This window comes from Streptomyces sp. NPDC001848 (genome assembly GCF_042891915.1).
GTDB lineage: Bacteria > Actinomycetota > Actinomycetes > Streptomycetales > Streptomycetaceae > Streptomyces.
In genome coordinates, this window is sequence record NZ_JBIATP010000008.1 from 332,568 (window position 1) to 382,074 (window position 49,507).

The following is a 49,507-nucleotide window of genomic DNA, read 5'->3' on the forward strand; positions in this document are numbered from 1 at the left end:
CAGCTGCTGCTGGCCGGCGGCGGGGCACTGCTCGGCCGCGCACTGACCGGGCGGCGCGGCCGGCTGGTGACGGCGCTGGTCTCCTGCGCGGTCATCGCGGTACTGGCGATACGGACGCCGGCCGGCGCGTGGTGGGGATGAATCCATGAGCGGCTGGTGTTGAATCGTGAACCGTGCACGGTCCGAGGCACGGGTCCACGGACCACGGACCACGGACGAGACTGCAGTCGTAACGACGATGGGACGGATGCCATGCCTCTTGAGGGCGAGTACGAGCCCAGCCCGCAGCAGTGGGTGCGTGAACAGGTCGAGCTGTACGAGAGTTCGGGCGGCACAAAGGGCACGACGCTGCTCGACACGGGGCTTCCGGTGGTCATCCTCACCACCCTCGGCGCCAAGTCCGGCAAGATCCGCAAGACTCCGGTGATGCGCGTCGAGCACGAGGGCCGGTACGCCGTCGTGGCCTCACTGGGCGGCGCGCCCAAACACCCCGTCTGGTACCACAACCTGAAGCAGCATCCCACGGTGGAATTGCAGGACGGGCCGGAGCGGCAGGAGATGACGGCCCGTGAGGTGACGGGCGAGGAGAAGGCGGTGTGGTGGGAGCGGGCGGTCGCCGCCTATCCGCCGTACGCCGACTACCAGAAGAAGACCGACCGGGTGATCCCGGTGTTCGTGCTGGAGCCGACCGGGAAGTGACCCCCTACACGTCGAGCCGCACGGACGTCCACCGTGCGGCTCGTGCGCGGTGCGGCACGTGCGCGGTGCGGCACGTGCGCGGTGCGGCACGTGCGCGGTGCGGGCCGCGGGTCAGTCCGGCATCGGCTGTTCGGCCCAGATCGTCTTTCCCTCACTGGTCTGCCGGCTGCCCCAGCGCTGGGTGAGCTGGGCGACCAGAAGCAGACCACGGCCACCCTCGTCGTAGGCGTGCGCGCGGCGCAGATGCGGTGAGGTCGAACTGCCGTCGGACACCTCGCAGATCAGTGACTGGTCGCGGATCAGCCGCAGTTGGATGGGGGGTCCGCCGTAGCGGATCGCGTTGGTCACCAGCTCGCTGACGACGAGTTCCGTGACGAACCCGATCTCGTCCAGCCCCCACTCGGCGAGCCGTTCGACGGCGTACTGCCGGGCCGTCGCCACGGACGCGGGGTCCGGCGGAACGTCCCAGGTGCCCACCCGGTCGGCGCCCAGGGCCCGGGTGCGGGCCAGCAGCAGGGCCACGTCGTCGCCGGGCTCCTCGGACAGCACCGACTGCAGGACCGTGTCGCACAGCGCGTCGAGGGAGCCGCTGGGGGTTCCCAGGGCACGGCACAGCTCTGTGGTGCCGTGGTCCAGGTCCCGCTCGCGGCCCTCGCCGATCAGCCCGTCCGTGTACAGGGCGATCAGCGAACCCTCGGGCAGGTCCAGCTCCCTGGCCTCGAAGGGAAGTCCGCCGACGCCGAGCGGCGGGCCCGCCGACATGGTGACGAGCCGGGCGGTGCCGTCGGGCGTGAGGAGGGCCGGCGCGGGGTGTCCCGCGGCGACCAGGGTCAGGCGGCGGGCAACGGGGTCGTAGACCGCGTACAGGCAGGTCGCCCCGAGTTCGCCCACCTCGTCGCCGCCCTCGCCCGTGGCCAGGTGGATGACCAGGTCGTCCAGGTGGGTGAGGAGTTCGTCGGGCGGCAGGTCACGTCGGCCAGGGTCCGCACGTCGGTGCGCAGCCGTCCCATGGTGGCCGAGGAGCGGATGCCGTGCCCGACGACGTCGCCGACGACGAGGGCGACCCGGCTGCCGGACAGCGGGATCACGTCGAACCAGTCACCGCCGATACCGGCCAGCGATCCGGACGGCAGATAGCGGTGGGCCACCTCCACCGCGGCCTGTCCGGGCAGGCCGCGCGGCAGCAGGCTGTGCTGGAGGGCGAGCGCGGTCGCGCGTTCACGGGCGAAGCGGCGGGCGTTGTCGACGCAGACGGCCGCCCGGCTCGCCAGTTCCTCGGCGAGCACGGCGTCGTCCGCGGCGTAGGGGTCGGGGTTGACGATGCGTACGAACACCGCGACGCCCAGGGTGTTCCGCGGGCCGGCAGTGGCACCGCCGGCAGGGAGTGGGCGCCCCTGCGGTACGCGGGGTCGCCCACCCCGCGGGCGTTGCGCTCCTGCACCCAGCGGTCGAAGTCGGCCTCGCCGGCCCGGCGCAGGACGGCCCGGCCCTCGCGCAGGGCCCGCGCGGGCGGCGAGAAGGAAGGGCAGGTGTCGGTGTCTCCGAGCCGGACGGCCGCCTCGGGCGTGCCCTCGGTGACCCGCGCCCCCTTGGAGCGCCGGGGGCGTAGTGCACGGGGAGCCCCGTCTCGGCCACCCGGCGCAGATGGCGGTGGAACCGCCGGCCGGACTCGTCGTCGGCCACCGTGTCCGGCAGGTACCGCCCCGTCAACGTGTCCGCGTCGACCCGCAGGATCTCGCCGGCCTTGTTGTTGGCGCGGATGTAGCGCTGCCCCAGGTCGAAGACGGACATCGCGACCGGCGCCTGCTGGAAAGCCCTGGCCACCAGCACCGAGTCCGCCGTGGCGGGCGCGGTGGTGACCACGGATCCCTGCGGGGCGCCGTCCGCCCCGGTCACCGGGTGCACGCTCAGGCACAGCGGGACGGGGTGGCCGTCGCGGTGGCGCAGGACGGCGGTGCCGGTCAGGGCGGTCAGCCCCGGCAGCGGTACGTCCTCGGCGAGCAGGTCCTGTGCCGCGCGTCCCACGACCTCCTCGGCCGTGTATCCCGTCAGCCGCCGGGCCCCCTCACTCCATCCCGTCACCGTGCCCCGGGCATCGACGATCGCCGCAGCGGCGGCTTGCTCCATATCCTCAGAATGATTCCTGGCCCGCGTCGCCTCAACCGGGCGCCGGGCTCGGGGCTCGCTGCCGTACGTGCGGAACTCGCGTGCATGATGCGCCCTTGGCGGGGCAGACCGTCCCTCAGGCCCCGCCGTGTTCCCCCGTCGCGGCGGGGCTGTTCCTGTCCGCTTCCGGGTCTCGGGACGCCGCGCGGGTCGGGGCGTCCGTGATGTCGAGGAAGATCTGGTCGGCCTCGGGGACCTCTCGAGTGAGCGAACGCTTGATGCGCACCGCGACGTCCTCGACCTGCTCGCTGTCCAGGCCGGGGGCGAGGTCGATCCGGGCGGCGACCAGGATGGACTCCAGGCCCAGCTGCATGGTCAGCAGCGCCTCCACGCTGTCGATCTCGGACTGCTCCTGCAGCAGCTGCTGGATCCGGCGGCTGAGCTCGGGATCGGCGGCCCGGCCGATCAGCTGGTCGCGGGCGTCACGGCCGAGCCGGTAGGCGACGTACACGAGCAGCGCGCCGATCGCCAGCGACGCGGACGCCTCCCACACGACCTGCCCGGTGGCCATGTGCAGCGCCATGCCGACGATCGCGAGGACCACGCCCAGCATCGCCGTGCTGTCCTCAGCGACGACCGTCCGCAGCGCCGGGTCCCGCAGCGCCCGCAGGGACGTGCCGTGCTGCCGGCGCACCTGGTGCAGGGCCCGGGCCAGGGAGACGCCCTCCGACACCAGTGCCACCCCGAGCACCACCAGCCCGGCGACATAGCCGCTGCGCGACTCCTCCGCGCCGCCGTTCAACGCCTCGAAGCCCTGGAAGAAGGAGAAGCAGCCGCCCATGACGAAGATGCCGACGGCCGCGAGCAGCGACCAGAAGAACCGTTCCTTGCCGTAGCCGAAGGGGTGCCGCCGGTCGGCCGGGCGGCGACTTCGGCGCAGCGCGGCCAGCAGGAAGATCTCGTTCAGGCTGTCCGCGACGGAGTGTGCCGCCTCCGACAGCAGCGCCGGCGAGCCGGCCAGGAGTCCTCCGACGGCCTTGGCCACGGCGATCAGCAGGTTGGCGCCGAGCGCCACGAGCACCGTGACACGCGTCCTGCCGTCCGAGGACCCGTCACGCCGGTCCGGCCCGGGTCGCGGCGGCCCGTCGTGCGAGGTGCGCGAGGGCGCCCCTGTGACGGTCGTGCTGTCCTGTCCCGTATCCGAGGATGTCCCGCTCACCTCGCCCGGCTGCCCCCATCCGCGCCTCTCACACGGTGTCGGAACGCACATCGGGGAACCCGACCGGCGTGCGACGGACGCCGGTGTGAGGAGGGGCCGTATGACCGACGGCAACAGCGCGTACGGGAGGAAGCCGTTCAAGCGGTCCAGGAGCCACTTCGCCGACCGCCTCACCGCGGACGGGCGCGACGGCTGGCCGGTGGAGGCCGGCCGTTACCGGCTGGTGGCCAGCCGGGCCTGCCCATGGGCGAGCCGGGCCGTGATCTCGCGACGGCTGCTGGGGCTGGAGGACGCCCTGTCCCTGGCCATCGCCGATCCCATCCAGGACGACCGCAGCTGGCGGTTCACCCTCGACCCCGACGGCCGCGATCCCGTCCTTGGCATCCGCTACCTCAGCGAGGCCTACGACGCCCGTGAGACCGGCTACCCCGGCGGGGTCAGCGTGCCCGCGGTCGTGGACGTGCCGAGCGGCCGCCTCGTCACCAACGACTACCAGCAGATCACTCTGGACCTGGCCACCGAGTGGGCGTCCCTGCACCGGAGCGGCGCTCCCGATCTCTACCCGGAGCGGTTGCGCGACGAGATCGACGACGTGATGGGACTCGTGTACAAGGACGTCAACAACGGCGTGTACCGGGCCGGTTTCGCCCATGAGCAGAAGGAGTACGAGGAGGCGTGCACGGACGTGTTCCACCGACTGGAGTGGCTGTCGGAGCGCCTGGCCCGGCAGCGCTATCTGGTCGGTGACACGATCACCGAGGCCGACATCCGGCTGTTCACCACGCTGGTCCGTTTCGACGCCGTCTACCACGGTCACTTCAAGTGCAACCGCTTCAAGCTGGCGGAGGACCCGGTGCTGTGGGCGTACGCCCGTGATCTGTTCCAGACGCCCGGCTTCGGCGACACCGTCGACTTCGACCACATCAAGCGGCACTACTACCAGGTGCACACGGGCATCAATCCGACCGGGATCGTGCCGCTCGGACCGGACCTGGCCGGCTGGCTCACGCCGCACGGCCGGGAGGACCTCGGAGGGCGTCCGTTCGGTGACGGGACGCCGCCGGGACCGGTACCCGCGGCCGAGCGGGTTCCGGCCGAGGGGCGGCCCTGAGCCGCCTGCGCACGGACAGTCGGACAGTCACGTCGGACAGGCAAGGAGACAAACGTGGGACACGACAAGAAGAAACCGAAGCTTCCGCTCGTCTACCGGCCGGTCGGGTTCGCCCTCGGCTGGGCGAGCGGGGCCCTCGCGGGGTACGCCTTCCGGGCGACATGGAAGGCGATACGCCATGAGGACGACGCGCCCGACGCGCTCGACCGGGACCGCGGCTGGGGCGAGGTGCTGCTCGCCGCGGCGCTCCAGGGCGCCCTGTTCGCGGTCGCCCGCAGCCTGGCGGACCGCACCGGGGCCAAGGCGATCGAGCGGTCGACGGGCGTCTGGCCGGGTTCGGACGACGGCGGCCGCGACTGAGCAGCGGGCACGGGACCGGGACGGTGCCCGGGGACCGGCGTCGCACATCCGGTCCCCGGGCGCGGGTACGGTGTCGCGGAAGGTCGCCGCAAGGGCGTCGCCTCATCCCTGCTTGGGTGCCGTGGCCCTCGTATGCCGCAGGATGAAGGAGTGGCCGGCGGGGTCCGCGTAGCCGCGTTCCTCGAAGGGGCCCGGCGCCTCCTTGGCCTCCAGGGGGCGCCCGCCCAGGGAGACCACCCGGCGCTCGGTCTCGTCGAGGTCCGGCACCAGGAACTCGAGGTGGGCCTGGAGGGAGTTCTCGGGGCGGGGCCAGCTGGGCGGGGTGGCGTTGACGTCACGGCGGAACGCCATCCGGAACCCGTCGGCGCTGCGGATCTCCACCCGGTTCGCGGTGGCGTCGGTCTCCTCGGCGTCGAGCAGGTCCTTGTAGAACGCGGCGAGTTTCTCGGGCTCGGCGCAGTCCAGGACCACGACGCCCGCCAGTGGCGTGGGCATGGTTCCTCCGTTCGGGTCCCGGGCGGGCGTCGTGCCCGCCCGTATACGCTCCACGGGTATCCGCCGCCCTCGTTTTCAGTCCGTCACGGCCCGTTCACCGCCCGGCGTCGACCCACCCGTGATCTCCGCCAGCCGCGCCTCCGCGGCGGACAGCAACAGGCCGAGCGCGACCGGATAGGAGCCGCGACGCATGTCGGCGACGAGGTGGCGGGCCGTCGCCGCGATGTTCGGATGCGTCTCGGCGGGCAGCCGGGCGTACGTGGTGCGCCACACCTCTGTCTCCGCGTCCCGGGCCGCGCGCGGCAGGGACGCGTTCGCCGCGTCGAGGGCCGCGAAGGCCAGGGCCTGGTCGACGAACCCGTGGTAGATCCGTACGGCCTCGCGGTCCGGGAAGCCGGCGCCGCGCAGTACGCCGAGGATCGTCTCCACCGCCTCGATCTCGTGCACCCGTCCGGTCACCCGGTAGGAGCTGAGCACGGACGCCTGCGGATGGGCGAGTGCCCCGGCGTGCATGCGCAGTCCCAGGTCCCACAGGTCGGCGCGCCACTGTCCGGTGGGGCGCCAGACGCGCAGCGTCCGGCCGATGAGTTCGTCGGCGATGGCGAGCAGCAGGTCGTCGGTGTCGCGGAAGTACCGGTACAGCGCGGTGGGGTCGGCGCCGAGGGCGCGGCCGAGGCGGCGGACGGTGAGTGCGTCGGCGCCGTGTTCCTTCAGCAGCCGCATCGCGGTGTCGACGATGAGCTCCTCGGTGAGGACGACACCGGTCTTGGTGGGGCGCCTGCGCCGGCGCGCGGCGGGTGGGACGACTCGGTCGGTCATGGGCTCTCCCGACTGCTGTCCTGGGGCGGCCGACGGCTCGCCGCGGGCCGGCGGCGGCCTTCGGTCCGGGTTGCGGGCACCTTATGTCAACAGCGTTGACCTGTTAAGGCCCCGAGCAGTTTCATTTCCGGTCACCGGGGCTCATCCGGGCCCCCCGGTGCGATCGGAGCCCGTCATGACACGGACCCCCTACGGCGCGGAGCCGCCCGCGCAACCCTCCCTCCGCAAGTCTCTGGGCGTCGTGGACGGCGTCGCCATCGCCGCCTCCAGCACGGCGGCCACCACCAGCATCGGTATCGGACTCGGTGTGACGGCCGGTGTGGTCGGGCTGCATCTGCCGGCCATCATGCTGCTCGCCTTCCTGCCGATCCTGGGCATCGCGGGCGCCTACTCCCGGCTGAACCGGGTGGAGCCCAACGCGGGCAACGGCTATGTGTGGGTGGGCCGTTCGCTCACGCCCTGGCTGGGGTTCCTGGTCGGCTGGGTCAACATCGTGGCCACGGTGGCGTTCCTCGCCTACACCACGGCGGTGACCGGGTCGGCGGTACTGCAACTGGCCGGGGAGGCCGGGGTGCACCGGGTCGCCGGGCTGGCCCTCGACCCGGGTTCGACCGCGCAGACCACGGCGGTGGGCCTGGTGGTGCTGGTCGCGGTCACCGTGACGGCGGTCACCGGCGTGCGCACCGCGGCCAGGTTGCAGACCGGGTTGCTCGTCTTCGAGTACGCGGTGCTGCTGGGCTTCTGCGGCTACGGCATCGTCACCGGTCCGCACCCGTTCCGCCTGAGCTGGTTCGACCCGTTCGCCATCCCGTCGGCGTCGGCGCTCGCGCAGGGGCTGCTGCTGTCGGTGTTCTGCTACTGGGGCTTCGAGGCGGCGTTCAGCGTGAACGAGGAGGTGCGCGACGCGCGGGACGCCTCGCGCGCCGGGATCACCACACTGCTGACCATGCTCGCCCTGTTCCTGCTCGGCTCGGTCGCCTTCCAGCGGGTGCTCTCCCAGCAGGAGTTGGCGGGGCACGGCCCGCAGGGCCTGGCCTACTTCGGCGACCGGCTGGCCTCCCAGCCGCTGGCCGCGCTGCCTCTGGTGGCGCTGATGTTCTCGGCGGTGGCCTCGCTGCAGGCCGGGGTGATCCCGACGGCGCGCGCGATGTTCGCGATGAGCCGGGACCGGACGCTGGGGACCGTGTGGGCGAGGGTCAGCCCGCGCTACGGGACTCCGGCCGCCGGGACGCTGCTGATCGGCGGGCTGGCCGCCGCGGTGGCCGCACTGGCTCTCGTGATTCCCCGCCTCGCCGATATGATCATGGCGACGGTCAACGCGGTGGGCATCGTGGTGGCGCTCTCCTACGCGCTCACCGCGCTCGCGGCGGCCGTCCGCTTCCGGGAGCTGCTGCGCCAGGACTGGCGTCAGGGAATCCGGGCCGTGGTGCTGCCGGCGCTGAGCGCACTCGCGCTGCTCGGGCTCGGCGGCTACCTCGGCTGGTCCTTCTACACCGCCACCGACCACCTGGCGCTCCGCGCGGACAACGGCTGGTTCCTGCTGCTGATGCCCACGCTGATGGTCGCCTCCGGCTGTGCGGCGGCCGCCTGGGCCAAGTGGGTGCGCAGGTCGCCGTACTTCCGCACCGGCCGGGGCACGGACGCCGACGCGCCCCAACTCCTCGTCACGCACAGCTGATCACCCTCCCCTCGTCAAGAAACGGACACCATGCAGGCCGATCTCCTCTTCACCGGCGGTCCCGTCCTCACCCCCGACGGGCCCGTCACCACCTCGGTCGCGGTCGTGCGCGACCGGATCGCCGCCGTCGGCGACCCCGCGGCACGGGAACTGACCGGTCCGGGGACCGAGGTCGTCGACCTCGCCGGGCGGCTGCTGCTGCCCGGCTTCCAGGACGCGCACATCCATCCGGTGCCCGCCGGCCTGGAGATGGCCCAGTGCGATCTCACCGGTACGAAGACCGCCGAGGAGACGGTGGCCGCGGTACGGGCGTACGCCGAGGCGCACCCGGACCGGGAGTGGATCACCGGTGGGGGCTGGTCCATGGAGGCCTTCGAGGGTGGTGCCCCGACCAGGGAACTGCTCGACGCGGTGGTCCCCGACCGGCCGGTGTACCTGCCCAACCGCGACCACCACGGTGCCTGGGTCAACAGCCGGGCCCTGGAACGCGCGGGCGTCACCCGGGACACGCCCGACCCGGCCGACGGACGCTTCGAGCGCGACGCGTCCGGCGAGCCGACGGGCATGCTCCAGGAAGGGGCGATGCGGTACGTCGGCCGGCTCACGCCCGCGGCCACCGCGGCCGACCGGCTCGCCGCGCTGCTGCAGGCCCAGCGGCATCTGCACGCGCTCGGCATCACCGCCTGGCAGGACGCGCTGGTCGGGGACTTCCTCGGGATGGACGACCCGTCCGATGCCTATCTGACGGCCGCGCGGGAGGGTTCGCTGACCGCGCGGGTCGTCGGCGCCCTGTGGTGGGACCGCGGGCGCGGCGCCGAGCAGATACCCGAACTCGTCGAGCGGCGGGCCGCGTCGAGCCACGGCAGGTTCCGCGCGGGCAGCGTCAAGCTGATGCTGGACGGGGTCGCGGAGACCGGCACGGCGGCACTCCTCGAGCCGTACCTGGACGCGTGCGGCTGCGCCACCGCCAACCGCGGCACCAGCTTCGTCGACCCGGACCGGCTGCCGGAGTACGTCACCGCGCTGGACACGCTGGGCTTCCAGTGCCACTTCCACGCGCTGGGCGACCGGGCCGTACGGGACGCGCTGGACGCCGTGGAGGCGGCTCGCAAGGCCAACGGGCCGAGCGACACCCGGCCCCATCTGGCGCATCTACAGATCGTGCACCCCGATGACGTGCCCCGCTTCGCCCAGCTCGGCGCCACGGCGAACATCCAGCCCCTGTGGGCGGCGCACGAGCCGCAGATGGACGAGCTGACGATCCCGTTCCTCGGGCCCGAACGGGCCGCCCGGCAGTATCCGTTCGGGGCGCTGCTGCGGTCCGGGGCGAGATTGGCGGCGGGCAGCGACTGGCCGGTGAGCAGCCCCGATCCGATGCAGGGCGTCCATGTCGCGGTCAACCGGGTGCTTCCGGGCGGCTCGGGCCGGGTGTTCCTGCCCGAGGAGCGGATCGGCCTCACGGACGCGCTGACGGCGTACACGGCGGGGTCGGCGTACGTGAACCACCTGGACGACACCGGGGTGGTGCGCCCGGGCGCGCTGGCGGACCTGGTGGTGCTGGACCGTGACCCGTATGCCGGGCCGCCCGAGGCGATCGGCGCGTCGCGGGTGGCGCTCACCTATGTCGGGGGCGCGTGCGTGTACGCGGCAGCGGACGCCTGAGGACCGGATCAGCACGCCGGCCGGTGCCGCCGAGGCGCCCGCGCTCGGCGGCACCGGCCGGACCACAGGCAGGGTGGTCCTGCTCGCGGACCGACGGCGCTCGCTCAGAAGGTGAGCACGGGTTTGATCGTCTTGCCCGCGCTCATGTCCCGCACCGCCTGGTCGATGTCCGCGAACGGATAGGTGCCGATCAGGCGGTGCAGCGGGAGCCGCCCCTCCTTGACCAGCTGGACGAGGGCGGGGATGAAGGTCTGGGTCTCGCTGTCCCCGAGGGCCGCCGGGAACTGCTGATCCTGCTGACCGACACCGGACGGGAGCTGCTGGAGAGGGTCGCCGGTCCCGTGCGGGAGCTGGAGGAACGGATGGTCCGCGACCTCACGGCACACCAGGCCGACCAGTTCCGTCAGGCCCTGTCGAAGGCCTGGCACGCGTTGTCGTAGGCCGACCACGGCCCGCATGGAGTCGGACGACTCACCCTCAATTCAAAGACATATGTCAATCGAACATGCTCAAATTCACTCTGTCGAGGGTAAGTTGCAGGCGCGGGCGAGGAGTTGGCGGGAGGCGCTGTGGACCTGGAGCAGGACCCTGCACCGCTCACCCGGCATCTGCGCATTCACCGGGACCGCGGTCACACGGTGCTGGAGTTCCACGGTGAGATCGACATCCTCGCCGCGGTGGAGATCATCCCGTTCCTGGACTCCGCGACGATTCGGCGCGCCCCGCGCATCGTCATCGATCTGCGTCCGGTGGAGTTCTTCGACTGCTCCGGGCTCCGCCTGCTGTACCGGGCCCGACGCCGCGTACTCGCGCAGGGCGGCACGCTGCATCTGGTGTGCACCCATCCGCTGACCCTGCGCATCCTGCGCCTGACGGGGCTGGCCGCCGTGCTGCCGCCCGCGGCCTCGCTGGAGGAGATCCTGGGCGAGTCGGAGGCCGCCGGGTCCTTGTAGCCCGCCCTCGCAGCCCGTTCGGCACGCGGACGACGCCAGAGCGGCGGGACCTGTCCGGCGGGTCCCGCCACTCTCGACCGTGCGACACGAACGCGTGTCAGAAGGTTCTGCGTGCGCTCCGGCGCAGCACCACCAGGCCCGCGATCACCAGAACCGCTCCGCCGGCGGCCGGCCACAGGTGCGCACCGGTCTCCGCCAGACCGCCGCCCGCGACCGACTGAGGTGCGGTCCCCGGCGCCGTGGAGGGAGCAGCGGCCGGGGCCGTGGACGAAACGGCTGCCGGAGCCGCGGATGTCGCCTCACCGATGGCGGGCGAGGTCTCGACGGGACCCGTGGCCGCGCCGGTGTGGTGCCCTTCCGAGGCGCTCCGCGGCTCGGCGACCGCACCGCCACCGACTGCCGACGGGGTCACGGGGGCATCCGGCGTCGCCCCGCCGCGGACGTCACCCGCGCCCGCGGTCGGCGCCGTGGTGGCCGGTGCGGCGGTCGAGGGCGGCGTCGACTGCGAGCCGGGCGTGGCCGAGCCGTCTCCCGGGCCACCGGGTGTGGCGGCCGGGGCGGATCCGATCCCGCCGCCGGGCGCGGTGGTCGCGCCGGATCCGGCGCCGCTGCCGCCGGGCGGGGCGTCGGCGGACGGTGACGGCGTGTTCTGCGGCTGGTCCCCGGCGTCACCACCGCACCGCTGTCCGGAGTTGACGCAGTCGACCACCTGGTTCATCAGCTGGTCGGTCATGACGTTGATGAAGTCGTCGTGATCGGTGATCGGCTTGTGCAGCTGCTCGGGGAAGCCGTCCACCGCGTAGGCGTTCTTCACCCGGCCGTTCTCGACGACCGGCTGCGGCACGTCGTACACCAGACGCATCGTCAGTTGCGGGATGGCCCGGAAGCCGTTCGGGCAGGTGCCGTTGGCGTCGGCGAAGGCCACGTGCGTGCGGTGGTTGGCGCTGTCGATGTTCTGGCCGTCCCAGCAGCTCTGGAACGCGAACGACCGCACCACCTCGCTGCCCTGCGGGCAGATCGGGTACTTGTCCGTCAGCTGCACCTTGTCCTCGAAGCCGGTGCAGCTCCAGTGCGCGTTGGCGTTCTTGGGGCCGTTGGTGAAGGCCTTGGCGTCACCCGTGATGATCCGCAGGAACCGCGGCATGGCCACGACCTTGCTCGTCGGACTGCCGACGAACCTGATCTCGGCCTGCCTGGCCACCAGGATCCGGCCGACGTTGCCTTCCTTGCCGCCGCCGGCGGCGTTCTGGTCGAAGTCCTGGGTGCCGTCCTGCACCCGGAGCACCGGCCAGTAGTACGACGACTTGTCCTGCTGGTTCTCGCAGCTCGTCCGCGCCGCCGCGAAGGTGTCGTTGGTGGCGAAGGCGTCGTTCGACTGGTTGCCGACGTAGTCGTGCAGGTGGTGCGCGCCGTTCTGCACGCCGGGCGCCACGATCACGTTGTCGGTGTTGTGGTTCTTGTTCTCGTTGACACCGCACCTGGTCTCGAACGAACCGGTGGAACCGCCGGCCTGCTGCACGGGCTTGACCACGTTCGGCTGCACGGTCCGGATGTCCACGAAGTCGGAGGCCACGGGCCCGCTCGTGCCCGCCTGGCCGCCGTTGCCCTGCTGCCCGCCGTTGCTCTGACCGCTGCCGCCCTGCTGCCCGGCGCCGTTGCTCTGCTGTCCGCCGTTGCCGCTCTGCCCACCGGCGGAGGGCTGTGCCTGGTCGGCCGGTATCCCCGTGCACCCGGCCATACCGTCGATCGCGCCGGGGGCGGTGCCGCCCGCCCGCCGGTAGTCGGTCCTGATCCGGTCGATCACCGCGGCGCGCTGGTCCTTGAGCGGGCCGAGGATGGAGTTCTGGACGTAGTTCGTGTCGTCCGTCTGCGCCTGGCGTGTCGACGCCAGCCGGTCGTAGGCCTCGGTGATCTGCTGGTCCAGGGTCGCCAGCTCCGTGTCGACCTGCGGCTTGGCCTCGCCGGGCACGTCGGTCAGCTTCTGGCCGACGTCCGGGCAGTCGATGGTGACGGTACCGGCGGACAGGACCCGGTCGCCGCCGCTCGGGTCCGAGCCACCCCAGCCGCCCTCGGTCGCCGAGGCGTAGACGTTCGCCGCGACCAGTCCTCCTCCGCCCAGTATCAGCGCGACCGCGGCAAAGGTCGCGCGCCGTGCGCCCGTTGGACGTCTACGCGAATTGCGTCTCAAGGCAGTGCTCCTACACGTCTTGGCCGGCTCGGCATGGAAAGCCCCGCTCCTTTTACGTGACGGAACCCGGCTGTGTTCAACCGCACCGGAAATTCACAGCGACCTCATGACCACGCCCGTCCGCCACCGCAGCCGCCCAACACCGCGTTCGAGCACGGCGTGTGGCGGGCAACCGGTTGACAGAAGGGAGGACTGTCGAGATGACGACGTCCACGAAACAGGCACCCTCATCGGTGGCCGCGAGGCGGCGGATGCCCGGCTGGGGCAAAGCCGTCGTCGCGCTCGTCGCCCTGCTCGCGGTGTTCTTCGCCGGGCTGCGGCTGAGCGTGTTCCCGGGGCTGCGTGACCTGTTCGGCACGGACACGCACGACCGGTCCGGACCCGCACTGCTGAAGTCCATCCAGGACATGAGCCGTTATGAGGCCGCCTCCGGCAACTTCCAGGTGGTCGTGGACCTGGAGAAGGACTCCAGGTTCCTGCCGTCGGCGATCCGCGGCACCCGCACGCTGTACGTGGGCGCGGGCACCGTCGACGCCTACGTCGACCTCGGCAAGGTCGGCGAGCAGGACGTCAAGGTCAACGGCGACCGCACGTCCGCCACCATCCGGCTCCCCCACGCCGCCCTGGGCAAACCCGCCCTCGACCCCGACCGCTCGTACGCCGTCTCCAAACAGCGCGGCCTGCTCGACCGCATCGGCGACTTCTTCTCGGACGACCCGGGCAGTGAGCAGGCCGTGCAGAAACTGGCCGTCCAGCACATCGCCGAGGCCGCGCAGGAGAGCGAACTGACCGGCCGCGCCGAGACGAACACCACCGGCATGCTCGACGGGCTGCTGAAGTCCCTCGGCTTCAAGGAGGTGAAGGTGTCCTACGGCGCCTGAGCCCCGCCTCAGCCGGTCAGAACGGCCGGCAGGGCGAGCACCCCGAGCAGGGCCGCGCCCGCCAGGACCCACGCCACGTAGTCCCCGATGTGCCCGGACTGCAGCCGGCGCAGCGGCAGCGTCCAGGCCCGGACGGCGAGCCGGCCGGGGTGGGTGACGGCCAGTGCGGCCAGGGTGACGGCGAGGGCCGTGGAGGCGAGCCCCAACAGGACGCCGGCCGCGGTCCAGTGCACCGAGACGGCCGCCCCGCCGGAGCCGGCCACGTTCACGGAGCGTGCCACGGTCTCGGCGAAGCCCGGAACGACGCCCACCGCGAGCGACGCGGCGAGCAGCACGGCGGGCACGGCCGTCATGGTGTCCGGGATGCGGCCGATCCGGTGCCGGGTCTCGGGCTCCTCCCCGGTGCCGGTGGTCTCGAAGGACGCGTCGAGCCGCGGCTGAGGCCCGAGCCCGTAGAAGACGCGCGCGGCGACCCGCAGGACCGCGCCGCCCGTCACCGCGGACACGGCGACGTACAGCACGGTCAGCGGCCCGCCCGCCTCCTCCAGGACCGCCTTGCCGAGGGAGGTGCCGAAGGGGGGCAGCCCGGCGAGCGCCAGCCCGCCCAGCACGAACATCACCGCGACGCCGCGCATCGGTCGGCCCCTGCCGTGCAGGACCGCCTCGTCGACACAGCCGAACCGGTCGAGCAGGACGCCGGTGCAGGCGAACAGGGCGGCCTTGGCGCCGGCGTGGCCGAGGATGTACAGGGCGACGCCGTCGTCCGCCTCGGGTACCAGCGTGCCGACACCGACGAGGAACAGCCCCATGTGGGCGATGGTGGAGCAGGCGAGGAGCCGTTTGATGTGCCGTTGGTGCCAGCACATGAGGGCGCCGACGACTCCGGTCAGGATGCCGAGCACGACCAGTGCCCGCTCCAGGTCGGCCGCCGGGATCCCGCCGGGCCCGGAGAAGACGGTGGTGTACACCCGCCAGACGCCGTACAGGCCGAGTTCGACCATGACGCCGGACAGCAGCATGCACACCGGGGTGGGTGCGACGGCGTGCGCGTCGGGCAGCCAGAAGTGGAACGGCGCCGCCGCGGCCTTGACCAGCAGCCCGGTCAGGACGAGGACGAAGGCGGCGAGGGTCAGCGCGTCCGGTCCGCCGTGGGCGTCGAGCCCGCGTCCGAGTTTGGTCATGGCGAGTTCGCCGGTGCGTGCGTAGAGCAGTCCGATGCCCATGAGCATGGCGTAGGCGCCGAGGGAGTTGATGATGCCGAAGGTGAGCCCGCCCTGGACGGCCTTGGCCTCCTCGACCCGGTAGCCGGTGAGGGCGTAGGCCGCGGCGCCCATCAGCTCGAAGAACACGAACGCGTTGAACAGGTCGCCGGTGATCGCGAAGCCGCACATGCCGCCCTGGAACAACAGCATGAGGGCGGGGTAGGAACCGGCGTGCCCGCGCGGCGGCTCGTCGAAGTAGCGCCAGGAGTACACGAGGGCGGCCAGGGTCAGCACGGAGGCGAGAGCGGCCATCCCGAGCCCGGGGCCGTCCCCGACGAGGACGATGCCGACGCTCTCACCGCCCACGGGTGTCCAGGCGCCGACCCATTCGGTCAGCGGTGGAGAGGAGTTGAGGAGCAGCCAGATCGCGAGTGCGGCCGTGCCGGCCGAGAGGGCGCACCCGGCGCTCTCGGCGAGGACGCGGGGCAGCGGGCGCCCGCAGGCGACCAGCAGGCCGGCACCGAGCACCGGGACGGCGACGAGTAGCGGCAGCAGGTGGTTCATCAGCCGCGCAGCTCCCGCAGTTCGTCGGGGTCGACCGTGCCGTGGCGCTTGGCGACCTGCATGACGAGGGCGAGCAGCAGGGCGGTGACGGTGGCACCGACGACGATGTCGGTGAGGGTGAGCGCCTGCACGACCGGGTCCACGACGGGCCGTGAACCGGGCTTGACGTCGGAGAAGACGGGCGCGGTGCCGCCGTCGCGGTAACCGACGGCGAGCAGCAGGACGTAGGTGGCGGACTGGCACACGGCGAGGCAGCCGACCGCGTGGATCAGGTTGCGGCTGGTCGCGAGGCCGTAGCAGCCGGTCAGAAAGATCCAGACGGCCACGAGGTACGGCAGTACGCTCATCGGTTCCCGTCCTCCTCCTCGATTTCGACGGCCTGGTCCAGGAAGCGCGCGAGCAGGACGACGATCGCGCAGGTCACCTCCATGCCGATGGCGGCGTTCAGCACCGGGACGGTGCCGCCGGACGACAGGGTGTTGAACGTGCCGTACGGCAGGAGGGTGTTGGCGAGGAACGCCGTGCCGGCGAGGACGCCCGCGAGCCCCGTCACGAGGTAGCCGGAGGCGGAGAGCGCGTCGCCGATCTCGTACACGGAGACCGGCCTGATGCGTTCCAGTGCGCGGTAGTCGGCGCCGAGGTAGAGCAGGTGCAGGCCGGTCGCGGCGACGACCCCGCCCTGGAAGCCGCCGCCGGGGCTGAGTTGGCCGTGGGCGATCACGTAGATGCCGACGAGGACGGCGACGGGCAGCACGATCAGCGCGTAGCGGCGGACGGGCGGCGGGACCTGCTCCGGCTCCGGGGTGGCGCGCTTCTCGTCGCGGGTCTGGCGGAGCAGGACGACCGTGCCGAGGACGGACGTGAACAGGATGCTCATCTCGCCGAGCGTGTCGAAGGCGCGCAGGTCGAAGTTGACGGAGGCGATGGTGTTGGCGGTCTGCCGGGACAGGGAGGCGCGGACGGCCCGGTCGCCGTAGGGGTGCCAGGAGCCGCCGAAGGACGGCAGGCCGAGGCAGGCGGCGACGAGGAGGGCCGCGAGGCAGGCGCCGCCGAGGACCAGCACGACCATGCGGACGCGCCGCGTCATCGCTCCTCCCCCTTCCCGCCCTTGGGCTTCCTCCTGACCTTGCGCACCGAGAGCATGATCAGCAACGGGGTGACCGCGGACCCCACCGCGAGCTGCGACAGGCCCACGTCGGGGGCCTGCACCACGGTGAACAGCACGGCCAGACACAGGCCGAGCAGGGCGAGGACGAGGGCCTGGCGGGCGGGGTCGCGGGTCGCGACGGCCGCGGTCGCCGAGGCGGCGACGAGCAGCAGGGCGACGACGATCAGCGGGTCATCCACGGCGGCTCCCCATTCCGCCCGCCAGCGCCCGGGAGGCGACGAGGTTACCGCTGATCAGCAGCGCCCCCACGACCAGCAGTTTCACCATCGCCCGCCCGGGCCCGGTGACGGCGCACAGCACCAGCACCACCACGGCCCCGTATCCCGCGACGGCGAGGGTGATGCCCCAGGCGTGCGGTGGGTCCTCGGCCAGTTCGTCGGCGAGCAGCCGGGCGAAGACGAGGGTGCCGACCGGCCCCAGCAGGGCCAGCAGGAGCGCGAGGTCGACGTACGACGTGCGCCCGAACCCCTGGGAGAGCAGCAGCAGTCCGGGGCAGGCGACCGCGCTGGAGAGGTTCTGGGCGATGACCCGGCGGCGCAGCGGTCCGGTGGAGACCCCCCACACGGTGGCACCGACGCCCGTGCCGAGCGCGATCGTGGCCGTGAGCGTCCAGCCGTTCACCGGGCGATCACCGCCCGTCGTGCGGCGCGTGCCGCGACGGCGCCCAGGAGTGCGGCCGACGCGCCGACGGCCCACTCCAGGGTGTCGACGGAACTGATGAGAACGATCCAGAGCACGGTGAGGCCGCCCCACCACAGGACGATCTCGAGGACGGCCCGGAATGTCGTACGCGCGTTCATGCACCGCCTCCGTCCAGCGTCGCCATGGCATGTCCGGAATGTCATCCAAGCACCGCGCGGGCCCGGGGAGGTGGCGGCGCGCACGAGTGGCTGCTGCTCGGAGTGCCCCGCGTACGGGCGGGGAAACCGACGGCGGTATGCCTCAGGTTCATCAGTGGTGGACGGTTGTCCCGGCTTGCCCACCGCCGGGCTTCGATGCCGCGGCAGCGGGTAACCAGCTTCGCTTGGAGGGAAGTTGACACCGGGAGGACGCGATGGCACATCCGGCGTTGCGCGAACTGGCCGCCAGGACCGGTCTCCGCCGGGCACGGACGACCCCTGAGCGGGAACGGCGGCCGCTGCCGCTCCCGCTGCGGCTGCTGGCCATGGCCCTGGCCTTCGTGGCGATGGTGGCGTTCGCCGCCGCGCTGGCCCGGCTGACGCTGGAGCCGTCGCCCGCCTCGCGGGCGCTGGTCCACAGCAATCTGCATCCGGGGCGTTCCCTGCGCGCCTATCTGGACCAGCCCGCGGCGCGCGACGCCGTGCGGCAGATCGGCGGGAACGTGCTGCTCGGCGTTCCGTTCGGGATCCTGCTGCCGGTGCTGGCGCCCGGGGCGCGGGGCATCCTGCGCGTGGGCCTCGTCACCGCGTGCGTCATGCTGCTGGTCGAGCTGGTGCAGGGCGCGGTCGTCACGGGGCGGGCCTTCGACATCGACGACGTCATCCTCAACACCGCGGGCGCGCTGCTCGGCCATCTGCTGGTGGGGCGCCGGCTCGGGCGGGCCGTGCACGCGCGCAAGCCGCGCAAGGCCTGATGGGCGACCCTGCGCCGAGTCGCCGTACCAGGTCGTCCCACCAGGTCGCCGTACCGCTAGCGCAGCGTCCAGTGGAACTTGCCGCCGCCCACCCAGCGGACCAGGTCCGGGTCGTCGCAGTCGTGGACCAGGACGCCCGCCTCCGCGGCCAGCGCCAGCACCTCGGTGAGCGAGCGCGCCTCGCCGACCACCTCGCCGTCGACCTCCACGATCCGGAACGGCGGGTTGCCCGGCTGGACCCCGAGCACCACGATCCGCGGTCGGGAGATGTGGGGACTCGCGATTTCGGTCATGCAATCGAGGGTAGAGCGGACCGGGCGCCGGGGGCCGCCGGACGCGCCCGTCGTGCGGGCCGCACCCGGCGGGGCAACGCTGGAGGAAGCCGGGGGAAGCCGGGGGAAGGAGGTGCCGATGGACCCCGTCGCAGCGCTGGACCGGATCGCCTTCCTGCTGGAGCGCGCCCAGGCCCCGACCTATCGCGTACGGGCCTTCCGCACCGCGGCCGCCGTGGTGGCCGCTCTGCCCGAGGACGAGGTCGCCGAGCGCGCGGCCGCCGGGACGCTGGAGTCGCTCAAGGGCATCGGCCCCACCACCGCCCAGGTCGTGCGGGAGGCGGTGGCCGGACGGGTCCCCGGTTACCTGGAGAAGCTGGAGCGGGAGGCCGGGGCCGCGCCGCCGCGGGGCGGCGAGCGGCTGCGGGCGCTGTTGCGCGGCGACTGCCATCTGCACTCGGACTGGTCGGACGGCGGCAGCCCGATCGAGGAGATGGGCCGCACGGCGGCGCGGCTCGGCCACGAGTGGGCGGCGCTCACCGACCACTCCCCGAGGCTCACCGTCGCCCGCGGGCTGTCCGCGGACCGGCTGCGCGAGCAGCTGGACGTGGTCGCCGCCCTGAACGAGGAGTGGGCGCCCTTCCGCCTGCTGACCGGCATCGAGTGCGACATCCTGGAGGACGGCTCGCTGGACCAGGACCCGGAGCTCCTCGACCGGCTCGACGTCGTGGTCGTGTCGGTGCACTCCAAACTGCGCATGGACGCGCGCTCGATGACCCGCCGCATGGTCGCCGCCGTCCGCAGTCCGCCGGCGGACGTGCTCGGCCACTGCACGGGGAGGTTGATCACCGGACGCGGGCGTCCGGAGTCGGAGTTCGACGCCGACGCGGTGTTCGCCGCGTGCGCCGAGTCCGGCACGGCCGTGGAGATCAACAGCCGGCCCGAGCGGCTCGATCCGCCGCGGCGACTGCTGCGCCGGGCGGTGGAGGCGGGAGTGCTGTTCGCGATCGACACCGACGCGCACGCGCCGGGGCAACTGGACTGGCAGATCAACGGCTGCGCCCGGGCCGAGGAGTGCCAGGTGCCCGCGGACCGTGTCGTCACGACCTGGACCGCCCAGGAGCTGCTCGCCTGGACCCGTGAGCGGCGGGTGCCCGCGCGTGTGGCCGGGCCCGCGCGTGGTACCCGCCCCGGTACCTGAGGGAGGAGAGCACACACGATGGGACGGGCGGCCGTGTTCGACGTGGACGGCACCCTCGTCGACACGAATCATCTGCATGTCACGACATGGTGGGAGGCGTTCCGGCAGGCGGGTCACCAGGTGTCGATGCACGCCATCCACCGGTCGGTGGGGCTCGGCTCCGAGGACCTGATCACCCATCTGCTGGGCGGGCGGGACCGGGAGGAGGTCGACATGCTGGTGGCCGCGCACACGGCCCTGTACGGCACGTACTTCGACCGCCTGCCGCCACTCAAGGACGCCGGGCGGCTGCTGCGCCGGCTCGACCACGACGGCTGGAACGTCGTGCTCGCCACCTCGGCGAGCGGGCGCGAACTGTCGGCGCTGAGGCGGGCGATCGGGGCGGACGACGCGATCGCGGCGACGGCGAGCGCGGACGACGTGACGGCGGGCAAACCCGCGCCGGAGCCCGTGGAGCACGCCCTGGAGCTGGCCGGGGTGCCGCCCGAGCAGGCGGTGTTCGTGGGTGACACGGTGTGGGACATGCGGGCGGGGACACGGGCCGGGGTGACGTGCGTGGGCCTGTTGTCCGGGGGCATTCCGAGCGCGGATCTGCAGGAGGCGGGGGCGCGCGCGATCTACCGGGATCCGGCACACCTGCTGGCGATGCTGGGGGACAGTCCACTGGCGCCGGACACGTAGACGCCCGGACCGCATACCGCGGGCACCGCACAGTGACGCAGATCACTTGGCGCAGCTGGATTTTCCGGAACACCGACCGGTAGTTTCCTGTTGAACAAGTCGTGGGAGCGCACGGAACAGTGTCCCCGGGCCTCACCTTCCGCCCACAGGGACGATCGTTCGGCTGAAGCCCTGTGGAGCCTTTCGCCGAGAGGCGACCGCCGTGCGCGCCCACCACAGACTGCCCCGACCGGCATTCCCCCGTCCGGTCGGGGCTTCTTCTTGCCCGCACACCTCGGGCGGCCGGCCCACACCTGGATGGCAGCGGCTTGACTTCGAGAGCGCTCCAATTCGTAGCGTCCTCGCATGAGCACTGCACAGCACAGGATCGGGTCGGGTTTCGACGCCAGGAGCACCGCCGACGACGTACTTCGGGGAATCGACCTCAGCGGCAAGCTCGCGGTGGTGACGGGCGGCTACTCCGGGCTCGGCCTGGAGACGACACGCGCGCTCGTCAAGGCGGGCGCCCGGGTGGTGGTCCCGGCGCGGCGCCGGGACGTTGCCCAGGAGGCTCTGGCGGGGCTCGACCGGGTGGAGGTGGACGAACTCGACCTCGGTGACCTGCAGAGCGTGCGCGGGTTCGCCGAGCGGTTCCTCGCGTCGGGCCGCACCATCGACATCGTGATCAACAACGGCGGGATCATGGCCACCCCGGAGACACGGGTGGGGCCCGGCTGGGAGGCCCAGTTCGCCACGAACCACCTCGGGCACTTCGCGCTCGTGAACCGGTTGTGGCCGGCGATCTCACCGGGCGGGGCGCGCGTGGTGTCCGTGTCATCGGCCGGCCACCACCGGTCCGGGATCCGCTGGGACGACCTGCACTTCAAGCAGGGTTACGACAAATGGGAGGCGTACGGCCAGGCGAAGACCGCCAACGTACTGTTCGCCGTGCATCTGGACCGGCTGGGCCGCGAGAACGGGGTCCGCGCCTTCTCCCTGCACCCCGGCGGAATCCTGACCCCGCTCCAGCGTCACCTCGCCAAGGAGGAGATGGTCGAGCGCGGCTGGATCGACGAGACGGGCGCCCTGGTGGACCCGGACGCCTTCAAGTCACCCGAGCAGGGTGCGGCCACCCAGGTGTGGGCGGCGACCTCACCTCGACTGGCCGGCATGGGCGGGGTGTACTGCGAGGACTGCGACATCGCGGAGCCCGCGCCGGCGGACGGCGGCCGCAGCGGGGTGAAGGACTGGGCGATCGACCCGGAACAGGCGGCACGCCTGTGGGAGGTGTCCGCGGACCTGACGGGCGTCGACGCGTTCGCGTCCGGATCCTGGGCGTGAGGGGTTCGGCCGCTCACCGACGGCCGACCTGACCGCGCCGCCGGCCCGTGGAGCCCTCTCGCTCCAGGGCCGGCGGCGCGGACGTTACGTCGGGGAGGAGGCGGTCAGCCCGGGGACTCGTCCGGTACGGGGGCGTCGGGGTGGGCGGAACCCGTGTGCGGGGCACCCTGCCTGCCGGTGCCCGCCTCGTCCGTGTCGGGGACGTCCTGGGCATCCGTGCCGCCCTCCGCGGGGCGTGCGTCCCACCGGTCCTCCCCCTCGTGGGCCTGCTGGTCCGGCATGTCCCGCGGAACCGGCTCCACGGTCTCGCCGGGACCCTCGTGCCGCTGCTCGGTCACGGCGATCACTCCATTCCTCTCGTTGCCGGCGCGGCGGGCCCGCACGAAGCGGGGCCCTTCGGCCGAGGCTGCGAGTACCGCGGGGAGGGCACCCGAAACCGGGAGGCCCGCAGAACCACACCTCCCCGACCAGCAGGTCCCGCTCGTGGGTGAGCCCCGGAGCCGCGGGCGGCGGCGGGACCTTCAGCGCGTAGCGCGTTCCGTCTCCTCGACCGTGTCGTTCCCGCCTCCCGGAAGCCGGCGGTCGACGAGGGCCTCGGCGGTCACTCCGGCCGCCTCCAGAACCCGGCGCGCCGCTTCCAGCCGTCCACCCGCAGCCGCCCCTCTCGTCACGGACCGACCGCCACTGTGCCAGGCGGGGACCCCCGGCGGCCCACCCCTTGGTGCCGTCACCCGGCCGCGTACACGTCCTCGACATAGCGGCCCGAGGCGATGAGCTCCTCCAGCCACCGCCCGGAGTCGCCGCCCGGCACCCGCTCGGCGTGCAGCGCCCGGAACGCCTCGCGCACGCCCGGAGCCATACGCGAGCCGTCCCCGCACACGTACACACGGGCCCCGGCATCGAGCAGCCGCCACACCTCGTCGGCCTCGGCGGCGATGCGGTGCTGCACGAAGGACACCCCGTCGACGGGCGCAGCGCTGAACGCGGGGCGCAGCGAGACCGCACCGGCGGCCTCGGCGGTCCGCAGTTCCTCGGCGTGCAGGAAGTCCGCGTCCGGCGCGTCACAGCCGAAGTAGCAGACGGCCGGGGCGAGCCGGCCGCCCTCGGCCAGCGCCCGCACCCGGTCCGCGATCGCGCCGCGGAACGGGGCGAGTCCGGTACCGGCAGCGACCATGACGACCGGACCCGAGTGGTCGACGCGGAAGGCCTCACGACAGGGCTGGACGCGGGCCAGGACGGTGTCGCCGGGCTCGACCGTGACCAGGTGCCCCGAGCCGGCACCCCGGTAGGTGCCGTTCCCCGAACGGGCCGGGGCCTGAAGGAGCGAGACCATGAGGTCGATGTGGTCCGGGTCGGCTGCGGGCGAGGAGGACACCGAGTAGTGCGGCGGGCGCAGCGGGGTGAGCAGGTCCAGCAGTGTGGGCCAGTCGAGGGCACCGCGCAGGGCCGGGTACGCCTCGATGACCTCGACGAGTGTGCGCGGGTCGTCGGTGAGGGCCGCCAGCGCGGCACGTTCGGGAGGGCACGGGTTGGCGGCGGCGAGCACGGCCAGCCGGTCCGCGCTGGGGCGCTCCTGCAACTCCACGTGGTGCGTCAGAAGTTGACGTACCGTCAGCGGCCGGTCCACTGCCAGGCCGTCACGGCGCGGGCGGGCCGCGCGGATGTCCAGGACGGTGTCCGGGTCCACGCCGAGCGCGGTGGCCGCCCGCTCGACGAGCGCCTTGTCGTTGACGGGCAGTACGGCCACGTGATCGCCGGTGCGGTAGGTCGTGCCGTCGGGCAGCGCGAGACGCACGAACCGCTTGAGCCTGGGGTGGCCGGGCGCGGTCAGGTCGTACGCCTCGGTGACCGTCATCGGCACCAGCTCGTGCCGTGCGGCGAGCGCGTCCAGAGGGCCGCCGGTGAGGGTCCGCACCTCGTACGCCCGGGTGGGCTCCATCGTGGTGGCGGCGTCCGGGTCGCCGTACCGCTCCAGGAGGGCCGTGCGCAGCCGTGCCGTGAAGGCACGGACCGCGCCGCCGAGGTCGCCCGAGGCGTCGGCCGCCACGCGGTCCAGCAGACGGGTGCCGCCGAGTTCGGCCAGGCGTTCGTCGATGCGGGTCGGGACGTGCTGGTAGGTGGCGGCCCAGGTGCGGTCGCCGACGCCGAGCACGGCGTAGGTGACGTCCGTCGCGTCCGCCGAGTTCTCGGACAGCCAGGCGGTGAAGGCGGCGGCGTCGTCCGTGGGCTGCCCGTTGTAGGAGGCGGCGGTGATCACGACGGGGCGGTCGGCGGGCAGGTGGCCGGCGTACGCGTCGAGGGGCGCGACTTCCGTCTCACAGCCGACGGCGGCGGCCTCGTCGGCGAGTTGGCCTGCGAATTCACGGCAGGTGCCGTAGTTGCTGCCGTGCAGGAAAAGTGCGCGGGTGCCAGGGCGTACGCGAGCGGGCAGGGCGGTGTCGGCGGCGCCGGGCTCCGTGCGGGGCCGGTGGGCGCCCGGCAGGCGCGGGTGCGTCCGGTCGGCGGCGGTGCGCGGCGACAGGGTGAGGGTGAAGCCCTCGGGCTTGAGGGTGAGGGTCTCCTTGACCGTGAGCCGGTAGTCGGCGTGGTCGTGGAAACGGTAGCGGTGCACCAGCATCGCCAGCAGCATGGTCGCCTCGTGCAGCGCGAACTGGCGCCCGATGCAGGCGCGTTCACCGGTGCCGAACGGCTTGTAGGCGTGCGGTGGGCGGGCGGCCTCGGCCTCGGGCGTGAAGCGGGAGGGGTCGAACAGTTCGGGGTTGTCGCCCCACACCGGCTGCCGGTGCAGCATCGGGGTGAGGACGGTGACGGACTGTCCGGCGCGCAGCGGGATGCGGCCGCCGAGGACGGTGTCCTCGCGGGCGTGCCGGCCGAAGGCCGCGGCGGTGGGCCACAGCCGCAACGCCTCGTTCAGCACCTGGCGGGTGTAGGTGAGCCGCCCGATCTCGTCGTACGTCGGTTCCGGGTCGGCGGCGTCGCCCCACAGGGCGTCGACCTCCCGCTGCACCAGCTGGAGGACGGCCGGGTTCTTGGCGAGGTGGTACAGGGCGAAGGACATCGCGCCGGACGTGGTCTCGTGCCCGGCGATCAGGAAGGTGATCACCTGGTTGCGGATGTTGGCGGTGTCGAGTGTCGTGTCGTCCGCGGCGTGACGTGCGGTGAGCATGAGCCCGAGGAGGTCCTCCGTCTCCCCCGGCTCCCCGCCCGCCGCCCGGGCGGTGATGACGTCGTCGACCACCTGGGCCAGGTAGGCCGCGTCATCACGGAAGGCCGCGTCCGCCGCCGAGTGGTCGTCGCCCGGCAGCCGGCTCAGCCGGGTCATGCTCCACTCCAGGCAGCGGACCATCGACTCGACGAACGGGTGCGGCTCGGCGCGTGTGAAGGAGCCGAAGTCGTAGCCGAAGCCGGCGAGCCCGATGGTGTCGAGGGTCATGCGTGTCATGTCGTCGGGGACGTTCACCGGCCGGCCTTCGCGCCCGGCCCGGTCCCAGGACTCCATCAGCCGACGCGCCACGCGCAGCATCACCGGGTGATAGGTGCGCATCGAGCCGAGGGCGAAGGCGGGCATCAGGATGTCGTGGGCCTTGGCCCAGTTGGGTTCGTCGTTGTACGCGGTGAACAGGCCGTCCCCGGCGAACTCACGGACGTTCTCGAGGGCGGGGCCGACGGCTTTGGCGAAGCGTGTCTCGTCGGCGAGGTCGGTGACCAGGTCCAGGTCGGCCACGAACAGGACGTCGTGCCCGTGCAGCCGGCGCACCAGCACGGGGCCGTGCCGGCGCATCAGCTCCATGACCTGCTGGATCGGGGTACGGCCGGGGCCCACGTCGGAGATGTCGGCCACGGGGACGCCGTGCGGGGTGCCGATGGTGGTCTGCGGGTGCGCGGTGGGGGGCATGGCGCGGCAACTGCCTTTCGTGGTACGGGATTCCTGCCACCAGCTTGGTCGCCGGTCGCCGGGGGTCCGTGCCCTGCGACTACATGAATCCGCAGTGGAAGGAGCCGGAGGGGTCTTGCCGAGCCGGCCGGGGCTTGCAAGACGGCGATGTCGGACACCACCTAGGGCCGACCGGTCGATCTCGGTGCCCCCATGCGGGTCGCGGGACCCGGCCCCCGGTGCGCGCGCCTAGGATCCGGGGCCGTGGCGAAGACCTTTGAAGAAATCGTGGAGATGCGGCGCGCGGCGAACCAGGCCCAGGTGCGGACCGCCGAACTGCGCGAGATGTACGGCCCGCCCACCGCCACCCCGTGGACCAAGCAGCAGACCGACACGTACGAGACCGCGTGGCGTGCCTGGCGCGACCTGGACCGCGACCTTCAGGCCGAGCTCACCGAGTACGCGAAGACGCACGGCCGGGCGCGCGCCGATGTCGAGGCGGAGGTGCTGGCACAGGCGGAGGAACCGCCGGAGAGTGCCTAGTGCCGCGACCGGAGCGGTCCGTCCTGCCGTCATGGGCGAGCGAGATCGATCCGCCAGTCATTGGAACTGCTCCAGTGGCCCTTGGGGTACTCGAAGTCGACCTGTCCGAGCAGTTCGAATCCCGCCTTGCGGCAGACCGCGTTGGAGGCGGGATGGTCCACGCCCGGGAACGCGTGCAGATACCGGTGCACCCCGGTGGCTCTCGCCGCCTCGACGACCGCGCGGGCCGCCCCGGCGGCGAGGCCGCGCCCCTGGAACTCGGGAAGCACCGCCCACCCCGTCTCCCAGACCGTCGTGTCACGCCACGGCCGCTCCCAGAAACCGATGGACCCCACCGTCTCGCCGCTGTCCGCCGACGTGATCCGGTACATCCGGCCCGCTTCGAGAGCGAGATAGCGCCGGTGCCGTGCCACGAGTTGCTCCTCGGTCTCGGGGCCGCCCAAGTGCTCCGTCATCTCCGGGCTGTTGATCCTGCGCAGCAACCCGAAGTCGCCCTCGGCCCAGAGCTCGAGCCGCACCTGTCGCGCATCCTTGGTATCCATGGCGCCCACCTTAGGACCGGGGTCTGACAACGGCCCCTGCCGGCCGGGGCCACGCCTCTGACCTGGGCGTCTATCGTTGATCGCGGAACGCGTGAGAGGGGCGTGATGGAATCGGCACCGGAAGCGGCGGTGGTGTGGCGGAACCGGGCGCTGACACTCTTCGACCGGATTCCGATGCCGGTCGCGGTGTGCGACGTCCACGGGGCGATCGTGCTGGCCAATCCCGCCATGGCCACCGAGTGGGGTGCGACACCGGGAGGTCTGCGCGGGCGGAACGTGCTGGACCGGTTCCGGCCGCAGGAGCCGACGCAGATCGAGCGCATCGCGCAGGCCCTGCGGTTGCGGCACCGTTCGCGCTATCCGGTGTCGGTGCGCTGGGACACCGCCGACGGGGTGCGGCGCCAGGGTGAGCTGACCGCGGATCCGGTCAGCGACTCGGTCGAGGCGACGCCCGCGCTGCTGGTCCTGGTCCGTGTGCTGGGCGAGTGCCGGCCGGACGGGGCGGCCGCCGCTCCGCCGGCCAGCCCTGCCGAGGCCCGCATTCTGGCACTGCTGGCCGGGGGCGCCACCACGGCCCGGGCGGCGCGCGAGACCGGGCTCACGGTCGACGGCGTCACCTACCATCTGCGGCGTCTGTCGCAGCGGTGGGGCGCGGCAAACCGTACGGAGCTGGTGGCGCGCGCCTATGCGCTGGGCGTGCTCATGCCCGGGGTGTGGCCACCGGAGGCGGCCGGCCGCTGAACCACGGGCCGCGCCGCATCGCCGTCCGTACCGGTCGGCCGGGCCGTCCCCGCCCCCTCCGGCGCGCCGAAGCGGGCCAGGCAGTGCCACACCATCTTCAGGTCCTGCGGTGCGTACCGGCCCGTGCGCACCGCATCACCGATGATCCGTGGATCGAGGTACCCGTCCCCGGCGATCCGCGCACCCAACTCGACGTACTGTGGGCCGCGGTAGTCCCCGTGCCGGCGCAACTCCGCCACGGAGAGCCGGTACCCGGGGTGCCACTCGACGGGGCACGGCAGCCGACGGGCGGCGGCCTCCACCGGGGTGCCGCGGTAGCTCGCGTCCAGGACCAGCGCCTCCACGTCCCGCTCCAGCAGCACCGTGCCGTGCACATGGGCCTCGATGTAGTCGTTGAGGGCGTCCTGGTCGTCGGCCTCGGCCAGTTCGATGAGGTGCATGCCCGCGGCCACCCCGAACCGGCACGGCTCGGCAGCGCTGTCCGGGTAGCAGAACGTGGCCCGGTCCAGCGTGGCGGCGGTCAGCCGGAAGTGCGAGGAACCGAAACGGGGCGCCGCCCCGACCACCTGGCGACGGAAGTTCAGCGCGCCGTACACCGGCCGCTCGTGCGTGGGCCCGGTGTCGTAGGCGCCGCCGAAGATCCGGCTCTCCCAGCGCCAGCGGTCACCGCCGGGGTGGGCGGTGAGTCCGCCGTTGCTGGTGCCGGTGACGAACTGCGAGCGGTACACGCCGTCCGCGGCCAGCGCCCGCAGGATCGGCCGCCCGTCGCGCGCGAGCCGGTCAGGATGGAAGTTGAGGGTCAGCCGCAGGTCCCGGGGTACCGGAGGACCGGCGGAGAGAGCCGCGACGTGCCGCAGCGCACGTTCGGCCGCCGTACCGGCGTCGGAGCCGGAGCCGGCTCGCTCGTCGACCCTGAAATCCATTGGCCCACCCCCGATGGAACAGATTACTTTAGGCGAAAACCTAGGGCCTCTAGGTTGTCTCAGGCTTCCGTACCCGCGCAAGGACTCCACATGAGATCGCTCACCGAGCAGGACATCCGCAACTCCTTCATCAACTGCTCGAAGGGAGAGGCCAAACGCCTGGCGATACCACGCGACCTCGGCGAACGCCCCTGGGCAGACCTGGACTTCCTGGGCTGGCGGGATCCGGGGGCACCCGATCGCAGCTATCTGGTCGTCGAACGCGCCGAGCGGCTCGTCGGCGTCGCGCTGCGCTTGGCGTCCTCCCAGCGCGGCTTCCTGCACCGCAGCATGTGCTCGCTGTGCCTGACCACCCACCCGGGCAACGGCGTCTCCCTGATGACGGCGCGGAAGGCGGGCGCGGCCGGCCGTGAGGGCAACTCGGTCGGCGTGTACATGTGCACGGACCTCGCGTGCTCCCTGTACGTGCGCGGAAAGAAGGTGCCGGAGGCCGGGGGCCGCTTCCAGGAGAGCCTCACCACGGAGGAGCAGATCACCCGGATGACGACCAGCCTGTCCGCCTTCCTGGAGAACGTGGGCGCCTGAGCCTCGGCCTCGGCCACGGCTCCCGCCAACCCCGGTGGTCGGCCCCCGGGCGACGCCCGCCATCCTGTTGTGTACGTTCGATGCCTGGGTGCACAGGGAAAGGCGTTAGGGATGCCAGAGGTCCGTGATGCCTGGGCGGGGGCCGCCGCTCGGCTCGCCAGGTGGCGGCAGGAGCCCGAGGTCGTCCAGGCGGTGCGTTCGACCGCGGCGGCGACCGTCGCGTATGTCGTCGCCCTGCGCCTGAGCCCGGAGCCGGCTCCGCTGACCGCGCCCCTGACCGCGCTCCTCGTGGTTCAGGTGACGCTGTACGCGACGCTCACCACCGGTGTACGCCGGGTGAACTCCGTGGTGGCCGGCGTCCTCATCGCGATCTGCTTCAGCATCCTGGTGGGCCTGACCTGGTGGAGCCTCGCCCTGATCATCCTGGCCTCGCTGGCCGTGGGGCATCTCGTACGGGTCAGGGAGTTCGTTCAGGAAGTGGCGATCAGCGGCATGCTGGTCCTCGGGGTGACCCAGGTCGGCAGCACGGCCTGGGCCCGGGTCGTGGAGACGCTCATCGGCGCGGTGGTCGGCCTCGCCACCAATCTGTTCATCGCTCCCCCGGTGTGGCTGGGGCCCGCCGGTGAGTCCATCGAGGGGCTCGCGCGCCGGATCCGCCAGCTGATGCTGCGCGTCGGGGAGGCGGCCGCGGGCCGGACACCCGCCGCGCAGGCTGCCGCACGGCTGCACGAGGCGCGCAGACTGGACCACGACATCGTCCTGGTGGACGCCGCCCTCCGGCAGGCCGAGGACAGCCTGAAGCTCAACCCGCGGGTCCGCGAGGGCCTGCTGCACCGGATCGTGCTGCGCACCGGACTCGACACGCTGGAGATCGTCACGGTGGTGCTGCGGGTGATCTCCCGCACCCTGGCCGACCTGGCGAAGCAGCGGGAACCGGAGCCGCTGTTCGAGTCGGAGATCGGGGCGACGCTGGAGCGGCTGCTGTCGGAGATCGGCGACGCCGTGGTCAGCTTCGGGGTGCTCGTCACCACCGATGTCACCCGCAGCGCCGAGTCCGCCGAGGCCCGGCTCGCGGAGGAGCTGGTCACGGCGGGCGCGACCCGCGACAAGCTGGCCCAGCTGCTGCTGGAGGAGGTGCAACGCGACAGCCGTCAGTGGCAGTTCCACGGCGCGGTGCTGACCGAGGTCAACCGCATCCTGGACGAGATGGACATCGAGCACCGCACGCGGCGTCTGCTGGAGGAGCTGGACCGCGGCACCCGGGAGGAGCGCGAGCGCAACCCGCGTCTGGCCAGGCTGCTGGACCTGGTGCGCGAGCCCCGCTTCACCCCGATCCGTGATCTTCGCCGGCGCCGGAACCGCACCGGTCCGCACCGGCGTTCCAGGTGAGGACGGACCAACGGCGGGGAGAGGGGCGGGGCGCATGGGCGCGGTGCGGATCGACGGGAACCGGCTGCTGCTGCCGGGGGGTGTGCGGGTCCGCTTCATGCGGACGCTGCGGCTGCCGGAGAGGGGCACGCATCCGCTGCCGCCGGGGCTGGGCGAGTTCCCCGTGCGCCGGGTGGAGGACTACGCGGGGAGGGTGCCCGCCGAGTGGCGGGCGCGCGGCGGCGTGATGCTGCCGGTGTATCTGCGCGAGGCCATGTGGCTGAACTTCACCGCCTCCGAGCCGGCCGCCCTGCAGGTGGGCGCGGGCAAGGTGTGCGCGGTCTCCGGCAGGCCCTGGAGTGCGCGTCTTGGCCGGGATCCGCAGAACTACCTGGTGCTTCCGCGCCAGCCCTGGCTGGACGGGATCAATTCCGGCCGGGGGACGGTGCGCCAGTTCGTGGCGGTGCCGCTCGGGCTCGGCGCCACGGTCGAGGGCCAGGTCACCGGGGAAGAGGTGTGGGGCGGGATACAGCTGCAGGTGTTCCCGCTCAAGGAGGGGCCTCTGGCCGCGTGGCGGGAGGAGGAGCGGCGCAAGCGGGAGGCCGCCGCGGAGATCGAGAGGGCCAGGGCGGCCGCAGGTCCCTACGGGGGCGCCATGCCCGCCCCGGGAGCCCCACCGGCCTCGGGTGCCGCGTTGCCGCCGCCGGCCATGGCCGCCGCTCCGGGGGGACCTCCGCGCAGTGCCCCCGCGATGGGCCTCGGCGTCGGCGGTTCGATGCGCCAGGAGGTCTACCGGGACGACCGGCCGGCGGGGAGCTGGGCCGAGGAGCCGGCCGGGCGGGTGTTCGTGCATCTGGTGACGCCGCCGGAGTGGCGTCGCATCACGGGCGAGGCGCCCCCGCCGTCCCCGGTGGACCGCGCGGCGTACACCCGGGCGGGGCTGCCGTGGTTCGACCACTACGACCACGACGGCGAGGATCTCGCGCCCACGGACACCCTGGGCCGCGTCAGGCCGGTCGGCGACTGGCTCGGCGACGACCACGCGCCGTGGCAGCAGCCCTCGCCGCAGCAGGTGAAGCCGCTCGGCGACGCGCCGGGGAAACCGGTGGAGGACGGCGCCTGGTGACCGCCCGCCGCGTCGCGCACCGCGAGGAAGCGGTCCCGGAGCGGAAGTCCTCGGCGACCTGTGCGGCCGACGCGTCGCGGACCTCGGATCGGGCCTGGGCCAGCACGCCGCGCACCTGGTCCGGGACCGTCCCGCGGTGCGTCCGGCGGCAGCCGGAGCAGGCGGCGCGTGCCGCACTGAGCCGCGGCCGCCGCCGCGATCGCCTGCGCCTCGCAGCGGGAGCGGTGAACCGCGGCTCGCCGGCGAGTCGTTCGCCTCACCGGTCGCCGTCCGTGCGCTGCCGCTGTAGTGCGCGCGGGCAGGTCCGGGCGGCCTGCGCGAGCAGGGCGTGCATGCGCTCGGCGAGCTGCGCGACCGTGTCCGCGGGCTCGGGGAACGGCAGGCGTACGTCGCCGTGGTCGCGGGCCCGCTCGATGCGCAGCGTGAGCCCGTGCCGGTCGACGGCGAGCGGCTGCACGCGTACGGCACCCTGCAGGCTGCCTGGATCGACGAGCCGGGTCAGCCGCTGGACGGCGTCCGGGTGCGCGTCGGCGAGGTGGGTGAGCAGCCGGACCTCGGCGGCGCCGAGCGGGTCGGGTTCGGCACTCGCGTACTCGTCGGGGTCGACGACGACCACGCCGTTCGCCCGGCGCAGCGCGATCCGCGTCGGCCGGAGGGCGAGCTCGTCCCCCTCGGGCTCGACCTCGCCGGCGAGCCACAGCCGGGCGCGGATCCGGGACCGTACGGGTACGGGCGCGACATCGGCGAACTCCAGGACCACCGACGGCTCTCCGCGGGGCGCGCACAAGGCGGCTGCGCGCAGTGCGCTCTCCTCGGGCGGGCGCAGCAGCACCCGGCCGTCGGCGGCGACCGAGTGTGCGCCGGCGAACTCCTCGCGTCCGTCCTGCGCGGTCACCGTGCAGGACCATGCGGCGGCGAGCACCGAGCGGGCACGCTCCGCCGCGACCGGCGCGGCCGTCCAGACGTGACGGCCACCCATCCCCAACCTCCTTAGGTAAGGCTTGCCTAACTTATCGAAGATCGGGGTGTGCGCCAACCAGGCCCGGCAGTCGCCACGGAACCGTCAGAGGTACGCCGTCCAATGGGCGGGGCGTGTGACGGACGCCGGGAGCCTGGTGCCCACGCTCCCCCGCGCCGCGTCGATCTGCGGCTGGGTCAGAAAGAGGGCGCCGGTCAGATCGGCGTCGGTGAGGTCCGCGTCCCGTAGGTCGGCGCCGATCAGATCGGCGTCCCGCAGGTCGGCACCCGTGAGGTCGGCGGCTATCAGGTAGGCGCCACGCAGACTGGCACCGCGGAGGTCGGCCCCCTTCAGACGCGCACCGATGAGATCCGCGCCCCGACGGTCCTTCGTCCGACGACCGGTCCCGGCCCGGACCAGCTCACTGGTGCGCAGCAGCAGCACGTTCACCTCCCGCCGGTGCGCACCCACGTCCAACTCGCCGAGCTCCTCCGGGGTGCGGAAAGTCAGTCGCTCGGTCTCCTCCAGCATGTGGCGCAGATCGGCGTGGACCGGACGGGCCGCGGGAAGGGTGAGCGCCTCGGTCAGGTACCAGAGCAACTCGTGGAGCTGCCGCACGACGGGGAACACGTCGAACATCCGCCGGGCGTGCTCCCGGTCACCCGACCGCCAGTCCCGCCCGCCGAAGGTGATCTGGGAGACCTTCTGGCCGGCACCCAAGCAGTCGTAGACCGTGCAGCCGGCGAAACCGCGCGGCCGCAGTTCGCTGTGGACGCCGCAGCGGAAGTCGTCCTGAAGGTTGCGGCAGGGCGAGCCGGCGTGCTTGTCGATCGCGAAGTCAGCGGATCGGGCGAACGGTAGCGCCACGCAGCACAGAGCAAAGCAGTTGCCGCAGTCGGCGCGCAGGTCGGAGAGGTCGCCGGAGGGTGCGTGCATGACGTCACCCTAGCCGGGGGCCCCTCTACCCGTGCTCGGGGTTTTCGTGGTCGCGACGGCAGCCGGCGGCTCAGGCGGTGCGCCGGTTGCCGTAGGCGGGGATGCCTCCGAGGTCCTTCAGCTCCCGGGCCGGGTGCAGCAGGTTCCAGGTCATGAAGGTGGTGTTGCCGTCCATCGTGCGATCGGGCCGCGCCGCCCGCCACAACAGCACCTCCGAACGGGCCCCTCGCCCAAGGAGAGCCCCGACCGGCGGTCGGTGAGTGGCCGTCCGGCGGTGGCACCTCTACGGTCGCCTCATGGAGACGGGCCCCTTCCGGCCGCCGGAGGTCGGGAAATTCACCGTCGAGTTTCCTGGCCTGTGGGGGTGCCCTCACTCGTACGAAATCAAACTCCGCTACTACAGAGACAGACCTCGTACGACCCCTGGAGAGACGTCATGTGCACGCACTGGCCTCCGTGCCCATCGGCCGACCGCCCCGACCACGACGCGGCGGTCATCGTCTCCGCCCACCCGGAACAGGGCTGGTCTCTGCTCTGCAACGGCACCATCGTCTTCGACGACACCGGTGAACTGCTGCCGGACGGGCGAGCGGTGGCACCGCTGCGGACGACTGCCTGAGTACCGGAACTAACGGCTGAACAGCTCGAACGCGACGGCCCGTATGCCGCCGAACCGCTCCCCCAGGCCCGCGGCGTGGGCGGTGAGGAACGACCGGGCGTAGGTCTCCGGATCCTCGTCAGTCAACGCCTCGATGTACGTACGGTGTTCGAGCAGCGAGCGCACCGCGCGCTCCAGCCCGGGTGTCGCGTCCACGGCGTGCGTGGGCTGCGCGGAACCGGCCACGGCGACCCACCGCACGCCGTTCCAGGGCTCCAGGCCTCGCTCCGTGAGCTCCGGGAAGATCCACCGGTTGCCGGCGTCCGCGACCGCGTCGAGCGTCGCCCGTCCCACGGCGACGTGATCGGGGGTGTTCCAGGCGCCGCCGCCCCAGGTGTCGCGGTGGTTGAGGGTGAGGACCAGCTCGGGCCGGTGACGCCGGATCGCAGCCGCGATGTCACGGCGCAGTGCGACGCCGTACTCGACGACGCCGTCCCGGTGGTCGAGGAACTCCACCGTGGACACGCCGACCACCGCGGCGCTCGCCCGCTGTTCCCGCTCGCGCAGCGGTCCGCACACGGCGGGCTCCAGAGAGTCGATCCCCGCCTCGCCGCGGGTGGCGAGGACGTAGGTGACCTCACGGCCGCCGTCGGTCCACCCGGCGATCGCCGCCGAGCACCCGTACTCGAGGTCGTCGGGATGGGCGACGACGGCGAGGGCGCGCTGCCAGCCGTCGGGCATGGGCTTGAGCTGCTCATTGCGTGGCTCGGTCATGGCCGCAGAGTAGCGCCGCGTTCCCGCCGACCGGTCGAGCCGGGGTGAAGCCCGGTCCGGCGGGGCACGGGCGACGGCGCAGGGCCGGTCCACCGCCGGAGGTCCCGTTCCCTTTCGGTCACGGTGGCTTTGACGCTTCGTTCACCCATAGCCTGCCGCGCAGTTCATCGCCCTCCCGCCAGGGTGGTCGGCCATGAAGACTCCTGACGCTGCTGTCCCTTCACATCTCAGCAGACGCACCCTCCTGGCCGGGGCCTCGGGGGCGGGGCTGACCGGTGCGGTCGGTCTCGCCACCGCGGCTCCCGCCGCCGCCAGCCCGGTGCTCTGGCAGAAGCCGGGCGCGCTCGGCGCCCCGCGCGTGGCCGGCCTGCATCTGCAGTTCGGCGCCGACGCGGCCCGCGAGGTGGTGGTGTCCTGGCACACCACCGTCTCGGTGTCCCGGCCTCGGGTCCTGCTCGGCACCCCCGCGGGCGGCTTCGGCCGTACCGTCGCCGCTCAGACCACCACCTACCGCGACGCCAAGTCCGGTACCGAGGTGCAGGTTCACCACGCCCGGCTGCGCGGTCTGCGGCCGGACACCGACTACGTGTACGCCGCGCTGCACGACGGTGCGCAGGCCGAGCTGGGCACGGTGCGCACCGCGCCCGGCGGCCGGTCGGCGTTCACCTTCACCAGCTTCGGCGACCAGGGCACGCCCACGCTCGGCAAGAAGAACGCCAGCGGCGTGTACGTCAACGACAACCTGGGCTCTCCGGCCGCAGGGGACACCACCGCCGGGGTGGAACGGATCGCCCCGCTGTTCCACCTGGTCAACGGCGACCTGTGCTACGCCAACCTGTCGACCGACCGGGTGCGCACCTGGTCCGACTGGTTCGAGAACAACTCGCGCTCGGCCCGCCATCGTCCCTGGATGCCGGCGGCCGGCAACCACGAGAACGAACTGGGCAACGGCCCCATCGGCTACGGCGCCTACCAGACCTACTTCAGCGTGCCGGAATCCGGGGCGGACGACGAACTGCGCGGCCTGTGGTACGCGTTCACCGCGGGCGCCGTGCGCGTGATCAGCCTCAACAACGACGACGTCGCCTTCCAGGACGGCGGCAACTCCTATGTCCACGGCTACTCCGGCGGCGCGCAGAAGCGCTGGCTGGAGACCGAGCTCGCCGCCTCGCGAGCGAATCCGGACATCGACTGGATCGTGGTGTGCATGCACCAGGTGGTCATCTCGACGGCCGACAAGGCCAACGGCGCCGACCTCGGCATCCGTGAGGAGTGGGTGCCGCTGTTCGACCGCTACGGCGTCGACCTGGTGGTGTGCGGCCACGAGCACCACTACGAGCGCTCCCACCCCATCCGCGGCCAGCAGCCCAACGACACCCGTACTCCCATACCGTCCGCCACCGACACCACCACGGTCGACACCTCGAAGGGCACCGTGCACATGGTGATCGGCGGCGGCGGCACCTCCGTGCCGTCCAACCAGTTGCTGTTCCCCACACCGCAGTGCCGGGTCATCACCAAGGTCGGCCCGGTCGACCCCGCCACCGGCAAGCGCACACCCGTCTACGTCACCGAGGACGCCCCCTGGTCCGCGGTCCGGGACCCCGACCACTCCTACGGCTTCGCCGCCTTCGAGGTCGACCCCGGCCACCCGGGCGGCACGACCTCCATCCACGTGACCTACTACGCCGTCGACGGCCCCTACGGCGACCTGCTCCCCGTCGACCGGTTCACCCTGACCCGCCCGCGCGGCGACCGCTGAGCACACCGCCGCAGGGAAGTCACCGGCCGGGAGCCGTGCATGCGGCACGGTTCCCGGCCCCGGGTCAGACCTCGTCCCGCGCCAGTGCCAGCAGGCGGTCAAGGACGCGGGGGCCGCCCGCACGGACACCGTCGTGTTCGAACTCGTCCGTCACCCAGGTGCGCAGGCCACGGATCGCGCGGGCGGTGTCCAGGGCGTGGGCGGTGTCGACGTACATGTCGTCGTGGTAGACCGCGGCGGCCACCGGCACCTCGTTGGCGGCGAGGCGGGCGCGGTCGTACAGCGGTGTCCAGTCGGTGCGCTCGGCGAGCAGGTGAGCGGTCTCGCGCAGCGGGCGCAGCGCCGGGTCGGTGTCGAACATCCACGGGTGCACCGACTCCCCCGTGAACAGCACCGGCCCGTCGCCCGTGAGCGCCTTCGCCGCGTCGAACTGCGGGAACTCTGCGCGGACGCGCTCCGCCGACCAGGCGGTGGGGCGCTCGTCCTGGCCGTAGATCGCCTCGTGGACGAGGGCGTACAGGGGGTGGCTCGCGTACGACAGCAGGCTGTGCACCTGTTCCTGGAAGGCGTCCGAGAGCGCCGGGCCCTGCGGGGCGCGGACGAAGGCGTCCTCGAGGAGGAAGTGCAGTCGGTGGCTGCCCTCGCTGCCGCCGAGGTGGATGCCGAGTGACTGGAACGCCTCCACGGTGAGCCGGTAACCGCCGTTCAGGACCGGCTCGTGCCGGAGCAGGTACTCGGCGATGCGGCGGACGCGTTCGACGTCCTGCGGGTAGCGGGCGTAGTGGGCGGCGACCTTGCGTTCGATGCGCGGGTAGGCGGCCCGGTAGACGTCGTCGGCGTGCGCGTCGAGGGCGGGCAGACCGCCGGAGATCAGTGCGGCGCGCAGTCCCTCGGGGGCCGTCGACAGGTAGGTGACGGTGCAGAAGCCGCCGAAGCTCTGCCCGAGGACCGTCCAGGGGGCTCCGCCGGTGACCTGCGGGCGGATGGCCTCGCAGTCGCGGACGATGGAGTCGGCGCGGAAGCGGGTGAGGTAGTCGGCCTGTTCGCGGGGGCCGCCGCGCAGCGGGAGGGTCTGCCGGTTGGCGGGCGTGGAGGCGCCGGTGCCGCGCTGGTCGAGCAGGAGGACGCGGAACTCCTGAAGGGCGCGACCGAGCCAGGCCTGCCGGCCGACGAAGCGGTTCGCGCCGAAGCCGGGCCCGCCCTGGAGGTAGAGCAGCCAGGGCAGGTCGTCGTCCGCCTTGTCGCTCGCCACCACCTCGCGCGCGTACAGCTCGATCGTCTCGCCGTCGGGGTCGTCGTGGTCCAGGGGTACGGTGAAGCGGCGGTCGGTGAGGACGATGCCGGGCTGGCGGTAGCTGAGGGTCAACGGGGCTCCCCGGGACGGACGAAATCCAAGGCCGCGTCCCAGTTCAGCACATGGTCCCGGGGCGCGGGCGCCCGGGATCGAGAAACCCGTACCGACCGTTCGTTCAGCCGGTTTCCGGGGCGCCGGGTGCCGCTCAGCGCCCGGACAGGCTGGAGTTGCGCACCACCAGTTCCGGCTGGAGCACGACCCGCCGGTGTTCGTGCGGGCGGGTCCCCGACTCGGCCGCCTCCGCCTCGGTCTCCTCCAGGAGGAGTTCCGCGGCGAGGGCGCCCATGGTGACGGCGGGCTGCCGTACGGAGGTGAGCGGCACGGCGGCGGCCGCGGCGAACTCGATGTCGTCGTAGCCGACGATGGCGAGGTCGTCGGGGACGCTGACACCGGCGGCGAACATCGCCTGCAGGACACCGAGCGCGAGCAGGTCGTTGGCGCAGAACACGGCCGTGGGGCGGTCGGCGAGCCCGAGCAGCCGGGCACCGGCGTCGCGGCCCGCGGCCACGTCGAGGCGCTCGGTCGGCAGTTCCCGCAGCGCCTCCGGGCCGAGCCCGGCCTCGGCCAGCGCGTTCAGGGCGCCGGTGCGGCGGTCCCTGACCTGGTTGAGTCCGGGCGGCCCGCTGACGTACGCGATGGACCGGTGCCCGGCGTCGACGAGGTGCCGTACGGCCAGGGTGCCGCCCGCCACGTCGTCGACCGAGACCGAGCACTCGGTGGTGCCCTCTGCGACCCGGTCCACCAGCACGAACGGGATGCCGTGGCGACGGAACGTCTCGATGTTCCGTCCGGTCGCGTCGGCGGGGGTGAGCAGCACGCCCCGCACCCGCTGCTCGGCGAAGAGCGACAGGTACTCGGCCTCCTCGGCGGCGCTCTGCGCGCTGTTGCAGACCATCACGCCGAGCCCGGCCTCGCGGGCGGCCCGCTCGGCGCCGCGGGCCACGTCCACGAAGAACGGGTTGCCCATGTCCAGGACGAGCAGGCCCATGATCCGGCTGCGCCCGGCCCGCAGCTGCCGCGCCGACTCGCTGCGGACGTAGCCGAGCCGGTCGATCGCGGACAGCACGCGGGTACGGGTCTCGGAGGCGACCGTCTCCGGCCGGTTGATGACGTTCGAGACCGTGCCGACGGAGACTCCGGCAGCGCGGGCGACGTCCTTGATACCCACCGACTGGGCCATCAGGCGGGGACCTCCAGAAAGACGTGGGGCGGCGCGGCGGGCTTCACATTATCGTCACCGCCCCGCGCGGCGGATCCGGTCACGAGGGCAGGGCGAAGTCGATGACGTGGAGCGCCGAGGGTGTCGTACCGCTGGACTCCTCCTGGTACATGAACGACAGGGTGTCGTCCGCCTTCACCCGCATCTCGTCGATCACGACCTCACCGAAGGCGTTCAGGCCGCTGCCGTCGTACAGCAGCGTCCAGTCCGAGTGACCGGAGGACTTCGACGCACCGGCGATGCGCCCGTACGGGAAGACCGCGTAGGCGTTGTCGTACTTGTCGAGGACCAGCTTGGTGCGCTGGCTGGAGTTCAGGGGGACCGGGATCTCGGTCTTCTGCCAGGTGCCGGAGGAGTTCTTGCGGACGTGGAAGGCGCGGCCGTTGGTGGTGCGGTCGGCGACGTAGTCCGTCGTGCACTGGCCGAAGCGGCCGGGGACGTACGAGATGATCGCGTGCGGCAGGCCGGCCGAATCGGTGAACTGGCTCTCCTGGTTCATCAGGGAGTGGTCGGGGTTGAGGGGGTCCACGACGAGACCTGCGTCGGTGACGGCGACCGTGTCGGAGGTGCCGGTGGTGGCGACGAGGGCGCCGGCGTCGTTGCGCCAGGTGCGGCCGCGGTCGGCGGAGTAGGGCGCGTCACGGTCGGCCGCGTGGGCCCCGGCACCCTGCAGCTGACCGAGGCGCACCGCTTCCCGAACCGCCCCGTGCGGGTCCCCGAGGGGCTGCGGTGGGACATCCTGTCGCTGTACGCGGGCGTCCTCGACGGGTTGCGCGCGGCCGGCCGGGTCGACTCGGTCGGCATCGACAGCTGGGCCGTGGACTACGGCCTGCTGGACGCGGACGGGGCCCTGCTCGGCAACCCGGTGTACTACCGGACACCCGCACCGAGGGGATCGCGGAGAAGGTGTGGGGGACCGTCCCCGCGCAGGAACTGTACGCCGCGACCGGCTTGCAGTACGCGCCCTTCAACACGCTCTACCAGTTGACGGCGGCCCGTGCCTCCGCACAACTGGCGCAGGCCCGACGTCTGTTGCTCATCCCGGACCTGCTGACCTACTGGCTGACGGGCGAGCAGGGCACCGAGCTGACCAACGCCTCCACCACCCAGCTCATCGATCCCCGCACGGGCGACTGGGCGTACGGCGTCGCGGACCGGCTGGGCATCGACCTCGGCCTGTTCGCGCCGCTGCGCCGTCCCGGCGACCCGGCCGGTGTGCTGCGGCCGGAGGTGCTGGAAGCGACGGGTCTCAAGGGGCCCGTGCCGGTGACGACGGTCGGCTCGCACGACACGGCGTCCGCGGTGGCCGCCGTATTGGCCGTCGGCGACCGGTTCGCCTACATCTGCACCGGCACCTGGTCCCTGGCCGGACTGGAGCTTCCGGCGCCCGTGCTGAGCGAGGAGAGCCGGGCCGCCAACTTCACCAACGAGCTGGGCCTGGACGGCACGGTCCGCCATCTGCGCAACATCATGGGGCTGTGGCTGCTCCAGGAGTGTGTACGGGACTGGGGCGACCCGGACCTGCCCGAACTGCTGTCGGCCGCCGCCGAGGTCCCGGCGCTGCGGTCCGTGGTGGACGCGGGTGACGCGGCGTTCCTGGCGCCCGGACGGATGCCGGCACGGATCGCCGAGGCGTGCCGTGCCTCGGGGCAGTCGGCGCCGGACTCCCCCGCAGAGGTCACGCGGTGCATCCTCGACTCCCTCGCGCTCGCCCACCGCCGGGCCGTGTCCGAGGCCCAGCGGCTCGCCGACCACCCGGTGGACGTGGTCCACATCGTCGGGGGCGGCACCCGCAACGCCCTGCGGTGCCGGCTGACCGCCGACGCCTGCGGGCTGCCGGTGGTGGCCGGGCCGACGCAGGCCGCCGCCCTCGGGAACGTCCTCGTCCAGGCCCGCGCCCACGGGCTCGTCGGCGACCGGACGGACATGCGGCGGCTGCTCGCCGCCACCCAGCCGCTCACGCGGTACGAGCCGCGCGGCGACACGGCTGTGTGGCGGGAGGCGGAGTCCCGGCTCGCCGTGTCCTGAGCCGGGGTCTCCCCCAGGCTGCGTCCGCCGACTAATCTGCACTCATCCGATGATCGAACCCAAGGAGCCGCGATGCGTGTCGCCCTGTTCCTGACCTGTGTCAACGACACGCTCTATCCGGACACCGGTCGCGCGGTGGTGAAACTGCTGACCAGGCTGGGCGTCGTGGTCGACTTCCCGATGGCGCAGACCTGCTGCGGACAGGCCCACTACAACACCGGATACCGGCATGAAGCCGAGCCGCTCGCGGTGAAGTTCTCCGATGTCTTCCGGGGCTACGAGGCGATCGTGACGCCGTCGGGGTCGTGCGGGGCGATGGTGCGGGAGTGGTATCCGCGGATGGGTGAGCGGGCGCGCGCCGAGGGCCGCGGGGACACCCTGGCGGCCACCCTGGCACCCGTGGTCCCGAAGACGTACGAGCTGACGGAGTTCCTGGTCGACGTGCTGGGAGTGACCGATGTCGGCGCGTACTACCCGCACAAGGTGACGTACCACCCCACCTGCCACGGTCTGCGGGGCCTGCGCCTCGGCGACCGGCCGAGGCGACTGCTCCAGGCCGTCAAGGGACTGGAGTTGGCGGAGCTGCCGGGTGCCGAGGAGTGCTGCGGCTTCGGCGGCACGTTCGCCCTGAAGAACTCCGATGTCTCGGCGGCGATGGGTATCGACAAGGTGCGCAACGCCGAGTCGACGGGCGCGGAGGTGCTGTGCGCGGCCGACAACTCCTGCCTGATGCACATCGGCGGGACGATGGCGCGCCTGCGGACGGGGATGCGGCCGGTGCACATCGCGGAGATCCTGGCGAGCACGGAAGAGGAGCCGTCGGCATGAGCGGAACGTATCTCGGTATGCCCGCCTTCCCGGCGGCGGCGCACGAGGCGGTGCGCGACCGGACCCTGCGCGGCAATCTGCGCCACGCCACCCACACCATCCGCGCCAAGCGCGCCACGGCGGTCGCGGAGCTGTCCGACTGGGCGGCGCTGCGTGAGGCGGGCCGGCAGATCAAGGACCACACGCTGCGCCATCTCGACCGGTATCTGGTGCAGTTGGAGGAGTCGGTCACGGCGGCGGGCGGCATCGTGCACTGGGCCGCCGACGCGGACGAGGCCAACCGGATCGTGGCCGAACTGGTCAAGGCGACCGGCGAGTCGGAGGTCGTCAAGGTCAAGTCGATGGCCACCCAGGAGATCGGCCTCAACGAGGCCCTGGAGGCGCAGGGTATCCGCGCCTACGAGACCGACCTGGCCGAACTGATCGTCCAGCTCGGCAAGGACCGCCCCTCGCACATACTCGTCCCGGCGATCCACCGCAACCGCGGCGAGATCCGGGACATCTTCCGCTCGGAGATGGCCGAGTGGGGCCGACCCGCGCCCGAGGGGCTGACCGACGCGCCCGCCGAGCTCGCCGAGGCGGCCCGGCTGCACCTGCGGGAGAAGTTCCTGCGCGCCAAGGTCGGGATCTCCGGCGCGAACTTCATGGTCGCCGAGACCGGAACGCTGGTCGTGGTGGAGTCCGAGGGCAACGGGCGGATGTGCCTCACCCTCCCCAAGACGCTGATCTCGGTCGTGGGCATCGAGAAGATCGTGCCGACCTGGCGGGATCTGGAGGTGTTCCTGCAGACCCTGCCGCGCTCCTCCACGGCGGAGCGCATGAACCCGTACACCAGCACGTGGACCGGCACGACCGACGAGGACGGACCGAGCACCTTCCACCTGGTCCTGCTCGACAACGGCCGCACCGACACACTCGCCGACCAGGTGGGCCGCCAGGCGTTGCGCTGCATCCGCTGCTCGGCGTGTCTCAACGTGTGCCCGGTGTACGAGCGGGTGGGCGGACACGCCTACGGCTCGGTGTATCCGGGGCCGATCGGGGCGATCCTCAGCCCGCAACTGCGGGGCACCCAGAGCGAGATCGACGCCTCGCTGCCGTACGCGTCCTCGCTGTGCGGCGCCTGCTACGAGGTGTGCCCGGTCGCCATCGACATTCCCGAGGTGCTGGTGCATCTGCGGGAGCGGGTGGTGCAGGGCGGGCCGGCGACGCGGGGCGGCAACAGGGTCGTGCTGAAGCCCGCGAAGGGACATGCCGCCGAACGGGCGGCGATGCGGGCGGCACGCTGGACGTTCGGCCACCCCGCCGCTCTGCGGAGCGGTCAGCGGCTGGCGTCCCGGTCGCGCCGCTTCCTTCCGCGGACGCTGCCGGGCCCGGGGCGGGCGTGGAGCGCGAGCCGGGACCTGCCGCAGGTGCCGGCGGAGCCGTTCCGCGACTGGTGGCAGCGCACGCGTGGCGGAAAGGACGCGAAGTGAACAGCAGGGAGCTGATCCTGGGCCGGGTACGGCGCGCACTGGCGGACGTACCGAAGGACGAAGCGCCGTACGAGCAGGCCGTTTCCCGGGACTATCTGCGCCGGCACGGCGAGCGCACCGTCGAGGAGACGGTCGGTCTGCTGGCGGAGAACCTGGCGGACTACCGGGCGATCGTGCACCGGACCGACGCCGCCGCACTGCCGTCGGTGCTGGCGGGTCTGCTCGCCGCGCGCGGCGCGCGCACCGTCCTGGTACCGCCCGGACTCCCGTCGCACTGGCTGACGGGCGTGCAGCAGGTTCCCGACCGGGCGGAGAGCACCCCGCAGGAGCTGGACCGCGTCGACAGCGTGGTCACCGGCTGCGCCGTCGCCGTCGCCGAGACCGGCACCCTCGTGCTGGACGGCTCACCCGACCAGGGGCGCCGCCGTATCACCCTCGTCCCCGACCACCACATCTGTGTCGTTCGCGTCCCGGAGCAGGTCGTGTCGTCGGTGCCGGAGGCCCTGGGGCGGCTCGATCCGGCACGTCCGCTGACCTGGATCTCCGGGCCGTCCGCGACCAGCGACATCGAGCTGGACCGGGTCGAGGGGGTGCACGGGCCGCGCACCCTTGAGGTGGTGCTGGTGAGTGGTGAGTGACCCGCGCGGGATGGCGCTGGGATACGCGCCCGAGGGGCGGCCCCATGGCTGGGGCCGCCCCTCGGGCGCGTGCGGGGTGGCTCAGCGGCACACGCTGATCGTGTGCAGCCGTGGGTCGTCGGCGTCGGGCAGGTTCATGCCTGACTCCAGGCCCGTGCGCAGATAGCGCAGCACCGGCTCGGTGAGGCGCTCGCCCGGCAGCACGGCCGGGATCCCCGGCGGATAGGGCGTGATCATCTCGCCCGCGATCCGGCCTGCCGCCTGGTCCAGGGGCACGGACTCCTTGGGCCCGAAGTACGCGTCACGCGGCAGGCGCACCTGTTCGAGCCGCATCTCGGCTCCCGTCGGCACCTCGGCGCGCGGCAGACCGGCCGCGAGCTCGTCGGCGTGCCCGGCGAGGTCGCGCAGGGCCTGGAGCAGGCGCCCGGTGGTCTCGGGCGAGTCGGCGAAGGTGAGCTGGGCGCTGATCCGGCGGTGGTCGGAGAGGTGCATGTCGATGTGGTGTTCGTCGCGCAGCCAGTCGGCGGCGCGGTAGCCGCTCGTGCCGAGGCCGCTGATGTCGATGGTGATCGGCAGCGGATCGTAGTCCGCCGACAGACCGGGGCCCACCAGGTCGTCGCGCCCGAGGACCTCGAACCCCGGGATCTCCTCGACGGCGGCTCGGACCTGCTCGGCCAGGTGCAGGGCGTCGTCCAGCAGGTCCTTGCCGCGCAGGGCCATCTGGCGGCGCCAGGCGTCGAGTCCGGCGAAGATCAGGACGGAGGGGCTGGTGGTGCCCAACAGGTCCGCACGCGACTTCAGGGTCGTGGGATCGATCAGGGACCCCTGCAGATGGAAGACGGAACCCTGTTCGAAGCCGCTGCCCATCTTGTGGATGCTGGTCACGCAGACGTCCGCGCCGGCGTCCATCGCCCAGGACGGCAGATCCGGATGGAAGGGCAGGTGCGCGCCCCACGCCTCGTCGACGATGAGCGGCAGTCCCCGGGCGTGGCAGACCTCGGCGATCGCGGCCAGGTCCGCGCAGCCGCCGTACGGGGTCGGGCTGGTGACCAGGGCGCCGCGCGCCTCGGGATGGCGGTCGAGGGCCTCGGCGAAGGCCTCCGCGGAGGGCGCGTGGGCGAAGCGCTGCCGCTCGTCCCACTGGGGGTCGACCCAGACGGGCTCGATGCCGGCCAGGATGAGTCCGGAGACCACCGACTTGTGGGCGTCACGGCCCACGACGAGCTGCTCGTGCGGGCCCGCCGCGGCAAGCATCGCGGCCTTCACGGACAGCGAGCTGCCGCAGGTGGTGAAGAAGGTGTGATCGGCGTGGACGGCGTCCGCCATCAACTCCTCGGCCCGCACCAGGACGTCACCGGTCGTGCGGCGGTCGTCGAGGCCGCCCGAGGCGAGCACATCGGAGCGGAAGACGTCGCTCAGGAGCTCTCTGGCCTCCGGATCGGCACCACGGGCCTGTTTGTGGCCGGGGGGCGTGAACGCGAGTTCCCCGCGCTCGTGGTAGCGGCGCAGGGCTTCGAGAATCGGCACGCGGGTGTGATCCACGGGTGTTCCCTCCTTCGTCGAGCGGCCGGTCACGTCTCTCGGTCGGAGGGGCGTCCCTCGGCGGTCTTCCGGTTGGCCTGAAGACTCGGGGTGATCGGGTCACCCGCGCCGCCCCCGGTGCCCCCGCCGGTGTCGGTGTCGTCCTCGTGGCCTTGCTCCTTCACCTCCTCCAGGACCTCCTCGGTGGCGGTACGGGTCGGCTTCTTGCGCCATGGCAGGCGCGACAAGATCGTGCTCATGCCGGGCCGGGTACCCACGGATCGCCGGATCAGGCGGGCTCCGGCCGACGGTCAGGTCTGCCCGTTCAGCGCCCGCGCAGCCACCTTCAGGTCGGACACGAGCCCGGCGTACGCCGCCTCCCGGTCGTCGGCGCGCAGGATCGCCGAGGGATGCACCGTCGCGACGACGTACTGCTCGTCGTCGGAGCCGGGCAGCGGCAGCAGGCTCCCGCGGTCCTTGCTCACCCGGAAGGAGCCGCCGAGCAGTGACTTGGCGGCGGTGGCGCCCAGGGCCACCACGACCTCGGGCCGGATCAGGTCCAGCTCGGCGCGCAGCCAGGGCTTGCAGGCGCTCATCTCGCGCAGGCTGGGCGCCTTGTGGATGCGGCGCTTGCCGCGTTCGGGGACGACGGTGAACTTGAAGTGCTTGACCGCGTTGGTGACGTACGCGGTGCCGCGGTCGATGCCGGCCTCGGTCAGCGCCTTGTCCAGCAGGCGTCCGGCCGGGCCCACGAAGGGTTCGCCCTGCCGGTCCTCCTGGTCGCCCGGCTGCTCCCCGACCAGCACGACGCGCGCCGAGGCGTCGCCCCGGCCGAACACGGTCTGGGTGGCGTTCTCGTACAGCGGGCAGCCGTGGCAGCCGGCGGCGGCCCGCCGGTATGCGGCGAGATCGCCGCCGTCCGGCAGGAACGGGGTCGCGTCGTACGCGCTCGCCCGGGCGTCCTCGGTACGGCTCATGACTGCTTCACCTCCCCGGCCCACGGTCCTGACCCGGTCCCCGCAGTACCCCTTCTCCCGGCTCGCACACCCGAGGGCGAGTGGTGACGATGGAGGAAGCCGACGGCGCCGAAGACCACAGCACCCCGGAGGGGACGATGACCTCGAAAGCCCGTCCGGGAGAGGACGAGCCGGACACCACCTCCCCGGAAGCGGAGCGGATCTTCCAGTTGGAGGCGGAGATCTGCCAGCTGAAGGAGGCCGTCACCTCGCACGCGACGGTGGACCAGGCCATCGGCATGCTGGTCGCGCTCGGGCATGTGACGCCCGGCCAGGGGTGGGAGGTGCTGCGGGAGGTCTCCCAGCACGCGAACATCAAACTGCGCAATGTCGCGGAGATGATACTGATCTGGGGCCGCGACGGGGATCTGCCGGACGACGTGCGCGTCCTCCTGGAGGACACGCTCGACCGCTACGGCCCGACGCAGCTTCCGGAGGGTCCGCCGCCGCACTGACGCCGTGTGACCGCCGTCGTGTTTCAAACACCCTCTCGCGGATAGTCCGGAAGGTGTCGGCGCACTGGCCAACCGTTCCCGGGAGGGTTCGGCAGTGAGCCCACCGCAAACGGCCGTCCGGTCGACAAGCGGCTCGGGCGGCCGGATGCGACGTGAACCGGTGCCGTGGGCGACCGGCGGGGTGGGCCGGCCGGGGCAGGGCATCAGGCGCCGTCGGAGAGGGCCTCCTCCCGTACGCGCGCGCAGCATCCGCTGAGCAGACGCGAGACATGCATCTGGGAGATGCCCAGCTGGTTCGCGATGCGGCTCTGGGTCATACCGCGGAAGTAGCGCAGGTAGAGGATGGTGCGCTCCCGCTCGGGCAGGGAACGCAGACACGGTTTGACGGCCTCGCGGTCGACGATCAGGTCGTAGCCGGCGTCGGAGTCACCGAGGGCGTCGCCGAGCGCGTAGCCGTCGTCGCTGCCGGCGACCTCCGCGTCCAGGGAGAGGGCGGTGAAACTGTCCATGGCCTCCAGACCCACCCGCACATCGTCCTCGCTGAGGTGCGCGTGTTCGGCGATCTCGGTGACGGTGGGGCCGTGTCCGGGGGTCTCCTGGCCGATCTCCTTGACGGCCGCCCGCACCCGGTTGCGCAGGTCCTGGACCCGTCGCGGTACGTGCAGGACCCACATGTGGTCGCGGAAGTGCCGCTTGATCTCGCCGGTGATGGTGGGGATGGCATAGCTCTCGAACGCGTAACCGCGCGTCGGCTCATAGCGGTCGACCGCCTTGACCAGCCCGAGGGCCGCCACCTGGCACAGGTCCTCGACGGACTCGCCCCGGCCTCTGTAGCGCCGGGCGATGCGCTCGGCCATCGGCAGCCACGACCGGACGATCTCGTCGCGCAGCGCCTGCCGCTCCGGGCTGTCGGGCAGCCCGCGCAGCCGTGCGAAGGCGTCGGTGGTGTCGGGTGCGTCGTCGTGCGGGTGTTGCTTGGCCTTGACCGTGATGCGCATGTGCTTCTCAACTCCCTCGAGGGGCTGACTGGACAGTCACCATGGGAGGGCGCACTCACGGAACACACGGGACACACCCGGGGCTGGTGAGCCAGCTCCCACGGACGTGCCTCCTGTCCGAAGCACTAATCAGCCCATTCCCGACTTTCTGGACGACAAACAATTTCTTGAGCAGAGTGACGGGCGGCGCTCATCCGACTGCGGGCAGCAGCCATACGGTCGCCAGCGGCGCAAGGGTCAGCCGGATGCCCTGTCCGGGTCCCGGTTCCGGGGTGACGCGGTCCTGATTGCGGACGTCGCTGCCCCCGTACGCCGCCGCGTCCGTGTTGAGCACCTCCCGCCAGGCGGGGACGTCGTCCGGGACACCCAGGCGGTAGTCGTGGCGGACGACCGGCGAGAAGTTCGACACGGCCAGCAGAGGTCTGCCCTCCGCGTCGTGGCGCAGGAACGCCAGCACGTTGTCGTCGGCGGCGTCCGAGACGACCCAGCGGAAGCCGGAGGGTTCGGTGTCGCGCTGCCACAGCGCCGGGGTGCGGCGGTAGATCGTGTTGAGGTCGCGGACCAGGTCCCGCACGCCCCGGTGGTCCGCCGCCGCCCCGTACTCCGGGGCCAGCAGCCACCAGTCCGGGCCGTGCGCCTCCGACCACTCCGCGCCCTGGGCGAACTCCTGCCCCATGAAGAGGAGTTGCTTGCCCGGGTGGGCCCACATGAAGCCCAGGTACGCACGGAGGTTGGCGCGCTGCTGCCACCAGTCCCCGGGCATCTTGGACACCAGGGCCTGCTTTCCGTGCACCACCTCGTCGTGGGAGATCGGCAGGACGTAGTTCTCGCTGTAGGCGTACACCATGGAGAACGTCATCTCGTTGTGGTGGTACCTGCGGTGCACCGGGTCCTTGGACACATAGACGAGCGAGTCGTGCATCCAGCCCATGTTCCACTTCAGGCCGAAGCCGAGGCCGCCTCGGTCGGTGGGTCTGGTGACCCCGTCCCAGGCGGTGGACTCCTCCGCGATCGTGACCACGCCCGGGTTGCGGCGGTACACCGTGGCGTTCATCTCCTGCAGGAACGCGACCGC

Annotated in this window: 50 protein-coding genes and 6 pseudogenes (1 of these 56 running past the window's edge); 25 read left to right on the forward strand and 31 right to left on the reverse strand. The window is 72.5% G+C overall.

Annotation, left to right across the window (positions count from 1 at the left end):
• Together ACFYZJ_RS19155 and ACFYZJ_RS19160 are read left to right on the forward strand one after the other, a co-directional pair.
• Positions 1–141 carry the 3' portion of a LysE family transporter gene (locus ACFYZJ_RS19155; RefSeq protein WP_388569312.1) on the forward strand. Its footprint begins 498 nt before the window's first position, so 141 of the gene's 639 nt are visible here — the last part of the coding sequence; its start codon lies off the left edge, out of view; its stop codon occupies positions 139–141.
• A gap of 111 nt (positions 142–252) precedes the next feature.
• The gene (locus tag ACFYZJ_RS19160) at positions 253–699 is read left to right on the forward strand and encodes a nitroreductase family deazaflavin-dependent oxidoreductase (RefSeq protein WP_388569314.1); all 447 of its coding nucleotides are present in this window, start codon (positions 253–255) and stop codon (positions 697–699) included.
• Between the two features lie 111 nt (positions 700–810).
• Here the strand turns inward: ACFYZJ_RS19160 and ACFYZJ_RS19165 are convergent, their stop codons facing one another.
• The 4 genes and pseudogenes from ACFYZJ_RS19165 to ACFYZJ_RS19180 form a co-directional block, all read right to left on the reverse strand.
• The gene (locus tag ACFYZJ_RS19165) at positions 811–1,248 is read right to left on the reverse strand and encodes an ATP-binding protein (RefSeq protein ID WP_388569493.1); all 438 of its coding nucleotides are present in this window, start codon (positions 1,246–1,248) and stop codon (positions 811–813) included.
• Between the two features lie 9 nt (positions 1,249–1,257).
• A pseudogene (locus ACFYZJ_RS19170) lies at positions 1,258–2,033 on the reverse strand (PP2C family protein-serine/threonine phosphatase); the annotation flags it as partial.
• Positions 1,918–2,826 carry a PAS domain-containing protein gene (locus tag ACFYZJ_RS19175; RefSeq protein ID WP_388569316.1) on the reverse strand — a complete coding sequence of 303 codons (909 nt, stop codon included), beginning with the start codon at positions 2,824–2,826 and terminating at the stop codon, positions 1,918–1,920. The pseudogene ACFYZJ_RS19170 and the gene ACFYZJ_RS19175, both read right to left, overlap by 116 nt.
• Before the next feature lie 115 nt (positions 2,827–2,941).
• Positions 2,942–4,075, reverse strand: coding sequence for a cation diffusion facilitator family transporter (locus ACFYZJ_RS19180; RefSeq protein ID WP_388569318.1), 1,134 nt, complete (start codon positions 4,073–4,075; stop codon positions 2,942–2,944).
• Positions 4,076–4,124: 49 nt separating this feature from the next.
• Here ACFYZJ_RS19180 and ACFYZJ_RS19185 point away from each other — a divergent pair, with 49 nt between their 5' ends.
• Together ACFYZJ_RS19185 and ACFYZJ_RS19190 are read left to right on the forward strand one after the other, a co-directional pair.
• Entirely contained in the window at positions 4,125–5,135 is a 1,011-nt protein-coding gene (locus ACFYZJ_RS19185) for a glutathione S-transferase family protein (protein ID WP_388569322.1), read from the forward strand.
• Positions 5,136–5,189: 54 nt separating this feature from the next.
• Complete coding sequence (locus ACFYZJ_RS19190; RefSeq protein ID WP_388569325.1) at positions 5,190–5,495, forward strand: DUF4235 domain-containing protein; 306 nt, start codon at positions 5,190–5,192, stop codon at positions 5,493–5,495.
• Positions 5,496–5,597: 102 nt separating this feature from the next.
• On the opposite strand, the gene ACFYZJ_RS19195 is transcribed toward ACFYZJ_RS19190, so the two are convergent.
• Together ACFYZJ_RS19195 and ACFYZJ_RS19200 are read right to left on the reverse strand one after the other, a co-directional pair.
• Positions 5,598–5,990 carry a VOC family protein gene (locus ACFYZJ_RS19195; RefSeq protein WP_388569327.1) on the reverse strand — a complete coding sequence of 131 codons (393 nt, stop codon included), beginning with the start codon at positions 5,988–5,990 and terminating at the stop codon, positions 5,598–5,600.
• Between the two features lie 75 nt (positions 5,991–6,065).
• Positions 6,066–6,809 carry a helix-turn-helix domain-containing protein gene (locus ACFYZJ_RS19200; protein ID WP_388569330.1) on the reverse strand — a complete coding sequence of 248 codons (744 nt, stop codon included), beginning with the start codon at positions 6,807–6,809 and terminating at the stop codon, positions 6,066–6,068.
• A gap of 175 nt (positions 6,810–6,984) precedes the next feature.
• On the opposite strand from ACFYZJ_RS19200, the gene ACFYZJ_RS19205 reads away from it, so the two are divergent.
• Positions 6,985–8,487 carry an APC family permease gene (locus ACFYZJ_RS19205; RefSeq protein WP_388569333.1) on the forward strand — a complete coding sequence of 501 codons (1,503 nt, stop codon included), beginning with the start codon at positions 6,985–6,987 and terminating at the stop codon, positions 8,485–8,487.
• Between the two features lie 30 nt (positions 8,488–8,517).
• Positions 8,518–10,149, forward strand: a complete 1,632-nt coding sequence (locus ACFYZJ_RS19210) for an amidohydrolase (RefSeq protein ID WP_388569336.1) — start codon at positions 8,518–8,520, stop codon at positions 10,147–10,149.
• A gap of 104 nt (positions 10,150–10,253) precedes the next feature.
• On the opposite strand, the pseudogene ACFYZJ_RS19215 reads toward ACFYZJ_RS19210, so the two are convergent.
• A pseudogene (locus ACFYZJ_RS19215) lies at positions 10,254–10,421 on the reverse strand (NAD(P)-dependent alcohol dehydrogenase); the annotation flags it as partial.
• Here ACFYZJ_RS19215 and ACFYZJ_RS19220 point away from each other — a divergent pair.
• A pseudogene (locus tag ACFYZJ_RS19220) lies at positions 10,416–10,589 on the forward strand (MarR family transcriptional regulator); the annotation flags it as partial. The pseudogenes ACFYZJ_RS19215 and ACFYZJ_RS19220 overlap by 6 nt on opposite strands.
• A 135-nt stretch (positions 10,590–10,724) precedes the next feature.
• Positions 10,725–11,102 (forward strand): anti-sigma factor antagonist, encoded by a 378-nt coding sequence (locus ACFYZJ_RS19225; RefSeq protein WP_388569496.1) that lies wholly within the window; start codon positions 10,725–10,727, stop codon positions 11,100–11,102.
• Between the two features lie 97 nt (positions 11,103–11,199).
• Here the strand turns inward: ACFYZJ_RS19225 and ACFYZJ_RS19230 are convergent, their stop codons facing one another.
• The gene (locus tag ACFYZJ_RS19230; RefSeq protein WP_388569339.1) at positions 11,200–13,290 is read right to left on the reverse strand and encodes a DUF1996 domain-containing protein; all 2,091 of its coding nucleotides are present in this window, start codon (positions 13,288–13,290) and stop codon (positions 11,200–11,202) included.
• 200 nt (positions 13,291–13,490) lie between these two features.
• Here ACFYZJ_RS19230 and ACFYZJ_RS19235 point away from each other — a divergent pair, with 200 nt between their 5' ends.
• Positions 13,491–14,171 carry a DUF4230 domain-containing protein gene (locus ACFYZJ_RS19235; protein WP_388569342.1) on the forward strand — a complete coding sequence of 227 codons (681 nt, stop codon included), beginning with the start codon at positions 13,491–13,493 and terminating at the stop codon, positions 14,169–14,171.
• An 8-nt stretch (positions 14,172–14,179) separates the two neighbouring features.
• Here the strand turns inward: ACFYZJ_RS19235 and ACFYZJ_RS19240 are convergent, their stop codons facing one another.
• Genes ACFYZJ_RS19240 through ACFYZJ_RS19265 form a run of 6 tightly spaced genes read right to left on the reverse strand, consistent with a single transcriptional unit; the run spans position 14,180 to position 17,905 of the window.
• Positions 14,180–15,937, reverse strand: coding sequence for a complex I subunit 5 family protein (locus ACFYZJ_RS19240; RefSeq protein ID WP_388569344.1), 1,758 nt, complete (start codon positions 15,935–15,937; stop codon positions 14,180–14,182).
• Complete coding sequence (locus ACFYZJ_RS19245) at positions 15,937–16,284, reverse strand: sodium:proton antiporter (protein WP_388569347.1); 348 nt, start codon at positions 16,282–16,284, stop codon at positions 15,937–15,939. The genes ACFYZJ_RS19240 and ACFYZJ_RS19245 overlap by 1 nt, the downstream gene beginning before the upstream one ends.
• Complete coding sequence (locus ACFYZJ_RS19250; RefSeq protein ID WP_388569350.1) at positions 16,281–17,024, reverse strand: MnhB domain-containing protein; 744 nt, start codon at positions 17,022–17,024, stop codon at positions 16,281–16,283. Before ACFYZJ_RS19250 ends, ACFYZJ_RS19245 begins: the two co-directional genes overlap by 4 nt.
• Positions 17,021–17,284: a Na(+)/H(+) antiporter subunit B gene (locus ACFYZJ_RS19255; protein ID WP_388569353.1), complete on the reverse strand. Its 264-nt coding sequence runs from the start codon at positions 17,282–17,284 to the stop codon at positions 17,021–17,023. The genes ACFYZJ_RS19250 and ACFYZJ_RS19255 overlap by 4 nt, the downstream gene beginning before the upstream one ends.
• Positions 17,277–17,726, reverse strand: coding sequence for an MrpF/PhaF family protein (locus ACFYZJ_RS19260; RefSeq protein ID WP_388569355.1), 450 nt, complete (start codon positions 17,724–17,726; stop codon positions 17,277–17,279). Before ACFYZJ_RS19260 ends, ACFYZJ_RS19255 begins: the two co-directional genes overlap by 8 nt.
• Positions 17,723–17,905 carry a hypothetical protein gene (locus tag ACFYZJ_RS19265; protein WP_388569357.1) on the reverse strand — a complete coding sequence of 61 codons (183 nt, stop codon included), beginning with the start codon at positions 17,903–17,905 and terminating at the stop codon, positions 17,723–17,725. The genes ACFYZJ_RS19260 and ACFYZJ_RS19265 overlap by 4 nt, the downstream gene beginning before the upstream one ends.
• A gap of 254 nt (positions 17,906–18,159) precedes the next feature.
• Between ACFYZJ_RS19265 and ACFYZJ_RS19270 the strand changes: the two genes are divergently transcribed.
• Positions 18,160–18,699: a VanZ family protein gene (locus ACFYZJ_RS19270; protein ID WP_388569360.1), complete on the forward strand. Its 540-nt coding sequence runs from the start codon at positions 18,160–18,162 to the stop codon at positions 18,697–18,699.
• 56 nt (positions 18,700–18,755) lie between these two features.
• Here ACFYZJ_RS19270 and ACFYZJ_RS19275 read toward each other — a convergent pair whose 3' ends face one another.
• Complete coding sequence (locus ACFYZJ_RS19275) at positions 18,756–18,992, reverse strand: hypothetical protein (RefSeq protein ID WP_388569363.1); 237 nt, start codon at positions 18,990–18,992, stop codon at positions 18,756–18,758.
• Positions 18,993–19,110: 118 nt separating this feature from the next.
• Between ACFYZJ_RS19275 and ACFYZJ_RS19280 the strand changes: the two genes are divergently transcribed.
• From ACFYZJ_RS19280 to ACFYZJ_RS19290, 3 genes are all read left to right on the forward strand, one after another.
• Positions 19,111–20,172, forward strand: coding sequence for a PHP domain-containing protein (locus ACFYZJ_RS19280; RefSeq protein WP_388569366.1), 1,062 nt, complete (start codon positions 19,111–19,113; stop codon positions 20,170–20,172).
• Between the two features lie 18 nt (positions 20,173–20,190).
• A complete protein-coding gene (locus tag ACFYZJ_RS19285; protein ID WP_388569369.1) occupies positions 20,191–20,853 on the forward strand; it encodes an HAD family hydrolase in 663 nt (220 codons plus the stop codon).
• 345 nt (positions 20,854–21,198) lie between these two features.
• Positions 21,199–22,173 carry an SDR family NAD(P)-dependent oxidoreductase gene (locus tag ACFYZJ_RS19290; RefSeq protein WP_388569371.1) on the forward strand — a complete coding sequence of 325 codons (975 nt, stop codon included), beginning with the start codon at positions 21,199–21,201 and terminating at the stop codon, positions 22,171–22,173.
• Positions 22,174–22,277: 104 nt separating this feature from the next.
• On the opposite strand, the gene ACFYZJ_RS19295 is transcribed toward ACFYZJ_RS19290, so the two are convergent.
• Both ACFYZJ_RS19295 and ACFYZJ_RS19300 read right to left on the reverse strand, forming a co-directional pair.
• Positions 22,278–22,511 (reverse strand): hypothetical protein, encoded by a 234-nt coding sequence (locus tag ACFYZJ_RS19295; protein WP_388569374.1) that lies wholly within the window; start codon positions 22,509–22,511, stop codon positions 22,278–22,280.
• A 389-nt stretch (positions 22,512–22,900) separates the two neighbouring features.
• Positions 22,901–26,068: a cytochrome P450 gene (locus ACFYZJ_RS19300; protein WP_388569376.1), complete on the reverse strand. Its 3,168-nt coding sequence runs from the start codon at positions 26,066–26,068 to the stop codon at positions 22,901–22,903.
• Between the two features lie 243 nt (positions 26,069–26,311).
• Here ACFYZJ_RS19300 and ACFYZJ_RS19305 point away from each other — a divergent pair, with 243 nt between their 5' ends.
• Entirely contained in the window at positions 26,312–26,590 is a 279-nt protein-coding gene (locus tag ACFYZJ_RS19305) for a hypothetical protein (RefSeq protein ID WP_388569378.1), read from the forward strand.
• 29 nt (positions 26,591–26,619) lie between these two features.
• Here the strand turns inward: ACFYZJ_RS19305 and ACFYZJ_RS19310 are convergent, their stop codons facing one another.
• The gene (locus ACFYZJ_RS19310; RefSeq protein WP_388569380.1) at positions 26,620–27,132 is read right to left on the reverse strand and encodes a GNAT family N-acetyltransferase; all 513 of its coding nucleotides are present in this window, start codon (positions 27,130–27,132) and stop codon (positions 26,620–26,622) included.
• Positions 27,133–27,237: 105 nt separating this feature from the next.
• On the opposite strand from ACFYZJ_RS19310, the gene ACFYZJ_RS19315 reads away from it, so the two are divergent.
• Positions 27,238–27,873, forward strand: a complete 636-nt coding sequence (locus ACFYZJ_RS19315) for a PAS domain S-box protein (protein ID WP_388569382.1) — start codon at positions 27,238–27,240, stop codon at positions 27,871–27,873.
• On the opposite strand, the gene ACFYZJ_RS19320 is transcribed toward ACFYZJ_RS19315, so the two are convergent.
• A complete protein-coding gene (locus ACFYZJ_RS19320) occupies positions 27,816–28,796 on the reverse strand; it encodes a DUF3626 domain-containing protein (RefSeq protein ID WP_388569384.1) in 981 nt (326 codons plus the stop codon). The two genes, ACFYZJ_RS19315 and ACFYZJ_RS19320, sit on opposite strands and share 58 nt — an antisense overlap.
• A 90-nt stretch (positions 28,797–28,886) precedes the next feature.
• Between ACFYZJ_RS19320 and ACFYZJ_RS19325 the strand changes: the two genes are divergently transcribed.
• The 3 genes from ACFYZJ_RS19325 to ACFYZJ_RS19335 all read left to right on the forward strand — a co-directional run bounded on the left by ACFYZJ_RS19325 (position 28,887) and on the right by ACFYZJ_RS19335 (position 31,875).
• Entirely contained in the window at positions 28,887–29,381 is a 495-nt protein-coding gene (locus ACFYZJ_RS19325) for an FBP domain-containing protein (protein WP_388569387.1), read from the forward strand.
• A gap of 111 nt (positions 29,382–29,492) precedes the next feature.
• Positions 29,493–30,770, forward strand: a complete 1,278-nt coding sequence (locus ACFYZJ_RS19330) for an aromatic acid exporter family protein (RefSeq protein ID WP_388569390.1) — start codon at positions 29,493–29,495, stop codon at positions 30,768–30,770.
• A gap of 34 nt (positions 30,771–30,804) precedes the next feature.
• Positions 30,805–31,875 (forward strand): hypothetical protein, encoded by a 1,071-nt coding sequence (locus ACFYZJ_RS19335; RefSeq protein WP_388569392.1) that lies wholly within the window; start codon positions 30,805–30,807, stop codon positions 31,873–31,875.
• 256 nt (positions 31,876–32,131) lie between these two features.
• Here the strand turns inward: ACFYZJ_RS19335 and ACFYZJ_RS19340 are convergent, their stop codons facing one another.
• The 3 genes and pseudogenes from ACFYZJ_RS19340 to ACFYZJ_RS19350 form a co-directional block, all read right to left on the reverse strand.
• On the reverse strand, positions 32,132–32,854 hold the full coding sequence (locus ACFYZJ_RS19340) for a DUF2470 domain-containing protein (protein WP_388569394.1): 723 nt from the start codon (positions 32,852–32,854) through the stop codon (positions 32,132–32,134).
• An 84-nt stretch (positions 32,855–32,938) separates the two neighbouring features.
• Positions 32,939–33,769 (reverse strand): pentapeptide repeat-containing protein, encoded by an 831-nt coding sequence (locus ACFYZJ_RS19345; protein ID WP_388569396.1) that lies wholly within the window; start codon positions 33,767–33,769, stop codon positions 32,939–32,941.
• 70 nt (positions 33,770–33,839) lie between these two features.
• Positions 33,840–33,935 (reverse strand): annotated as a pseudogene (locus ACFYZJ_RS19350) (flavodoxin family protein); the annotation flags it as partial.
• A 270-nt stretch (positions 33,936–34,205) separates the two neighbouring features.
• Here ACFYZJ_RS19350 and ACFYZJ_RS19355 point away from each other — a divergent pair.
• Positions 34,206–34,388, forward strand: coding sequence for a DUF5999 family protein (locus tag ACFYZJ_RS19355; protein WP_388569399.1), 183 nt, complete (start codon positions 34,206–34,208; stop codon positions 34,386–34,388).
• 9 nt (positions 34,389–34,397) lie between these two features.
• On the opposite strand, the gene ACFYZJ_RS19360 is transcribed toward ACFYZJ_RS19355, so the two are convergent.
• Complete coding sequence (locus ACFYZJ_RS19360; protein WP_388569401.1) at positions 34,398–35,141, reverse strand: PIG-L deacetylase family protein; 744 nt, start codon at positions 35,139–35,141, stop codon at positions 34,398–34,400.
• 193 nt (positions 35,142–35,334) lie between these two features.
• On the opposite strand from ACFYZJ_RS19360, the gene ACFYZJ_RS19365 reads away from it, so the two are divergent.
• A complete protein-coding gene (locus tag ACFYZJ_RS19365; RefSeq protein WP_388569403.1) occupies positions 35,335–36,903 on the forward strand; it encodes a purple acid phosphatase family protein in 1,569 nt (522 codons plus the stop codon).
• Positions 36,904–36,967: 64 nt separating this feature from the next.
• Here ACFYZJ_RS19365 and ACFYZJ_RS19370 read toward each other — a convergent pair whose 3' ends face one another.
• The 3 genes and pseudogenes from ACFYZJ_RS19370 to ACFYZJ_RS19380 all read right to left on the reverse strand — a co-directional run.
• Entirely contained in the window at positions 36,968–38,269 is a 1,302-nt protein-coding gene (locus ACFYZJ_RS19370; protein ID WP_388569405.1) for an alpha/beta fold hydrolase, read from the reverse strand.
• A 133-nt stretch (positions 38,270–38,402) separates the two neighbouring features.
• A complete protein-coding gene (locus tag ACFYZJ_RS19375; RefSeq protein WP_388569407.1) occupies positions 38,403–39,437 on the reverse strand; it encodes a LacI family DNA-binding transcriptional regulator in 1,035 nt (344 codons plus the stop codon).
• A 79-nt stretch (positions 39,438–39,516) separates the two neighbouring features.
• Positions 39,517–40,107 (reverse strand): annotated as a pseudogene (locus ACFYZJ_RS19380) (BNR-4 repeat-containing protein); the annotation flags it as partial.
• A 21-nt stretch (positions 40,108–40,128) separates the two neighbouring features.
• On the opposite strand from ACFYZJ_RS19380, the pseudogene ACFYZJ_RS19385 reads away from it, so the two are divergent.
• From ACFYZJ_RS19385 to ACFYZJ_RS19400, 4 genes and pseudogenes are all read left to right on the forward strand, one after another.
• A pseudogene (locus ACFYZJ_RS19385) lies at positions 40,129–41,504 on the forward strand (rhamnulokinase family protein).
• Between the two features lie 72 nt (positions 41,505–41,576).
• A complete protein-coding gene (locus ACFYZJ_RS19390) occupies positions 41,577–42,332 on the forward strand; it encodes a (Fe-S)-binding protein (protein WP_388569409.1) in 756 nt (251 codons plus the stop codon).
• The gene (locus tag ACFYZJ_RS19395) at positions 42,329–43,804 is read left to right on the forward strand and encodes a LutB/LldF family L-lactate oxidation iron-sulfur protein (RefSeq protein ID WP_388569413.1); all 1,476 of its coding nucleotides are present in this window, start codon (positions 42,329–42,331) and stop codon (positions 43,802–43,804) included. Before ACFYZJ_RS19390 ends, ACFYZJ_RS19395 begins: the two co-directional genes overlap by 4 nt.
• The gene (locus ACFYZJ_RS19400) at positions 43,801–44,442 is read left to right on the forward strand and encodes a lactate utilization protein C (RefSeq protein WP_388569417.1); all 642 of its coding nucleotides are present in this window, start codon (positions 43,801–43,803) and stop codon (positions 44,440–44,442) included. The genes ACFYZJ_RS19395 and ACFYZJ_RS19400 overlap by 4 nt, the downstream gene beginning before the upstream one ends.
• Before the next feature lie 81 nt (positions 44,443–44,523).
• Here the strand turns inward: ACFYZJ_RS19400 and ACFYZJ_RS19405 are convergent, their stop codons facing one another.
• Genes ACFYZJ_RS19405 through ACFYZJ_RS19415 form a run of 3 tightly spaced genes read right to left on the reverse strand, consistent with a single transcriptional unit; the run spans position 44,524 to position 46,940 of the window.
• A complete protein-coding gene (locus tag ACFYZJ_RS19405; protein ID WP_388569420.1) occupies positions 44,524–45,984 on the reverse strand; it encodes an aminotransferase class I/II-fold pyridoxal phosphate-dependent enzyme in 1,461 nt (486 codons plus the stop codon).
• Positions 45,985–46,013: 29 nt separating this feature from the next.
• Positions 46,014–46,223, reverse strand: a complete 210-nt coding sequence (locus tag ACFYZJ_RS19410) for a hypothetical protein (RefSeq protein ID WP_388569423.1) — start codon at positions 46,221–46,223, stop codon at positions 46,014–46,016.
• A 51-nt stretch (positions 46,224–46,274) separates the two neighbouring features.
• Positions 46,275–46,940: a UdgX family uracil-DNA binding protein gene (locus tag ACFYZJ_RS19415; RefSeq protein WP_388569426.1), complete on the reverse strand. Its 666-nt coding sequence runs from the start codon at positions 46,938–46,940 to the stop codon at positions 46,275–46,277.
• Positions 46,941–47,077: 137 nt separating this feature from the next.
• On the opposite strand from ACFYZJ_RS19415, the gene ACFYZJ_RS19420 reads away from it, so the two are divergent.
• The gene (locus tag ACFYZJ_RS19420) at positions 47,078–47,434 is read left to right on the forward strand and encodes an ANTAR domain-containing protein (RefSeq protein ID WP_388569428.1); all 357 of its coding nucleotides are present in this window, start codon (positions 47,078–47,080) and stop codon (positions 47,432–47,434) included.
• Between the two features lie 203 nt (positions 47,435–47,637).
• On the opposite strand, the gene ACFYZJ_RS19425 is transcribed toward ACFYZJ_RS19420, so the two are convergent.
• Together ACFYZJ_RS19425 and ACFYZJ_RS19430 are read right to left on the reverse strand one after the other, a co-directional pair.
• Positions 47,638–48,432 carry a SigB/SigF/SigG family RNA polymerase sigma factor gene (locus ACFYZJ_RS19425; protein WP_388569431.1) on the reverse strand — a complete coding sequence of 265 codons (795 nt, stop codon included), beginning with the start codon at positions 48,430–48,432 and terminating at the stop codon, positions 47,638–47,640.
• 190 nt (positions 48,433–48,622) lie between these two features.
• Positions 48,623–49,507 (reverse strand): alpha amylase C-terminal domain-containing protein (locus ACFYZJ_RS19430; protein ID WP_388569434.1); only part of this gene is annotated, 885 nt, incomplete at its 5' end.

Bases quoted from the DNA above. Each gene is read 5' to 3' on its own strand.
- ACFYZJ_RS19160 (WP_388569314.1), top strand. From the start codon at position 253: ATGCCTCTTGAGGGCGAGTACGAGCCCAGCCCGCAGCAGTGGGTGCGT.
- ACFYZJ_RS19175 (WP_388569316.1), bottom strand. From the start codon at position 2,826: ATGGAGCAAGCCGCCGCTGCGGCGATCGTCGATGCCCGGGGCACGGTG.
- ACFYZJ_RS19180 (WP_388569318.1), bottom strand. From the start codon at position 4,075: ATGTGCGTTCCGACACCGTGTGAGAGGCGCGGATGGGGGCAGCCGGGC.
- ACFYZJ_RS19185 (WP_388569322.1), top strand. From the start codon at position 4,125: ATGACCGACGGCAACAGCGCGTACGGGAGGAAGCCGTTCAAGCGGTCC.
- ACFYZJ_RS19195 (WP_388569327.1), bottom strand. From the start codon at position 5,990: ATGCCCACGCCACTGGCGGGCGTCGTGGTCCTGGACTGCGCCGAGCCC.
- ACFYZJ_RS19200 (WP_388569330.1), bottom strand. From the start codon at position 6,809: ATGACCGACCGAGTCGTCCCACCCGCCGCGCGCCGGCGCAGGCGCCCC.
- ACFYZJ_RS19205 (WP_388569333.1), top strand. From the start codon at position 6,985: ATGACACGGACCCCCTACGGCGCGGAGCCGCCCGCGCAACCCTCCCTC.
- ACFYZJ_RS19210 (WP_388569336.1), top strand. From the start codon at position 8,518: ATGCAGGCCGATCTCCTCTTCACCGGCGGTCCCGTCCTCACCCCCGAC.
- ACFYZJ_RS19235 (WP_388569342.1), top strand. From the start codon at position 13,491: ATGACGACGTCCACGAAACAGGCACCCTCATCGGTGGCCGCGAGGCGG.
- ACFYZJ_RS19240 (WP_388569344.1), bottom strand. From the start codon at position 15,937: ATGAACCACCTGCTGCCGCTACTCGTCGCCGTCCCGGTGCTCGGTGCC.
- ACFYZJ_RS19245 (WP_388569347.1), bottom strand. From the start codon at position 16,284: ATGAGCGTACTGCCGTACCTCGTGGCCGTCTGGATCTTTCTGACCGGC.
- ACFYZJ_RS19250 (WP_388569350.1), bottom strand. From the start codon at position 17,024: ATGACGCGGCGCGTCCGCATGGTCGTGCTGGTCCTCGGCGGCGCCTGC.
- ACFYZJ_RS19265 (WP_388569357.1), bottom strand. From the start codon at position 17,905: ATGAACGCGCGTACGACATTCCGGGCCGTCCTCGAGATCGTCCTGTGG.
- ACFYZJ_RS19270 (WP_388569360.1), top strand. From the start codon at position 18,160: ATGGCACATCCGGCGTTGCGCGAACTGGCCGCCAGGACCGGTCTCCGC.
- ACFYZJ_RS19275 (WP_388569363.1), bottom strand. From the start codon at position 18,992: ATGACCGAAATCGCGAGTCCCCACATCTCCCGACCGCGGATCGTGGTG.
- ACFYZJ_RS19280 (WP_388569366.1), top strand. From the start codon at position 19,111: ATGGACCCCGTCGCAGCGCTGGACCGGATCGCCTTCCTGCTGGAGCGC.
- ACFYZJ_RS19285 (WP_388569369.1), top strand. From the start codon at position 20,191: ATGGGACGGGCGGCCGTGTTCGACGTGGACGGCACCCTCGTCGACACG.
- ACFYZJ_RS19290 (WP_388569371.1), top strand. From the start codon at position 21,199: ATGAGCACTGCACAGCACAGGATCGGGTCGGGTTTCGACGCCAGGAGC.
- ACFYZJ_RS19300 (WP_388569376.1), bottom strand. From the start codon at position 26,068: ATGCCCCCCACCGCGCACCCGCAGACCACCATCGGCACCCCGCACGGC.
- ACFYZJ_RS19310 (WP_388569380.1), bottom strand. From the start codon at position 27,132: ATGGATACCAAGGATGCGCGACAGGTGCGGCTCGAGCTCTGGGCCGAG.
- ACFYZJ_RS19315 (WP_388569382.1), top strand. From the start codon at position 27,238: ATGGAATCGGCACCGGAAGCGGCGGTGGTGTGGCGGAACCGGGCGCTG.
- ACFYZJ_RS19320 (WP_388569384.1), bottom strand. From the start codon at position 28,796: ATGGATTTCAGGGTCGACGAGCGAGCCGGCTCCGGCTCCGACGCCGGT.
- ACFYZJ_RS19325 (WP_388569387.1), top strand. From the start codon at position 28,887: ATGAGATCGCTCACCGAGCAGGACATCCGCAACTCCTTCATCAACTGC.
- ACFYZJ_RS19330 (WP_388569390.1), top strand. From the start codon at position 29,493: ATGCCAGAGGTCCGTGATGCCTGGGCGGGGGCCGCCGCTCGGCTCGCC.
- ACFYZJ_RS19335 (WP_388569392.1), top strand. From the start codon at position 30,805: ATGGGCGCGGTGCGGATCGACGGGAACCGGCTGCTGCTGCCGGGGGGT.
- ACFYZJ_RS19340 (WP_388569394.1), bottom strand. From the start codon at position 32,854: ATGGGTGGCCGTCACGTCTGGACGGCCGCGCCGGTCGCGGCGGAGCGT.
- ACFYZJ_RS19345 (WP_388569396.1), bottom strand. From the start codon at position 33,769: ATGCACGCACCCTCCGGCGACCTCTCCGACCTGCGCGCCGACTGCGGC.
- ACFYZJ_RS19355 (WP_388569399.1), top strand. From the start codon at position 34,206: ATGTGCACGCACTGGCCTCCGTGCCCATCGGCCGACCGCCCCGACCAC.
- ACFYZJ_RS19360 (WP_388569401.1), bottom strand. From the start codon at position 35,141: ATGACCGAGCCACGCAATGAGCAGCTCAAGCCCATGCCCGACGGCTGG.
- ACFYZJ_RS19365 (WP_388569403.1), top strand. From the start codon at position 35,335: ATGAAGACTCCTGACGCTGCTGTCCCTTCACATCTCAGCAGACGCACC.
- ACFYZJ_RS19375 (WP_388569407.1), bottom strand. From the start codon at position 39,437: ATGGCCCAGTCGGTGGGTATCAAGGACGTCGCCCGCGCTGCCGGAGTC.
- ACFYZJ_RS19390 (WP_388569409.1), top strand. From the start codon at position 41,577: ATGCGTGTCGCCCTGTTCCTGACCTGTGTCAACGACACGCTCTATCCG.
- ACFYZJ_RS19395 (WP_388569413.1), top strand. From the start codon at position 42,329: ATGAGCGGAACGTATCTCGGTATGCCCGCCTTCCCGGCGGCGGCGCAC.
- ACFYZJ_RS19410 (WP_388569423.1), bottom strand. From the start codon at position 46,223: ATGAGCACGATCTTGTCGCGCCTGCCATGGCGCAAGAAGCCGACCCGT.
- ACFYZJ_RS19415 (WP_388569426.1), bottom strand. From the start codon at position 46,940: ATGAGCCGTACCGAGGACGCCCGGGCGAGCGCGTACGACGCGACCCCG.
- ACFYZJ_RS19420 (WP_388569428.1), top strand. From the start codon at position 47,078: ATGACCTCGAAAGCCCGTCCGGGAGAGGACGAGCCGGACACCACCTCC.
- ACFYZJ_RS19425 (WP_388569431.1), bottom strand. From the start codon at position 48,432: ATGCGCATCACGGTCAAGGCCAAGCAACACCCGCACGACGACGCACCC.